Origin of the sequence: Rhodobium orientis (genome assembly GCF_003258835.1) — a bacterium.
Lineage (GTDB): Bacteria > Pseudomonadota > Alphaproteobacteria > Rhizobiales > Rhodobiaceae > Rhodobium > Rhodobium orientis.
Genome location: NZ_NPEV01000028.1, coordinates 1 through 55,299, shown reverse-complemented (window position 1 = coordinate 55,299; position 55,299 = coordinate 1). Strand labels below are relative to the sequence as shown.

At 65.5% G+C, this 55,299-nt stretch carries 58 protein-coding genes and 3 tRNA genes (1 of these 61 only partly in view); 39 read left to right on the top strand and 22 right to left on the bottom strand.

Features of this window, described 5'->3' with window-relative positions:
• From CH339_RS13590 to CH339_RS13545, 11 genes are all read left to right on the top strand, one after another.
• Positions 1-143, top strand: the final stretch of a protein-coding gene (locus CH339_RS13590; RefSeq protein ID WP_111434894.1) for a phage virion morphogenesis protein. Its footprint begins 349 nt before the window's first position; the window shows 143 of its 492 coding nt (coding positions 350-492); the start codon falls outside the window, past its left edge; it ends in the stop codon at positions 141-143.
• A complete protein-coding gene (locus CH339_RS13585; protein ID WP_111434893.1) occupies positions 140-670 on the top strand; it encodes a hypothetical protein in 531 nt (176 codons plus the stop codon). The genes CH339_RS13590 and CH339_RS13585 overlap by 4 nt, the downstream gene beginning before the upstream one ends.
• Positions 667-1,242: a hypothetical protein gene (locus CH339_RS13580; RefSeq protein WP_111434892.1), complete on the top strand. Its 576-nt coding sequence runs from the start codon at positions 667-669 to the stop codon at positions 1,240-1,242. Before CH339_RS13585 ends, CH339_RS13580 begins: the two co-directional genes overlap by 4 nt.
• The gene (locus tag CH339_RS13575) at positions 1,239-1,505 is read left to right on the top strand and encodes a hypothetical protein (protein ID WP_111434891.1); all 267 of its coding nucleotides are present in this window, start codon (positions 1,239-1,241) and stop codon (positions 1,503-1,505) included. The genes CH339_RS13580 and CH339_RS13575 overlap by 4 nt, the downstream gene beginning before the upstream one ends.
• A gap of 11 nt (positions 1,506-1,516) precedes the next feature.
• On the top strand, positions 1,517-1,930 hold the full coding sequence (locus CH339_RS13570) for a GPW/gp25 family protein (RefSeq protein ID WP_111434890.1): 414 nt from the start codon (positions 1,517-1,519) through the stop codon (positions 1,928-1,930).
• Positions 1,927-2,829, top strand: a complete 903-nt coding sequence (locus CH339_RS13565) for a baseplate J/gp47 family protein (protein WP_111434889.1) — start codon at positions 1,927-1,929, stop codon at positions 2,827-2,829. Before CH339_RS13570 ends, CH339_RS13565 begins: the two co-directional genes overlap by 4 nt.
• Positions 2,822-4,042: a phage tail protein I gene (locus CH339_RS13560; protein ID WP_111434888.1), complete on the top strand. Its 1,221-nt coding sequence runs from the start codon at positions 2,822-2,824 to the stop codon at positions 4,040-4,042. Before CH339_RS13565 ends, CH339_RS13560 begins: the two co-directional genes overlap by 8 nt.
• A gap of 3 nt (positions 4,043-4,045) precedes the next feature.
• The gene (locus CH339_RS13555) at positions 4,046-6,310 is read left to right on the top strand and encodes a hypothetical protein (RefSeq protein ID WP_111434887.1); all 2,265 of its coding nucleotides are present in this window, start codon (positions 4,046-4,048) and stop codon (positions 6,308-6,310) included.
• Positions 6,311-6,325: 15 nt separating this feature from the next.
• Positions 6,326-6,496 carry a hypothetical protein gene (locus CH339_RS24715; RefSeq protein ID WP_170138524.1) on the top strand — a complete coding sequence of 57 codons (171 nt, stop codon included), beginning with the start codon at positions 6,326-6,328 and terminating at the stop codon, positions 6,494-6,496.
• 71 nt (positions 6,497-6,567) lie between these two features.
• Positions 6,568-7,875, top strand: coding sequence for a hypothetical protein (locus CH339_RS13550; RefSeq protein ID WP_170138523.1), 1,308 nt, complete (start codon positions 6,568-6,570; stop codon positions 7,873-7,875).
• 3 nt (positions 7,876-7,878) lie between these two features.
• A complete protein-coding gene (locus CH339_RS13545) occupies positions 7,879-8,058 on the top strand; it encodes a hypothetical protein (RefSeq protein WP_111434885.1) in 180 nt (59 codons plus the stop codon).
• A gap of 29 nt (positions 8,059-8,087) precedes the next feature.
• On the opposite strand, the gene CH339_RS13540 is transcribed toward CH339_RS13545, so the two are convergent.
• On the bottom strand, positions 8,088-8,420 hold the full coding sequence (locus tag CH339_RS13540; RefSeq protein ID WP_111434884.1) for a GPW/gp25 family protein: 333 nt from the start codon (positions 8,418-8,420) through the stop codon (positions 8,088-8,090).
• Positions 8,421-8,546: 126 nt separating this feature from the next.
• Between CH339_RS13540 and CH339_RS13535 the strand changes: the two genes are divergently transcribed.
• From CH339_RS13535 to CH339_RS13505, 7 genes are all read left to right on the top strand, one after another.
• Positions 8,547-9,836: a phage tail sheath subtilisin-like domain-containing protein gene (locus tag CH339_RS13535; protein WP_111434883.1), complete on the top strand. Its 1,290-nt coding sequence runs from the start codon at positions 8,547-8,549 to the stop codon at positions 9,834-9,836.
• Positions 9,837-9,851: 15 nt separating this feature from the next.
• A complete protein-coding gene (locus tag CH339_RS13530) occupies positions 9,852-10,385 on the top strand; it encodes a phage major tail tube protein (protein WP_111434882.1) in 534 nt (177 codons plus the stop codon).
• The gene (locus tag CH339_RS24710) at positions 10,385-10,936 is read left to right on the top strand and encodes a hypothetical protein (RefSeq protein ID WP_170138522.1); all 552 of its coding nucleotides are present in this window, start codon (positions 10,385-10,387) and stop codon (positions 10,934-10,936) included. The genes CH339_RS13530 and CH339_RS24710 overlap by 1 nt, the downstream gene beginning before the upstream one ends.
• Before the next feature lie 105 nt (positions 10,937-11,041).
• Entirely contained in the window at positions 11,042-13,438 is a 2,397-nt protein-coding gene (locus tag CH339_RS13520; RefSeq protein WP_111434881.1) for a phage tail tape measure protein, read from the top strand.
• Entirely contained in the window at positions 13,438-13,860 is a 423-nt protein-coding gene (locus CH339_RS13515; RefSeq protein WP_245408149.1) for a phage tail protein, read from the top strand. Before CH339_RS13520 ends, CH339_RS13515 begins: the two co-directional genes overlap by 1 nt.
• On the top strand, positions 13,860-14,117 hold the full coding sequence (locus tag CH339_RS13510; protein ID WP_170138521.1) for a tail protein X: 258 nt from the start codon (positions 13,860-13,862) through the stop codon (positions 14,115-14,117). Before CH339_RS13515 ends, CH339_RS13510 begins: the two co-directional genes overlap by 1 nt.
• A gap of 2 nt (positions 14,118-14,119) precedes the next feature.
• Entirely contained in the window at positions 14,120-15,130 is a 1,011-nt protein-coding gene (locus tag CH339_RS13505) for a phage late control D family protein (protein ID WP_146610175.1), read from the top strand.
• A gap of 32 nt (positions 15,131-15,162) precedes the next feature.
• On the opposite strand, the gene CH339_RS24330 is transcribed toward CH339_RS13505, so the two are convergent.
• The gene (locus tag CH339_RS24330) at positions 15,163-15,834 is read right to left on the bottom strand and encodes a hypothetical protein (protein ID WP_146610174.1); all 672 of its coding nucleotides are present in this window, start codon (positions 15,832-15,834) and stop codon (positions 15,163-15,165) included.
• Positions 15,835-15,912: 78 nt separating this feature from the next.
• Here CH339_RS24330 and CH339_RS25415 point away from each other — a divergent pair, with 78 nt between their 5' ends.
• The 4 genes from CH339_RS25415 to CH339_RS13480 all read left to right on the top strand — a co-directional run bounded on the left by CH339_RS25415 (position 15,913) and on the right by CH339_RS13480 (position 18,288).
• Positions 15,913-16,344: a Com family DNA-binding transcriptional regulator gene (locus tag CH339_RS25415; protein ID WP_111434877.1), complete on the top strand. Its 432-nt coding sequence runs from the start codon at positions 15,913-15,915 to the stop codon at positions 16,342-16,344.
• Between the two features lie 80 nt (positions 16,345-16,424).
• Positions 16,425-16,616 carry a hypothetical protein gene (locus tag CH339_RS13490; RefSeq protein WP_111434876.1) on the top strand — a complete coding sequence of 64 codons (192 nt, stop codon included), beginning with the start codon at positions 16,425-16,427 and terminating at the stop codon, positions 16,614-16,616.
• Entirely contained in the window at positions 16,613-17,704 is a 1,092-nt protein-coding gene (locus CH339_RS13485) for an ABC transporter ATP-binding protein (protein WP_111434875.1), read from the top strand. Before CH339_RS13490 ends, CH339_RS13485 begins: the two co-directional genes overlap by 4 nt.
• The gene (locus tag CH339_RS13480) at positions 17,701-18,288 is read left to right on the top strand and encodes a formyltransferase family protein (RefSeq protein ID WP_244668960.1); all 588 of its coding nucleotides are present in this window, start codon (positions 17,701-17,703) and stop codon (positions 18,286-18,288) included. Before CH339_RS13485 ends, CH339_RS13480 begins: the two co-directional genes overlap by 4 nt.
• Before the next feature lie 93 nt (positions 18,289-18,381).
• Here CH339_RS13480 and CH339_RS13475 read toward each other — a convergent pair.
• The 6 genes from CH339_RS13475 to CH339_RS13450 form a co-directional block, all read right to left on the bottom strand.
• Positions 18,382-18,458: transfer RNA gene (locus tag CH339_RS13475), tRNA-Arg, on the bottom strand.
• Between the two features lie 121 nt (positions 18,459-18,579).
• The gene (locus CH339_RS13470) at positions 18,580-18,885 is read right to left on the bottom strand and encodes an ETC complex I subunit (protein WP_111434874.1); all 306 of its coding nucleotides are present in this window, start codon (positions 18,883-18,885) and stop codon (positions 18,580-18,582) included.
• Between the two features lie 47 nt (positions 18,886-18,932).
• A tRNA-Pro gene (locus tag CH339_RS13465) sits at positions 18,933-19,009 on the bottom strand.
• A gap of 84 nt (positions 19,010-19,093) precedes the next feature.
• The gene (locus CH339_RS13460) at positions 19,094-19,591 is read right to left on the bottom strand and encodes a DUF192 domain-containing protein (protein ID WP_111434873.1); all 498 of its coding nucleotides are present in this window, start codon (positions 19,589-19,591) and stop codon (positions 19,094-19,096) included.
• 8 nt (positions 19,592-19,599) lie between these two features.
• On the bottom strand, positions 19,600-20,184 hold the full coding sequence (locus tag CH339_RS13455) for a cold-shock protein (RefSeq protein ID WP_111434872.1): 585 nt from the start codon (positions 20,182-20,184) through the stop codon (positions 19,600-19,602).
• A 197-nt stretch (positions 20,185-20,381) separates the two neighbouring features.
• Positions 20,382-21,143, bottom strand: a complete 762-nt coding sequence (locus CH339_RS13450) for an SIR2 family NAD-dependent protein deacylase (RefSeq protein WP_111434871.1) — start codon at positions 21,141-21,143, stop codon at positions 20,382-20,384.
• 40 nt (positions 21,144-21,183) lie between these two features.
• Between CH339_RS13450 and CH339_RS13445 the strand changes: the two genes are divergently transcribed.
• The 3 genes from CH339_RS13445 to CH339_RS13435 all read left to right on the top strand — a co-directional run bounded on the left by CH339_RS13445 (position 21,184) and on the right by CH339_RS13435 (position 23,196).
• Entirely contained in the window at positions 21,184-21,624 is a 441-nt protein-coding gene (locus CH339_RS13445) for a VOC family protein (RefSeq protein ID WP_111434870.1), read from the top strand.
• Positions 21,625-21,776: 152 nt separating this feature from the next.
• Positions 21,777-21,851 (top strand) — tRNA-Glu (locus tag CH339_RS13440).
• Between the two features lie 409 nt (positions 21,852-22,260).
• The gene (locus CH339_RS13435) at positions 22,261-23,196 is read left to right on the top strand and encodes a restriction endonuclease (protein ID WP_111434869.1); all 936 of its coding nucleotides are present in this window, start codon (positions 22,261-22,263) and stop codon (positions 23,194-23,196) included.
• A 141-nt stretch (positions 23,197-23,337) separates the two neighbouring features.
• Here the strand turns inward: CH339_RS13435 and CH339_RS13430 are convergent, their stop codons facing one another.
• Entirely contained in the window at positions 23,338-24,063 is a 726-nt protein-coding gene (locus CH339_RS13430; RefSeq protein ID WP_111434868.1) for an SDR family oxidoreductase, read from the bottom strand.
• Positions 24,064-24,218: 155 nt separating this feature from the next.
• On the opposite strand from CH339_RS13430, the gene soxR reads away from it, so the two are divergent.
• Complete coding sequence (gene soxR / locus CH339_RS13425; RefSeq protein WP_111434909.1) at positions 24,219-24,671, top strand: redox-sensitive transcriptional activator SoxR; 453 nt, start codon at positions 24,219-24,221, stop codon at positions 24,669-24,671.
• A 333-nt stretch (positions 24,672-25,004) separates the two neighbouring features.
• Positions 25,005-26,336 (top strand): sodium-dependent transporter, encoded by a 1,332-nt coding sequence (locus CH339_RS13420; RefSeq protein ID WP_111434867.1) that lies wholly within the window; start codon positions 25,005-25,007, stop codon positions 26,334-26,336.
• A 129-nt stretch (positions 26,337-26,465) separates the two neighbouring features.
• On the opposite strand, the gene CH339_RS13415 is transcribed toward CH339_RS13420, so the two are convergent.
• The 4 genes from CH339_RS13415 to aptA form a co-directional block, all read right to left on the bottom strand.
• Entirely contained in the window at positions 26,466-27,326 is an 861-nt protein-coding gene (locus tag CH339_RS13415) for an ABC transporter permease subunit (RefSeq protein ID WP_201240882.1), read from the bottom strand.
• On the bottom strand, positions 27,319-28,158 hold the full coding sequence (locus CH339_RS13410) for a taurine ABC transporter ATP-binding protein (RefSeq protein WP_111434865.1): 840 nt from the start codon (positions 28,156-28,158) through the stop codon (positions 27,319-27,321). The genes CH339_RS13415 and CH339_RS13410 overlap by 8 nt, the downstream gene beginning before the upstream one ends.
• 324 nt (positions 28,159-28,482) lie before the next feature.
• On the bottom strand, positions 28,483-29,499 hold the full coding sequence (gene tauA / locus CH339_RS13405) for a taurine ABC transporter substrate-binding protein (RefSeq protein ID WP_111434908.1): 1,017 nt from the start codon (positions 29,497-29,499) through the stop codon (positions 28,483-28,485).
• 151 nt (positions 29,500-29,650) lie between these two features.
• Positions 29,651-30,967, bottom strand: a complete 1,317-nt coding sequence (aptA, locus tag CH339_RS13400) for an omega-aminotransferase AptA (protein ID WP_111434864.1) — start codon at positions 30,965-30,967, stop codon at positions 29,651-29,653.
• Between the two features lie 183 nt (positions 30,968-31,150).
• Here aptA and pdxR point away from each other — a divergent pair, with 183 nt between their 5' ends.
• Positions 31,151-32,683, top strand: a complete 1,533-nt coding sequence (gene pdxR, locus CH339_RS13395) for a MocR-like pyridoxine biosynthesis transcription factor PdxR (protein ID WP_111434907.1) — start codon at positions 31,151-31,153, stop codon at positions 32,681-32,683.
• A gap of 197 nt (positions 32,684-32,880) precedes the next feature.
• Positions 32,881-33,816: a bifunctional enoyl-CoA hydratase/phosphate acetyltransferase gene (locus CH339_RS13390; RefSeq protein ID WP_111434863.1), complete on the top strand. Its 936-nt coding sequence runs from the start codon at positions 32,881-32,883 to the stop codon at positions 33,814-33,816.
• Between the two features lie 3 nt (positions 33,817-33,819).
• Here CH339_RS13390 and CH339_RS13385 read toward each other — a convergent pair whose 3' ends face one another.
• Complete coding sequence (locus CH339_RS13385; RefSeq protein WP_111434862.1) at positions 33,820-34,551, bottom strand: sulfite exporter TauE/SafE family protein; 732 nt, start codon at positions 34,549-34,551, stop codon at positions 33,820-33,822.
• Between the two features lie 309 nt (positions 34,552-34,860).
• Here CH339_RS13385 and CH339_RS13380 point away from each other — a divergent pair, with 309 nt between their 5' ends.
• The 6 genes from CH339_RS13380 (at position 34,861) to CH339_RS13355 (ending at position 41,216) form a co-directional block, all read left to right on the top strand.
• Entirely contained in the window at positions 34,861-35,562 is a 702-nt protein-coding gene (locus CH339_RS13380) for a corrinoid protein (protein ID WP_111434861.1), read from the top strand.
• Between the two features lie 8 nt (positions 35,563-35,570).
• The gene (locus tag CH339_RS13375) at positions 35,571-36,197 is read left to right on the top strand and encodes a DUF1638 domain-containing protein (RefSeq protein WP_111434860.1); all 627 of its coding nucleotides are present in this window, start codon (positions 35,571-35,573) and stop codon (positions 36,195-36,197) included.
• A gap of 110 nt (positions 36,198-36,307) precedes the next feature.
• The gene (locus CH339_RS13370) at positions 36,308-36,613 is read left to right on the top strand and encodes a virulence factor (RefSeq protein ID WP_111434859.1); all 306 of its coding nucleotides are present in this window, start codon (positions 36,308-36,310) and stop codon (positions 36,611-36,613) included.
• Positions 36,614-36,646: 33 nt separating this feature from the next.
• Positions 36,647-37,564: a methyltetrahydrofolate cobalamin methyltransferase gene (locus CH339_RS13365; RefSeq protein ID WP_111434858.1), complete on the top strand. Its 918-nt coding sequence runs from the start codon at positions 36,647-36,649 to the stop codon at positions 37,562-37,564.
• 7 nt (positions 37,565-37,571) lie between these two features.
• Positions 37,572-39,650 carry an ASKHA domain-containing protein gene (locus CH339_RS13360; protein ID WP_111434857.1) on the top strand — a complete coding sequence of 693 codons (2,079 nt, stop codon included), beginning with the start codon at positions 37,572-37,574 and terminating at the stop codon, positions 39,648-39,650.
• A 15-nt stretch (positions 39,651-39,665) separates the two neighbouring features.
• Positions 39,666-41,216, top strand: coding sequence for a trimethylamine methyltransferase family protein (locus CH339_RS13355; RefSeq protein ID WP_111434856.1), 1,551 nt, complete (start codon positions 39,666-39,668; stop codon positions 41,214-41,216).
• A 59-nt stretch (positions 41,217-41,275) separates the two neighbouring features.
• Here CH339_RS13355 and recJ read toward each other — a convergent pair whose 3' ends face one another.
• From recJ to CH339_RS13330, 5 genes are all read right to left on the bottom strand, one after another.
• The gene (gene recJ / locus CH339_RS13350) at positions 41,276-43,099 is read right to left on the bottom strand and encodes a single-stranded-DNA-specific exonuclease RecJ (RefSeq protein WP_306461178.1); all 1,824 of its coding nucleotides are present in this window, start codon (positions 43,097-43,099) and stop codon (positions 41,276-41,278) included.
• An 81-nt stretch (positions 43,100-43,180) separates the two neighbouring features.
• Positions 43,181-44,173: a class II fructose-bisphosphatase gene (gene glpX, locus CH339_RS13345; protein ID WP_111434854.1), complete on the bottom strand. Its 993-nt coding sequence runs from the start codon at positions 44,171-44,173 to the stop codon at positions 43,181-43,183.
• Between the two features lie 53 nt (positions 44,174-44,226).
• Positions 44,227-45,534 (bottom strand): homoserine dehydrogenase, encoded by a 1,308-nt coding sequence (locus tag CH339_RS13340; RefSeq protein WP_111434853.1) that lies wholly within the window; start codon positions 45,532-45,534, stop codon positions 44,227-44,229.
• Between the two features lie 38 nt (positions 45,535-45,572).
• Positions 45,573-46,790 carry an LL-diaminopimelate aminotransferase gene (locus tag CH339_RS13335; RefSeq protein ID WP_111434852.1) on the bottom strand — a complete coding sequence of 406 codons (1,218 nt, stop codon included), beginning with the start codon at positions 46,788-46,790 and terminating at the stop codon, positions 45,573-45,575.
• A 236-nt stretch (positions 46,791-47,026) separates the two neighbouring features.
• Positions 47,027-47,461, bottom strand: coding sequence for a hypothetical protein (locus CH339_RS13330; protein ID WP_111434851.1), 435 nt, complete (start codon positions 47,459-47,461; stop codon positions 47,027-47,029).
• Between the two features lie 223 nt (positions 47,462-47,684).
• Between CH339_RS13330 and phaC the strand changes: the two genes are divergently transcribed.
• Together phaC and CH339_RS13320 are read left to right on the top strand one after the other, a co-directional pair.
• Positions 47,685-49,490, top strand: coding sequence for a class I poly(R)-hydroxyalkanoic acid synthase (phaC, locus tag CH339_RS13325; RefSeq protein ID WP_111434906.1), 1,806 nt, complete (start codon positions 47,685-47,687; stop codon positions 49,488-49,490).
• Between the two features lie 103 nt (positions 49,491-49,593).
• Positions 49,594-50,187, top strand: coding sequence for a DUF6653 family protein (locus CH339_RS13320; protein ID WP_201240883.1), 594 nt, complete (start codon positions 49,594-49,596; stop codon positions 50,185-50,187).
• Between the two features lie 79 nt (positions 50,188-50,266).
• Here the strand turns inward: CH339_RS13320 and argC are convergent, their stop codons facing one another.
• The 3 genes from argC to CH339_RS13305 all read right to left on the bottom strand — a co-directional run bounded on the left by argC (position 50,267) and on the right by CH339_RS13305 (position 53,090).
• A complete protein-coding gene (gene argC / locus CH339_RS13315; protein ID WP_111434850.1) occupies positions 50,267-51,319 on the bottom strand; it encodes an N-acetyl-gamma-glutamyl-phosphate reductase in 1,053 nt (350 codons plus the stop codon).
• 111 nt (positions 51,320-51,430) lie between these two features.
• A complete protein-coding gene (speB, locus tag CH339_RS13310) occupies positions 51,431-52,396 on the bottom strand; it encodes an agmatinase (protein ID WP_111434849.1) in 966 nt (321 codons plus the stop codon).
• A 106-nt stretch (positions 52,397-52,502) separates the two neighbouring features.
• Complete coding sequence (locus CH339_RS13305) at positions 52,503-53,090, bottom strand: 2'-5' RNA ligase family protein (protein ID WP_111434848.1); 588 nt, start codon at positions 53,088-53,090, stop codon at positions 52,503-52,505.
• Positions 53,091-53,396: 306 nt separating this feature from the next.
• Here CH339_RS13305 and CH339_RS13300 point away from each other — a divergent pair, with 306 nt between their 5' ends.
• Both CH339_RS13300 and CH339_RS13295 read left to right on the top strand, forming a co-directional pair.
• Positions 53,397-54,359 (top strand): ABC transporter substrate-binding protein, encoded by a 963-nt coding sequence (locus CH339_RS13300; protein WP_201240884.1) that lies wholly within the window; start codon positions 53,397-53,399, stop codon positions 54,357-54,359.
• On the top strand, positions 54,356-55,054 hold the full coding sequence (locus CH339_RS13295) for a L,D-transpeptidase (RefSeq protein WP_111434847.1): 699 nt from the start codon (positions 54,356-54,358) through the stop codon (positions 55,052-55,054). Before CH339_RS13300 ends, CH339_RS13295 begins: the two co-directional genes overlap by 4 nt.
• Positions 55,055-55,299: the final 245 nt, after the last annotated feature.

Sequence of the window (55,299 nt, the reverse complement as noted above, 5' to 3'; positions counted from 1 at the left end):
GGTTCCAGGTCGGCGCAAACGTGGACTTCGTCATTGCGAAGCAGGTGACGATGCCGGCGCGCCCCTATCTCGGCGTCTCGGAAGACAACAAGGCGGAAATCCTCGAAGCGGTCACCGACTGGATTGGGGGGCTCGTCCAATGACGGATCCGGAATCCCGCCTCGTTGCCTATCGCAAGGCCGTCACCGCCGGCATCAGGGCCGCGCTGCCGGAGTTGAAGACCTGCGACGGCATCGGTGGCCGATTCGACCTGGAAGAAATCGAAAGCCGGTCGATCACGTCGCCAGCGGTCCTGGTCGGCATCCTGGCCGCACCGCTGAAGTCCGAGGCGCAGGGGACCGGCCGGGCCACCCTCAAGGTTGCGGCCTTCGTCCTGACCGAGGGGCGCTCCCGTGACGACACGTCTTGGGCAATCGCGGAGGCGATCGGGGCGCTGGCCGTCTCAAAGAGCACGGCGCGCTGGGGCCTCGACCATCTCGCCCTGCCGAGCGAGGTCAGGATCGAGCCGGTGATATCGCGGCGCAAACGCGGGGTCGCCCTTGTCGTCGTGCAATGGTCGCAATCGCTGTCGGAGATCGGCGCCTCGGTGTTCGACGAAAAAGACGTTGCCTACACCGAACTCTACATCGACGGCGCGCTTGCCGTTGATCTGGCGGAGGACGCGACATGAGCTTCGAAGGCGCTTTCCGCGACATGTACAAGCGGTTTGAAGATCTCGACCGGCGCCTTGCCTCCGTCATCGTCAATGGCAGGGTCGCCGAGGTGCGCTGGCAGGGCGACCGCCAGGAAATCCGCATGGAGATCGCGCCGCTCGACCCGCGAACGGGCAAGAAGACGCTTTCGCCCTGGGTGCAGGTGCAGGATCTCGCCGGCGCCGGCGGCGGGGAGTTCTCCTCTTCGGTTCCGGTCGCCGTGAACGAGCCGATGCGGCTGCTTTCGCCCTCCGGTGAGGTCGGGCCCGGCTCGATCGCGATCCGCGACAGTCACGATGACGACAATCCCAACCCGGCAACGGATCACAGCGAGGCCGTCCTTCGCAAAGGCGACACGACCGTTGGCATCAAGGGCGACCGGCACCGCATCGAGACGCCGGCCCATCTCGTCAAATCGGACCGGGTCGACCTCGGCGACGAAGGCGGCCCAAAGGTCGCCCGCGTCGGCGACTTGGTCCACGTCCAGTCCGGCTCTTCGGCCGGCTACTGGCCGATTGTTTCAGGCTCGGAGAAAGTGAGGGCAACATGACGACCCGCGAAAAGAACGACTACCGCGTCACCAGGAAGGCCGGTCCTTTCGTTGCCGGCGTCCGCAATCCCGGAACCGGCAAGACGCTTCAACTCACCGAGGAAGGCGCACGCTACGGCGTGATCGCCGGCGAGCTGGTGCCGTCAGACAAGTGGGACGAAAAGCTGCACGGATCGGCCGAAGACACTGAGGGCGACGCGCCCGCTGCGGAATCCGGGACCGAGACGCCGAAGCCCGCCAAGGGCGGCCGCTCCAAGGGATAGGACCGACCACAATGGCGCGCACCGGGATCAACGCGGAGACGGGGAAGCTGCTGGTCGGCTGGCCGCATTGCGAGCAGTCGATCCGCAAGATCCTCAGCACCCGTTTCAACACGCGCACCCGGTACCGCCACCTTGGCAGCGACGTTCCCGACCTTCAGGACCAGAACGCCACCGACCACACCCTCCTGAAGCTCTACACCGCAGTTCATGCGGCCATCGACGACGAGACGGACGGCGAACCCGGCTTCGACCTGACCTCGATCGAGATGATCGAATATGGGCGGGCTGGCCGTTTTGCCTTCATGCTCGACGGCATCTACTACCCGAACGGCCATCTCGGTGATTTCAGCATCGCGGAGGACCGGCGCGCGGTCATTCCGGTCTCGACCACGGCCCGGCTCGACCTTGTCGAGGTGGGCTCATGACCGATTACATCGCCAACGATCTCGACCGCAGCCGGCTCTCGCTTCCGAAGCTGGTCGACGACGACTACGACACGATCGAGGCCGAACGCCTTGCCGCGCTGAAGGCCGGCTACGAGGCCCGCGGGCTCGGTTGGGACACCGGGCAGACCAAATGGGAACCGGGCGTCATCCTGGAGCAGCACGACGCCGACCGCGAACAGCGCGACCGGCGCAGCATCAACGACGCGGTCAAGGCGTGGTCGATTGACGATACCTGGGGCGAGTTCCTGGATGTCCTCGGCGCCGGCGTCTTCTGCATCCGGCGGGTGATCGGAACGGACGCCAACGGCAATCCGGTCATGGAGGAGGACGAGGAATACCGGCGCCGCATCAAGCTGGCGCCAGCGACCCTTTCTCAGGCCGCGCCGGGCAATTACGAGTACTTCGCCTCGAGCGTCCATCCGGAAATCAAACACGCCCGGATCGTCGGCATCGATGGGCCGCGGATCAATCTCGCCCTGCTCGGCCGCTACGGCGACGGCACGCCCTCGGCCGGGGCGGTCGCAGCCGTCCACAACTACGTCTACGACGCCGCCAACCATGCTAAGCTCGGCACCGACGTGCCGCAATTTACCGGCGCGGGGGTTCTCACCTATCAAATTGCTGTCCATCTCCTGCTGCCGCGGGGCCCGTCGAAGGCGGCGGCGATCGCCGAGGCAACGACACGCCTGCAGGCGATGGCCGATCGGCGCCACCTGCTCGGCGCATCGGTCGGCCGCGACCGCATCCAGGCAAATGCCCTCGTTGCCGGCGCCGAGGCCGCCGTGATCCTTTCGCCGGCCGCCGACATCAAGCCGACCCTCGGTGAAGTCGCCTATTGCACCGACATCGCCGTGACGGCGGAGGTGGTCGATGTCTGACGATCTCCACCGGACCGTCGTTCCATCCAACGCCGGCGCCTTCGAGCGTGCCGTTGAGGAAGTCAATGCCGCCCGCCGGCCGCTGCCGGCGACGATCCTGTGGGGCCTCGACGATCCCTATCGCTGCCCCGACGCGCTGCTGCCGTTCCTTGCCCGCAAGAAGGGCTGCCGGGTCTGGGATGACGACTGGACGCTCGACAAGCAGCGCCGGGTGATCGCGACCGAAGCCGCGCGCAAGCGCCTGGTCGGCCTGCCGGAGGCGATCCGCGCCTATGTGGAGCTTTACGATTGGGCGCGGGTCCATCGGATCGAGGACGCGCCCCAGGACTTCTTCCTGATCGACGAGGACGAGGATGCCAATCGCGCCTGGCTGGACGGCCTGCCGGAGCTGCGCATCTACCCCTTTTTCAAGCCGGGCGACGACGCCGGCCTTTTTCTCGATGCCGATTTTCTGGGGGGCGACTTCCTCGTCGACGACGGCGCGGAGTCCGGCTTCCGGGCCACCTTTTTCAAGGACGGCGCCGAGGCCGACATAGGCTTGCTCGACCGCACCGCGCCCGTCGATGTGGACGGCGGCGAGATCCGGCTCGCCCTGCCGGGCTTTGCCGATGTCGGCGAGATGTTCCTCGATGATGGCTTTTTCGGCATTGACTTCCTGGAGCCTGACCCGGCCGGCCGCACCGTCGTCATTTCACGCGGCACGATCGGGAGAAACGCCGTCGCGCCGGGGCTTCGGCCGGTGACGGCGACGCCGGAACTCGTTTCGAAACCCCGCGTCGACGCGGCAAACTTCTACCTGGACGTCGACACTCTCGACGACGGGTTCCTTGGCGCGGCCGGTGACGGCTCCGCCACCTATTGGCGCTATCGGCTGTACGATCCGGACGCCGGCGCGGTCCGGGTCGCCGCTGCGCCGGGCGGCTATCTCGACGCCGATCGACTTGGCCTGCCCGATTTTACTTTGATCGTCCACGTGGAGATCATCGGCGCCGCTGGCGTCGACGAGACATTTTGCGACGCCGATTTCCTCGACGACGGCTTTTTCACCCCGGACGGCCCGGACCGGCTCGACCGGCTCATCGAGGCTATCGATGCCGGCTCCGCCGCCCGTGACACCGTGCTCCTCAACACCAACGTCCACCGCCTCATAGCGCTCGGCGACGCCCCGCCGCTCGACGGCACCTATCGCCTCGGCCAATACATCAAGGACTAGATCATGGAACGCCAGGTCAACGTTGTTCAGAACCAGAAGCTCCCGAGTTCGGAACTTCTTCGGGTCCAGGATTTCGCCCGCGAGGCGGTCGATCATGTGGTGCGCGACGCCATCGTTTCCGGAAGGGCCTTTACCGGCATGGGTGTCAGCGAAGACGGGCCGACCGGGGTGACCGTCGATGCCGGCCGGCTGTGGCTCGGCGGGCCGGTCCACACCTATGCCGGCGACGCCCTCGACCTTTTCAGCCTGAAGGCCGCCCAGCACATGACCAAAGTGGCGATCGTCGCCTGGGGCGCGGATGTCAGCACGGACATCGCGACGCGGACGATCATGACGAACACCGAAACCCGGCAGACAACGGAGCAACAGGTCGCAACGACCAGGCTGCGCAACGTCTCGGTCCAGGCGCTCGGCGGCGCCGACGATCCCAACCCCCAACTGCCGGCGATCTCATCGAGCGTTCTCCTCATTGCCGTCGTCACCATGGACACGGCCGGGATCGTCTCGATTGAGATGCAGGAGCAGCATCGACTGCCCAACCTTGCCGACATCGAAAACCGCACCGAGGCGTTGGAGGCCTTCCGGAACGACTATGAGCCCATTATTTCCGGGATTGCCTCCGACGTCGCCTCCATTGCCGGTTCCGAGCCGGTTGTCTCCGCCGACCAGTTCTCTGGCGCGTTGCGCGAAATCGCCCGTCTGCGCGAGCAGGTCAACCTGCCGGACAGCTACACGGGCTCCGGATCGGACAGCTTCCTGACCGCTGACGAAAGCAACCTTTCGGATCTCGACTCCCTTGTCCGTGTTGAGGAAGGCGTGCGCTTCCCCTACGCCAACGACAGCGGCCACCTGCCGGTCGATCTTGCCAATGCGAACGATCCCAAGGCGACGATCGTCGGCAACATCCTGTTGCCGAAATGGAGCGGAGTCACCAGGCTGGCCGTCCCCGGCAAAGATGGCTCAGTCGCGGTTTCGGCCTATGAAACCCAGGAGACCACCTTCAAACGGAAGGTTATCTCGCGGACCGTGACCAGCCTCGGCGCGCCGCATCTGGCATGTACCAACAGCCGCGCATGGTGGTCCGACGTTACCTGGTACAATCAGACGACATTCGCCCGGCACGGCGAAGTGTTCGTGGTCCTGGGAGAAAACGTCCGGGCCGGAAAGCATAACCAGCCGAAGTTCACACGCTACGCCAAGCTCAAGAAGGACACCATCACAGACACCTATTGGTATCCGGTAGAAAACACGATCACCATCACCGGCACGATCACGGCGCAGGATTTCGTTGCGCCGGCAACTGGATGGTTGGTGGATATCCCGCTCTACTTCTCCAGCCTGGGGCGGATCGGACCGGTCAATGTCCTCCTCACCAAGACTCTCAGCAACGGCGATCCGGACGTCAACGCGGTGATCGGCGAGGCCGTCCTCGATGTGGAAGACCTGAAGCTTTATCCGCACAAGACCAGCGTGCCGATCACACCGGTGTTCACCGAGATCGGCGAACGCTACGCCATCGTCATCGTGACGACGGGAGATCACCGCCTGGTCACTGCCCCCGGCGCGAAGTACACCGCCGGTGCGCTTCGGCAAGGCGTTGCCGGCAGCTTCCTGCAAGGCGACCTGACCAAAGACCTGAAGTTCAATCTCGTTTATGCGCAGTTTGAGCGCGGCAACGTGGTCCTCAATCTCAAGGCCTGCAATCTCGACGGCGGTATCGGCGGCATCGAGATTATCGCCGGCCAGGTCGTCCCCGACGGAACCAGCCTCGTCTATGAGATCAATCCCGGCGACGGCTGGGTCTCGATCGACCAGGCTGCCGCCGATGCAGCCGTGTTCGCCAACCTTCCGGCGATTGTCGATGTGCGCGTCACCATGCTCGGTTCCACCGATCTCATGCCCGGCGTCAATCTGGACGATGCAACCATCCGGCTGATGCGCTCGGCCAACGTCTTCAAGCACTTTTCCACCGAACGCCTACTCGCAGCCCCGACATCCACGGTGGAGGTGCGGTGGCTGCTGGAAGGCTGGAACGAGGCCCGCCACACCTTCGATTGCGCGCTCCGGATCGGCGGCGCGATCGAGGCCTGGGACTCCATGGAGGAGATCACGCTGAAGGATGAGCCTGACATCGAGGGGCGCATCGAGCGCGTTTTCACCTTCAATCTGGACGCCCCCACCGACCGCTACGAGATCGTCGTCGACGGCACCACGACGACGCCGCTCGACCTGTTCCACGGCGCCCGCCGCGACGACGTGGCGCTTTAGAGAAAGGCCTGACACATGGGACTGCCGAAAACCATCGATCCGGATGCGCGCTACCGGATCACCCTTTCCGGTGTCGCCGAGCACGGCGGCAAGCGCTACTCGCCGGGACGCAAGAACATCGTCAGGGGCAAAATCCTTGAGGCAATCAAGGACAAGGTGACCACAGCGGCGATCGAGAAGGGCTGACGATGGTTGCCTACCGGCCCCCGCAACTCGGCGCCAACGACACCCTGTCGGCGGAGACGCTTGAGCATAAGTTGATCAAGCCGTTCCATGCGCGGCTGTCGCGCCTGGAAGACTCCCAGGCCGGCGCCGACGCTGCCGTCAAACGACTGACCGAGGACGGCCTCCGCCGGATCGACCAATTGATCCTGCCGACGCTGGCCAACGTCCAGGCGCTTGCCTCGAATATCGGTGCGATGCTGACAGCGCCGAGCCGGTCGGAGCTGACGGTCGGGATCGGCGCAAAAACCGTTATCGTCACCGAGCCGGAGCGCTACGCCTTCGCGCCGACCGGTTGGGTGGTGATCCGCGCAATTGCCGATCCGAGCGCGGTCATGGTCGCCTCGGTCGACCTCTATCTCCGCGACAGCGGCCAGATGCAGATCACGGCGGTTAGCGCCGCCGGCGCGGGCACGTTCGACGCCTGGACCATTTCCCCGTCGCCGCCGCCAATCCTCAACCACGAGGCCCGTGCCGACAATCCGCACCGGGTGACGGCGGATCAGGTCGGTGCCTATGCCAAGGCCGCCGTCGACGCGGCTTTGGAGGCCCGGCTCAATGTCGCGGCCGCAGATGCGCTTTATCCGCGCCTTGACGGCGTCAATGCCGGGCCGCTGAGCGGGTTCGCTAATCTGATCGTCAATGGCGGCTTCGGCATAAACCAGCGGGATTTTGCCGGTGGGATGCTGGCCGCAGGCGAATACGGCAACGACCGCTTTCGGGCCGGTGCCGACGGCGCCGAGTTTGACGTCGCCGACGGCATCGTGACGCTGGCGGGCGGCTCTCTGATCCAGACGATCGAGGATCCCGGTCTTGCCGGCAAGACCGTCACCGTAGACGTGGACGACCCCAGTGCCGACCTTGGCATCGACATCGGCGGCGCAACGGGTGTCATTGCCGCCGGCGCGGGCCGGCGCGGGGTGCAGATCGCCGTTCCATCTGGGCTGACCGACCTCGATGTCGAAATTGCCGGGACGGGCGCCTCTTTTTCTCGACTACAGCTTCGTGAGGGCGGCGCCATCACGGCCTTCGAGACGCGGCCGCCGGCCGTCGAGGAGATGCTTTGCCATCGCTATTTCGCTGCCGGCGTGTCCTTCTCCCATTCGGCAATGGCCGATGGCGCCGGCCAGACCGCACCATTTTACGCCATTCCGCGCGCTCCGGTCCCTATGCGTGTGAAGCCCGCCGTCGTTGCCCACAATGTTTACAACTCCTCGAACGTTTCTCCCGGCTCGTTCGTGGTGCTCGCCAGCTTCAGGGACGGCGCGATGATTACGGTGGCTTCATCCGGTGCCGGCCGAACCTTTTGGTTTGGCACCGTCGACTACGATGCGGAGTTCTGATCGATGCCAATCACGGTCGAATACGCCAATACGGCCAAGACAATGTTCCGCCTCGTGATCGGGGAAAGGGAGATATTCGTCCCCGATGACATGCGCAATCGCCACCGCCAGCTCATCGCCACGCTCGAGCCCGACGGCGACGACTTTCCGGTCTGGGATATGGCCACGACAACGGGGCCGTGAGGCCGGCTGCAGCGGGCAGAACCGTTACGTCAGTAAAGGACGTCAACCGCGGCTCGTTCTCCGCTGTCTTTGTCGGAATACCGGACCTTCAAAACTAGTGAACCGTCAATGGATTGGTCGACCGACACGTCGACATCCTCAATTCGGGGCTCATATTCCGCGAGCGCGTGAAGCGCCTGTTGCCGTATCTGATCAACATTGAAAGGTGGCTTGGGAGCGCCGGAATCGGCAAGAAAACCAACACCAAATTCGCGGCGCATTAGCCTTGATCCTTTGGCGGTCGTCAAAACAGTCTTGATGCCTTGCTTGATGCTATCGGCTCGTCCAATGACTTTACCGGTATTGCGATCAATCCCGACCATGGCTTTCCCCGCGGAATACAGTTAAGTGTCGATCTTCGGCTAACCGGCAACTCCTGACACCTGTCAGGCGTGAGGCTTTTAGCCCGCGCCTCCACAGTCGCGCTTGACGTTCATGAGGTCAAGCGCATGCCGACAAGCGATTTCAACCATGGCACCCGCGTCCTGCGGCTCGGCGACGACGCCCGGCCGATCGAGGTTGCCGACCAGTCAAATATCGGGGCCGTCGTCACAGCACCGGATGCCGATCTGAGCATCCCGCGCGACGAGCCGTTCCATTTTTTCACCCACGATACCGAGACCGTCGCCAAGCTCGGCGCCACCGGCACCGTCCGTGACGTGATCAACCTGGTGAAGGCCCAGGGCATTGAGGCGTCGATCGTTCTTTCGGTCGTAGAGGAAGGGGCCGACATCGACGCCACCCGGACAAAGCTGATGGGCTCGGCCGCCTCGATGACCGGCGTTCACGCGCTCTCCTATGCGCTCGGCCATGTCGGCAAGGAGCCGGACATCCTGATCTGCCCCGGCTTTGTGGCCGGCCGGGTCGACAACGCCAAGAACCCGGTGGCCGATGCGCTCGAGCAGGTCGGCGACAAGTTGATGGCGATTTCCGTCTTCGACACCGGCGGCCCAACCAAGGAGGACTCCCTGGAATACCGGGCCGACTTCGCCTCCCGCTTCACCTATCTGGTCGATCCCTACGTCCGCGTCCTTCCCGAAGGTGGCACGGAGATTGTCGCCAAGCCGGCCTCGCCGGTGGTTGCCGGCCTGATGGTGAAGAAGGACAAGGAAAAGGGCGGCGTCTACTGGTCGCCCTCCAACCAGGAGGCGCACGGCGTCCTCGGCATCGCCCGACCGGTCTCTTTCTTCGACGGAGAGATCGACCACGAGGCGAACTATCTCAACGAGAACGGCATCGCCACCTTCATCCCGGCAAAGGTCGTGCAGCAGGCCGGCGGCGCCTATTCAGCCAACGGCCGCATCCTGTGGGGCAACCGCACTGCGTCCCTCGATCCGCTCTGGGTGTTCATCAACGTGGTGCGCACCCGCGCCTCGATCGAGAAGTCGATGGTGCGGTCGTTCCGTCCTTGGGCCAACGACCAGAACATCTCGCCCCAGCACGTCATTTCGGTGATGCGCTCCACCCAAAATTTCCTGGACGAGCTGAAGGCGCCTTCGGTCGGCGCCATCCTCGGCGGCGAAGTGTTCTGGGACCGCGAGGTCAACACCAATTCCTCGCTGCGCCTCGGCAAGTTGCGCGTCGACTTCGACGCCGAGGAGGCGCCGCCGCTTGAGGACCTGATCTTCGGGTCGCGCCGCAACGAGGCCTATTTCAACGATCTCGCCACCGCGATCAACGAGCGGATCGCCGTGAGCTTCGAGCGCACGGTCGACGACTACCTCAGCCTTGCGGCCTAACGCCAGGAGATCACCATGTCGCTCAGACTGCTTCGCGGCTTCACCCTCATCATCAACGACAATATCAACCTCGCCATCGATATCGAGGAATTGCGGCTCGCCGGACTGGGGGAAAAGACCAAGACCTTTCAGCCGGGTGGCGGCGACCTTGAGATCGACATCACCGGCCTCGGCATCAAGGCGCTGTCGACGCCGTTCAAGGTCATCTCCCACACCCCGGCGGTGATGGGAATGGTCGGCGGCCCGCCTGGCGTCCGTCACGATTTTTCCGGCATCAAGCACGTCGTCGACGAGGACGGCGGCGCCGAACACGAGCACGCCGTCGACATGAAGGGCCGGCTCATCAAGATGGAGCCGGAGAACATGAAATCCGACAATGCCGCCGGCTACGACTACACGATCGGCTCGATCTGGAACTACACCGAGATGTGGGACGGCCGAGTCATGCACCGCTTCAACTTCAAGCTCGGCGGCTGGCAGATCTGGAACTTCCAGCAGATCAACAAGGGCCGCTCCCGGCGCCTGTTTGCCCGTGTGGGAGGCGCGTGATGGCCGGTCCCGAGACGAGAGCCTTCGCGCCGGCCGACGCCGCCGCGCCGGAACGCCCGGCCGCGCCCGCCGCCGCGAAGCCGGCCGAGGCCCAGGCGGCCCCGCAAAAGGCCGAGGCCGGATCTGCCGCCCGGCCGCAGCGGGCAACGCACACGACCATCCCGCTGTCGGTTCCTGCCGACAAGGTCATCGACGGCGGCAAGGTCGAGCAGGTCGGCCAGCTCGTCATGCGCCGGCCGCGGGTGCGCCACGTCAAGCAGCTGATTGCGCTCCTCGGTCCGGAGATCATCAAGACGCTGGCCGGCGAGGATCGGGCGGAAAACCTCACCAAGGAGGGCCGTCTGGAAGAGATCGGCGGCGAAGTCATTGCCCTCCTGTTGTCGCCGGATCGGCTCGACGGGCTTTCGGCGCTCCTCGGCGATCTCTGTTCGCAGCCGGCCGCGGTCATCGACGATCTCGATCCGCTCGACCTTTGGGAGGTCGCCAAGGCACTCGTCGGTTTTTTTATCGACAGCCCGTCGCAGCTGTCTTCGATCTTGAAGCGCGACTGAGCCTTGCCTACCGGCAGCGTCCGGGCGCCTTCGACGATCAGCCGTGGTGGGAGTTCCTTCAGGCCGCCGCGGCCCTCGATCGCCTGGTGACGACGGAGACGGCTGATGGGTGACATGCGCGTCGGCGTCCTCGTCGACTTTCTGACCCGCGGCGTCGACAAGGTCGAGCACGGAAAGAAGGCCCTTGCCGGCATCGCCGGCGTTGTCGGTCAGGCGAAACGCGGCTTTGCCGACGGTCTTCGCTCAACGCTTTCCGCCAACAACATCGACGAGGCGATCCGCACCCACGAGCAGCGCCTCAATCGGGCACGCGGCAAGCTCCTCGATGCGGCTGCCATGGCGATGACCATCTTCACGCCTGTGAAGATGTCCGCTCAGTTTGAGGACGCCTTTGCGGAGGTCGACAAGGTCTTCCAAGGGTCGCGCGAGCGGCTTGCCGACTTCAAGAAATTCCTGCTGACGACCACGTCGGAGATCCCTGTCTCGGCAAAGGGCATGGCGGAGATCCTCGCCGAGGCACTGCAGGCGGGTATCCCCCAGGAGACTGCCGAGGCTTTCACCAAATTCACGGCCAAGGCGAGCGTCGCCTTCGACATGCTCGCCCGCGACACCGGCGAGAACTTCGCCAAGATCAGGAACGTCTACCAACTCACCCAGGAGGGTATCGAGCGCACCGGCGACGCTGCCAACCATCTCTCCAACAACATGGCGGCAAAGGCACCGGAGATCATCAATTTCCTGCGCCGGGCGGCCGGCGCCGCGCCCGGGCTTGGCCACACCGCGACGGAGATGGCCGGACTTGGCACCGCCTTCATTGCTGCCGGCACCCAGGCCGAAGTCGCCTCACGTGCCGTCAATGCCCTTTCAAACCGCATTCATGCCGGCACCGGCAAGAATCTCCTCGCCGCCTTCGAGATGATCGGCCTCAATCGCAAGGAGTTTTCCAGGCGTCTGAAGACCGAAGGCGTCCCGGCGTTGCTCGACCTCCTGGAGCGGGTTTCGAAGCACGAAGAACGCGACTTCATCATGAAGGAACTCGCCGGCCAGGACTTCACCGACGATTTCAACAAGCTCCTCAACAACCTCGGCCTTCTCCGCCAAGCCTACGGCCTGGTCGCGAAGGAGGCCGACTATGCGGGATCGGTCGAGGACGAATTCGCCAAGCGGCTGAAGACCCGCCTGCAGCAATGGCAACTGGCCAAGAACCGGGCCGCCGAGCTTGCCATCACCCTCGGCGACATCATGCTGCCAACCGTCCAGGACGGGCTGGAACTTTTCGGCGAGATGACGGCGGGTGTCCTGGCCTTTTCCGAGGTCCATCCGGAGCTGACCGAGAACGTCGTAAACCTGACTGCCGGGTTGCTCGCCTTCGGCGTTGCATCTCGCGTGCTGCGCTACGGCATGGAGCTGGTGAGCGGGCCTCTGATCCGGCTCATCTCTCTATTTGCCAAGTTCGACAACGGAATAAATGTCGCTCCTTTGTCCAAGCTCGTTGGCTACTTGGGCGGGCTCGGCCGGGCGGCCCGCCTTGTGGCGGGCGCCGGCGCCGTCGCTGCGATTTTTGAGCTGATCCGCGAGCTTTCCGCGCTTCCAGACGCCCACGGCCGCGCCATGGAAGCCGCCGAAAAGCACGGTCTGACGTTGAAGGGGTTTGCCGACATCGCCGGGCAAGCCGCCGATAAGATCAACGAACTGACGAAATCGGAGAAGGCACGAGCGCTTTCCCAGGCCAAGGACAAGCTCGCCGAGTTGGAGGCCGACCGAAAGGAGGTCGCGGATCTCACGGACGAAAGGGCAAAGCTCGCGCTGCGATCGGCCGAGCAGGAGCTGGAACGGGCGGAGCGCATCCGCAAGGCATCGGGCCGAGAGCCGGTCGGATCATCCGGACCCTTCACGGGCCTATCCACCGACCAGATTCGCCAGGTCCGAGACCTTGTCCGCTCGTTCTCCGAAGGCGATATCTCCGCCGAAGACATCACGGCGCGGCTTTACCAACTCGGCGAAACGCTCCGCGGCAAGAACGCCGAGGCTCGGTCGGAACTTGAGCGCATGGCGGATCAGTTCTCGGCTATGGACCAGTTGACCGCCAAGATCCGGGAAATCAACGACACGATCCGTGAGTTGAAAAAGCGCGACGCCGCCGGATCGGTGGACGCGGTGCATGAGCGGTTGCCGGAACCCAAGCCGGAACTTCCAGCCGCGTCGCGCGGCCCGGTGCCCCGGCCGAAGCCGGCGCGAGGCACAAAGACGCAAGACCTCCCGCCAACCGTGGAGGACTACAGCAAGCTCTTCCAGGGCAGCGACAACAAGGCGATCCAGAAGCTGGAAACCCACATCAAGGCGCAGCTGATCGACAAACGGCCGCCCTACGTCACCGTCAATGCGCCAATCAGCATTTCCGGGGTCACCGATCCCAAGGCCGTCGCCGGCGAGGTCCGCCGGCAGCTCGGCGCAGCCGTCTCCAAGGCGCGCACCGGCGCCCTGCACGGGGGGACGGAATAGTGCCGCTCCTTGCGCTGGGTCCCCACATCTTCGACATCATGCCGCTCAACTACCAGCGGCTTGAGGCCGAGGTCTCCGCCAACTGGCCGGCGATCCCCCATTTTGGCAGCCGGCCGGGCGCGCAGTTGACCGGCTTCGGCGAGAACCCGATCACCATATCCGGCCTCTTGTTTCCCCAGGAGTTCGGCGGGCGCACGGAGTTGGAAGCCGTAAAGACCACGCTGAGCGCCGGAAAGCCGGTGAGCCTTATCGGCTGGGCCGGCTTCACGGGAACGGCGGCCAGCGTTTTCGGCATGGTCGTGCTGCTTAGAATCTCCACCAGCGACGAGGAGATCGGCCAGGACGGCCTCGGCCGCGAGGTCTCCTACGAGATCGAGGTCAAGCCGAAACCGGGCCTCAGCGGACGATGGGGGCTTTTCTGATGGCTCTCGTGCTGCCGCGCCAACCGGTCCGCGTCACCGTCGAGGACGCCACTGTCGACCAGATCTGCTTCGAGTTCGCCTGGATCGTCCTCGGCGACCGGGTCAAGGCCGGCCGGCTGCGGAAATATGTCGATGCCACCTTTGATGCCAATCCCGGCCTCGCCGCGATCGGCGAAGTCCTTCCGCTCGGCAAGACCTTCGTCCTGCCGGAATTCACCGTCGAGGCGGACGCCGAAACTGTCCGGCTGTGGGACTGACCATGATCGGATTGAAGCCTGTCATAGAGGTGGCGATCGACGGCAAACCGGTGTCGTCGGTTTTCTATAACCTCCTGGTGTCGGCCACCATCACCGACGTGTTCGGCAACCCGGAGGCCGACAGCTTCGAGGCGCGTTTCGACGATGAGGGAAACCGCATCGAGGAGCCGCGGATCGGCGCGGTGGTCTCCGTCCGGATGGGTTATGCCGACCTGCAGCTCTATAAGTCCGGCACCTTCATCGTCGACAAGCCGCCGCAGATCGAGGGCGGCGACGGCGGCGAGTTCCTGACCGTCACCGCCCGCGGCGCCGACATGCGCGCCGACCTGAAGGAGCCGCTTTCCGAGCATTTCGACGATCCGACCGTGGACAAGGTGTTCGGCGAACTCGCGAAGCGCCACGGCCTCGGGCTCGAAATCAGCCCTTCGCTTAAGAGTCTGCCCCTCGGCGACGGCAAGTACCTGTTGCGCAACGGCCAGTCGGTGCACGATTTCTGCACCCGCATCGGCGACCGCATCGGCGCGGTCTACACCTACAAGGACAACAAGATGCTGCTCGTTGCGCGCGGCACCGGCTCGGTTTCCGGCAGCGCGCTGCCGGCGATCCGCAAGCACAAGTCCGAGTGCAGCAACTGGACCTTCACGCCGGATCCCCGGCCGCAATACGGCAAGGTCGGCACCCGCTGGTTCGACCGCAAGAAAGGCCTCTACGTGCCGGAGACGGCCGAAACCGGGCTGGAAGGGCCGGAATGGCGCCTGCGTCACCCCTACGCCTCGAAGGACGAAGCCGAACGGGCGGCAAAATCGGAGGGCGAGCGGCTATCGTCGGAGACCGCCGTCGGCTCTGTCACCTTCGATGGCGACCCGGAAGCCGCCGCCGGCGCCGACCTCATCCTATCAGGCTTCCGCGCATCGATGAGCAAGACCTGGCTCGCCAACGAGGTGCGCCACGAGTTCGCCGAGACCTATCTGAGCACGGTGGATTTCAAGGTGAAGAAGGGGGGTGGGACGTGAGCGTGCCGCTGTGGATTTTTCGTCAGCCCGCTTCAGGCTTCGAACAGGCCGTTGCTGACCTTTTCGATTTCTCGGCGGATTCCTTTCGCATTTTCTACTATGGCAGCAATATAATGATTGCAGGCCTCTCTTGCACTCTCGACGCGCTGTTTGAGGCCTTCTTCGATGGCGGCCGTTTCTTGCGGCGTCGGATGCTTGCCATTCAATTTGGGACCGACAAAAGCGGCCGCTACCAATTCGGCCCCGTCGGAGTCAACGAACTCACGCAGATCATTAAGAGCGTCCAAAAGCCCGTCACGGGCACCGAAAAGCTGGCCAATTTCTATTGTGTCATCGATTTGTCGCTCCGCGATCTCGTGGGATACAGCTTTTATCTCCTCCGTGGCTGTTCTCACCTGGTCAACCGTCATGGTCGGAGCGTAGTCGCCTATTTTCACTTTGATGAGGGCGTCCACCACGCGTCGGCGGGGGAAATCAAACCGTTCGACGACGGCAAGCGCTTGCTTGTATTTCTCGTGCTCTTTGTAGGTCAGTCGGAGTTCCTCAATGAGTTCCCGGCGCGTTTGAATTCGCAACTGCCGCCAAACCGGTCGGGCTGCCAGAGTGGCAGCAAGAACGGCCAACAAAGCACCGACGATCGGCCCCAAGGACATGATCCACTCGCGGGCGCATGCGCGGCCGTCTTCCAGTTTGCCATCCACCATCGGCAAAACGCTTTCTGGGCCGAACTGAGCACGGCCGACGAATCGAGCCCCATCACGTGACCGGCGACAATCAGTGTGATGCCGCCGACCAAAAACACGATGATTAACCGAAGGAGAACTGCGACGAAGCGCGGCTTCTTTCGGATCAAAGCCATTTTCGGGTCCAACCCATTTGCCGTTCGCCTGCTCAAAGGAGCGGGGAGCCCGGAGCGTTGCAGCGCTCCAAGCGCCGGGCCAAGCGCCAACTCAGTCCCGGCCGACGCCATGAAGCACAACGCCGTCCCCGCCGCTGCCGTCCACACACATGCACGGCGGGGGGATTCAACGACGAGTCCTCATATGGAGTCCATACGCTGTAGTGCCTGCGACGCGCTGCTCTTCAAGGCGGATTCAAATCGCCTTGGAAACGTGATAGAAATCAAGTGCCGCCGATGCGGCGACATCAATAGATTCGGACCTCCTGCTAGGCCCGAAAAGACCGGAGCCGCCCGGCGCGAAACCCGGCCCTGACCGGTCCCCCAAGAGGCCCCGAGCCCTCCCAGAAAAACCGAGCGAACGCCCGCGAGCGTCTTTGAAAAAGGAGGCCTCTTGTGGCTGAAGAAAAAGCCCGGTCCGGCGCGCTCCCTTGTTTGCCCGACGGCGCACCGGGAAAACCGCGCGGAACCCGATACAAGGAGCAATACGGCGTGATTGTCGTCTGCCCCGATGAGGAGGCACAGAAGGCGGTCTATGAAGGCCTGCGGGCCGTTTGTTCGTCCAAGCTCCGGGTGGTTGTGACATGAGGGTCGACATCCACCACTCCTGCAACACCTTCGAAAGCTACCGGGCGGCGCGCGTCAAATCCCTGTTCAATTGCGAGGATGGGCACCGTTTCGACCTTACGGTCGATCTGCCGATCGATGGCAACGATTGGGGGATTGGCCTCATTGTAGGCCCATCCGGGTCCGGGAAGACGTCGATCGGCAAACGGCTTTTTGGCAAGGCGGCCTTTTACCGCCCGGTGGGCTGGCCGGGCAAAGCACCAATCATCGACGCCATTCTGCCGGACGGCGCGTTTGACGACGTGACGGCCGCGCTTTCCGCCGTTGGCCTGGGGTCGGTTCCCGCTTGGGTACGCCCGTACGCCGTGTTGTCCAATGGCGAGCGGTTTCGCGCCGATCTCGCCCGCATTGTGGCTGAAAAGCCGGCCCGCGTTGTCGTCGACGAGTTCACGTCCGTCGTCGATCGGCAAATCGCCCGAATTGGCGCCTTTGCCTTCTCGAAGGCCTGGCGCCGGTCTGGCGGCCAAGCCGTGCTGTTGTCCTGCCATTACGACATCATCGAATGGCTTCAGCCGGATTGGATCCTCGATACGGCGACCGGCAAGTTTTCCGGGAGGTGCCTTCGACGCCGGCCTTCCATCGAAGTCGACGTTTTCGAGACCAACTGGCGATATTGGCCGCTTTTCGAGCCCCATCATTATCTGAAAGCTCCGAAGATGATCGCGGCATTTAACTATGTCGGTTTCGTCGGGGGCCAGCCGGTAGCGCATGTGGCGGTGTCTACCCGACCTGGGCTGGTAGAAGCGCGCGCGTGCCGCCTTGTCGTGATGCCCGAATGGCAGGGCGCCGGCGTCGGCATGCGGTTCTTAAACGCCGTTTGCGCGGCCTGGAGGCGCGGTCAGAATCGCTACGGCAAGCCGATGCTGACCCTTTTTCACACCTCGCACCCCGGATTGGCGGCGGCGTTGCGGCGCGACCCGAAATGGACGCAGATCAGCGCCATTCTTCATGGCGCAAACAAGGTCAAGAGCGCGCGATCATCGGGCAAAGCCGGCTACGGCGGGCACTTTCGGGCGGTCCAAGGCTTTCGTTACGTGGAGGGACTATGATGCAGATTGCGATAGTCGGTAGCCGGTGGTTCGGCGCTGAGGTCTACAGGAACCTGGCGGCGTTCGGCCGGGTTGCCGCGGTTGTGGCTCCTGCTTCGGAAGATCGTCTAGCACAGGCGGCCGCACGTGATGGCGTTCGCGTTGTTGCCCTGGGCGGTCGCCGGCGCGTTGAGGCCGCCGATATTTGCGGGCCGGTCGACCTCATCGTTGCCGCCCATGCCCATGCGTTTGTCGACACCGGCGCGCGCGGCCAAGCCCGCCTCGGGGCAATTGGGTATCACCCGTCGCTGTTGCCGCTGCACCGGGGCCGCGATTCCATAGAGCAGACGATCCGCGCCGGTGATCGCATCACCGGCGGGACGATCTATCACCTCACGGACGACACCGACGCCGGGCCGATTGTCTTCGCCGATTGGTGCTTTGTCTGGCCCGATGACGACGCTCGCTCCCTTTGGCGCAGGGCTTTGGCCCCGATGGGGATAGACCTCATCAACACCGCCGTTTCGCACGCCGCCCTTCATGGCTTCCTGCCGGCGGATGATCAGGACAGCCGCGTCTTAGCCGGGCGTCTCGCCGCCGCCTGAACTGTTGCCATCCGATCTTGCGCGCCGCGCCATTTGATTTTGCGCGCTACATAGGTGAACACCCCGTTCGCCGCATTTCTTTTCGATGAAAAATGGCGACCCCGGCAGGATTCGAACCTGCGACCTGCTGATTAGAAGTCAGCTGCTCTATCCGGCTGAGCTACGGGGTCGTTGATGCCTCGCGCGGTCGAACAGGAGCCCGGGGGCATATGCTCTCGGTCCGTCTCCCGGAGTTTTTTGTCCTTGAGTCCGGCGTCCCTTTCGGGGGCTCGTGCCGACGGGACAAAAAAGTCAGTGAGTCCAGGGCGCGGTGCGGTCGTAGCGGAAGTTGTCGGCGTAAAATTTGCGCTTCGGCTCGCGGGCTTTCGGCTCCAGGACGCGGAATCCCAGGCCGTTGCGCTCCGCATAGGCGATCGCCTCGTCCTTGGTGGCGAAGAACAGGCGCACCTGCTGGGTCATGTCGGTGGCCGAGGTCCAGCCCATCAGCGGATCCCTGTTGCGCGGCGCGGCAGGCTCGAAATCGAGCACCCAGCGCTTGGTCTTGCGGGTGCCGGACTGCATGGCCGTCTTTGTCGGTTTGTAGATGCGCGCGATCATTGCTGGCGGTCTCCCGAAATCCCGTTGCCTTCAAGCCCGGAGACGGCTGGTCGGGGCAGCAGGATTTGAACCTGCGACCTACTGCTCCCAAAGCAGTTGCGCTACCAGGCTGCGCTATGCCCCGCCGGTCCGGCGCCGAACCGACTATCCGATTACACGCTGACCGCCCCGCGGACAAGCGCTTTGCCCCTTGCCTTGCCCTTTGGCCTCACCCGTCTCCGCCGATCAGCGGATTGCGGGCGCGGTCGCCGACCTTCAGCCCGATGCGGTCCGCCGTGCCGCCCACCACCTCAAGCACGAAGCGCGCGCGGTCCGGCGGCGAGATCAGCTCCGTCGATTCCGGCGTGGTGTCGCGTGCGATGAAATTCACCCGGCCGTTCCCGGCAATGAAGATCATGTCGAGGGAGATATAGGTGTTCTTCATCCAGAAGGAGAGCAGTTCGGGCCGCTTGAAATCGAACAGCATGCCGTGGTCCGGCGCCATCTCGCGGCGGTACATCAGGCCGCGGGTGCGTTTCGCCATCGTATCGGCGATCTCGACAGTGAAGGAATGGGACCCGGTCGCCGTTTCCAGCACCACCGGCGCGGCGTCGGCCGCGCGTGGCTGACCGGCCGCGCCAAGCGCCAGCCCGGCGAAGACCAACAGAAAAAGAGCCTGGAAAAAACGGACCTGGGAAAGACCCGTCCGCGTGGCCGGACCCGACATTACCTGCCTCAATGGGAGGACGGGATGTGGCCGCCGTCTTCCGGCCGGATTTCGGCCACCATCAGCCCCTTGGGGCCGGCGCCGTAGCGGATGGTGACGAACTGGCCGGGACGCAGTTCGGCGATGCCGAAGCGGCGCAGGGTCTCCATGTGGATGAAGATGTCCGGGGTGCCCTCGCCGCGGGTCAGGAACCCGTAGCCGCGCAGCCGGTTGAACCACTTCACCTGGGCCCGCTCCGGCCCGAAGGTGGGCGTCACCTGGACATGGGTGCGCGAGGGCGGCATCTGCGAGGGATGCACGGCCGTCGCCTCGTCCATGGAAAGGATGCGCAAGGCCTGCAGGCCGCGCGGGCGCTCCAGCACCTCACAGACGACGCGGGCGCCCTCATAGGCGGTCTGGAAACCGTCGCGCCGGAGGCACGTGACGTGGAGCAGGATGTCGGCCATGCCGTCCCCGTCCGGGACGATGAAGCCGAACCCCTTGGCGACGTCGAACCACTTAATGGTGCCCGCCACCTCAACGACATCGACGGCAGCCTCGTCGGAGAGGTCGTCCAAGTCGTCGCGCGCATCTGGCGAATACTTCGCCACCATGACAATCGGCCTCTTTTTTACGCCTCACAGACGCACCGTCCCCAAGCAACGGCCGCCGGAAGTGATTCCCGGTAGAAGGATACCATCGGGTTGGGGGCCGGGCACAAGGGGTTTTCGTGGCGGCCACGAAATTATCCGCAAGGAAATCGGGCGTATTTTACCGGCTATTCCGCCGAGACAGTACGGTTAGCCAATTCTTACCCAAGAAAAGGCTTGAATACATCGCCTATCTGCATGCGCACGACATGGTCGGCGATGGCATCGAGGTCGGTCGGATCGCGGTTGATGATGACCAGCGTCGCCCCGGCCCGCTTGGCGATCACCGGCAGGGCGGCGGCGGGGTAGACGACCAGCGAGGAGCCGATGGCCAGGAACAGGTCGGCCGTGACGGCCGCCTCCTGGGCGCGCGCCATCTCCGCCTCCGGCATCATCTGGCCGAAGGAAATCACCGCGCCCTTGACGAGGCCGCCGCAGGAACGGCAGCGCGGGCTCTCCCCTGTCTCATCGATGTGCGCGCGCATTTCGGCGAGCTCGTGGCGCTCGCGGCAGTCGAGGCAATGGGCATAATTCCCGTTGCCGTGGATCTCGATGACGCTCTCTGCGGGCACGCCGGCCCGCTGGTGGAGCCCGTCGATGTTCTGGGTGATGACCGTTTCCACATGGCCGCGGCGCACTTCTTCCGCGATCGCCAGGTGGCCGGCATTGGGCTCGGCCGCGCCGAACTGGTCCATCATCACGAAGCGCCGGCGCCAGTCCTCCATGCGCGCGTCTTCGGAGGCGCAGAAGTCGTCGAACATGATCGGCTTGTAGTTGGACCAGATACCGCCCGGGCTGCGGAAATCGGGAATGCCGCTCTCGGTTGAGATGCCGGCGCCGGTGAAGACGACGCCACGGCGGGCGCCGGCCAGAAGCTCGGCGATTGTTTCGCATGCGGCGTTGAGTTCCGCGATCACCGTCATAAGTTATGCCTCAGATTCGAAAAAACGGGAGACGCAAAAAATGCGCTATCTGCACACCATGGTTCGCGTGAAGGACCTCGATGCCTCGCTCGATTTCTACTGCAACAAGCTCGGCCTGCAAGAGGTGCGCCGGACCGAGAGCGAAAAGGGCCGGTTCACGCTGATCTTCCTGGCCGCACCGGAGGACGGCGACCGGGCCAAGACCGACAAGGCCCCGCTCGTTGAGCTGACCTACAACTGGGACCCGGCAGACTATGGCGAGGGCCGCAATTTCGGCCATCTGGCGTTCGAGGTCGACGACATCTACGGCCTTTGCGACAAGCTGCAGAAATCCGGCGTCACCATCAACCGGCCGCCGCGCGACGGCCACATGGCGTTCGTGCGCTCGCCGGACAACATTTCCGTGGAGCTGCTGCAGAAGGGGGACTCCAAGGAGCCTGCGGAGCCCTGGGCATCCATGGGCAACACCGGCCACTGGTAGGGCCGATCCGGCGCGGTCGCCGGCCCGTGCGGCGGCCGCGGCGCAAGCCCTTGCGAGCGGCCGGCGGACGGCGAAAAATCGCGCCCGGCGGTCTTGTCGCCCGCAGCATTCCCCTCTATAAACCGGCCGTCGATTCCGATGATCGGCCAAGCGCTCCCTTCGTCTATCGGTTAGGACGCCAGATTTTCAATCTGGAAAGAGGGGTTCGACTCCCCTAGGGAGCGCCATTTCTTTTTCGCTCACGACAGTCTCGCTGCGCTCGACGCCTCCGCGGGGCGGCCTGACCGGCCGGCGCACGGTCGTGCTTGCGAACCTGACGGTTCGTTAGTTCGCTCACGACAGCCTCGCTGCGCTCGACATTTCCGGTGACTCCAAGTCGAGTGACACGCATCAATGTTCCATTCGCCGCGTAAGCCCCGTTTTTCCGGCGGCTCGACCTAATGCTTGCCTGGGACAGCAGCAAGCAAAGGTCTCACAATGGGTGGCTGCACGAGGACCGAAGCCGACCGATCTGACTCTTTGTGCGACCCAGCTCTCAATTGAAGAGTGAGACGCAGGCAACTACGCTCTCCCGATGACGGTCACGCCTCCTGGCGGTTCGACCGCGGCGGAACCCAGAGGCAAAGTTGGAGCGACATGGCGATCCCGGACTACCAGACCTTGATGCTTCCCGTGCTGCGCATTGCCGCTAAGGGCGAAACGCGGGTGCCGGAGGTCGCCGAAAAGATGGCCGACGAGTTGGGGCTCGCACCCGACGAGCGCGAGGAGATGTTGCCGAGCGGGCGCCAGCGGGTGCTGCACAACCGCATCCACTGGGCGAAATTCTACATGACCAAGGCCGGTCTGATCGACAGCCCGGCGCGCGGCCGCTTCGTCGCCTCCGAGGCCGGCCGGGAATTGCTTGCATCCAACCCCACCCGCCTCGACACCCGGATGCTGATGGATTATCCGGGGTTCCGGGAGTTTTACGAGAGCAGCCACAGCAAGGGCAGCAGCAACGACCGGGTCTCTGACCGCGAACCCGCCATCGTCGTGGACGAAACCGAGACACCAGAGGAGCAGATCGAGGCTGCCTACCGCTCGCTGAACGCCGCGCTGAGGGCCGACCTCCTCGACCGCATCCGGGAGAACTCACCGGCCTTCTTCGAAAAACTCATCGTCGACCTGCTGGTCGCCATGGGCTATGGCGGCTCGCACAAGAACGCGGCCGAGCAGTTGGGACGTTCCGGCGATGGCGGGGTGGACGGGGTCATCAACGAGGACCGGCTCGGCCTTGACCGCATCTACGTCCAGGCCAAGCGCTATGCGGAGGAGAACACCATCTGCCGGCCGGCCGTTCAGGGCTTCGTCGGCTCGCTGGTCGGCTTCGGCGCCACCAAGGGTGTCTTCGTCACCGCCTCCACTTTCTCCAGCGGCGCCGTCAGCTACGCCAAGAATCTGCCACAGCGGGTCATCCTGATCGACGGCAACCGGCTCGCCGATCTGATGATCGAACACGGCGTCGGAACCCGTCCCCACCGCACCATCCAGGTCCAGCGCCTCGACGAGGACTTCTTCTCCGAGGACGGCTGAGGCAATCGACCGGTTCCGGGACCGTCTGATTTGCAGCCGGTCAATCGCGGCAGGACCATCTGAAAACGGCGCGGAAGGCCCACTCCCGCGCCGCTAGTCGTTTTTGTGCGTGCACGAACGCTCAGGCGAGCCGTGCGTCCCCTACCAGGGCAACTCACAGACGTCGTTGTAGAAACTCGCGGTCGGGCCGTCATTGTCCAGAAGCGCCATGCGGACGACGATGACGGCGGCCTCGGCGGGGGTGCGGGAGGGGCCGAAATTGGTGGCGGCGGTTGCCGTGTAGCCGGGGCAGATGGCGTTGACCTTGATGCCCTTGTCCTGGAGCTGGTCGGCGTAGCTGAGGGTCAGGGAGTTGAGGGCCGCCTTGGAGGCCTTGTAGGTCGGCATCTTCTTGTCGGAGTGTTCCCAGTCCGGCGTGAAGTGCAGGCCGAAGGAGGCGAGCTCGGACGAGACGTTGACGATGCGCGGGGCCTTCGATGCCGACAGCATCGGGATCATCGCCTCGGTCACGCGCACCGTGCCGACGACGTTGACCTCAAGCGTGCGCTCCAGCTTCTCCAGCACCGTCAGGGTCGGGTCGTAGTCGAGGCCGACGCCGGCATTGTTGACGAGGATGTCGAGGTGGCCGAAATCGCGCTCGATGAGGGCGGCAAGGCCGGCGACGCTGGCGTCGTTCGTGGTGTCGAGCTGGACGGGCTGGACGGACAGCCCCTCGGCCCGCATCGGGGCCGCGGCGGCCTCGCCGAGGGCGACGTCGCGGCAGCCCATCAGCACATGCACGCCCTGGCGCGCCAGAGCGATCGTCACGGCCTCGCCGATGCCGCGATTGCCGCCGCTCACGAGCGCAATCAGTTTGCTGTTTTCCATGTCAACGTTTGCTCCAAATGGGCCGGAGGTGCACGTGCATCGACTCCGGCAAGTCACTTCGGCCGGGAGGAGAACCGAAGGGCTTGCGCCGGCAAACCATCTTTGCGTATAAAACCTCAAGCTTGGTTGAGGTCAAGAAAACAGCCCCGGACAAAATGGCACAGCCCGGATCATTACTTACGGTCGGCGAGGTTTCCGAGCGCAGTGGCGTCGCGGTCTCGGCCCTGCACTTCTACGAGGCCAAGGGGCTGATCTCGGCGGCCCGCACGCGCGGCAACCAGCGCCGCTACTCGCGCGACATCCTGCGCCGCATCGCCATCATCCGGGTGGCGCGGGACCTCGGCTTTTCCCTGGCGGAAATCACGCCGCTGCTGAAGCCGATCCCGGAGGGCCAGTCGCCGAGCGCGGCCGACGTCAAGGAGATGGTGGCCGACTGGCGCGAAGCGATCCAGAAGCGCATCGACGATCTTGCGGAGCTGCGTGACAAGCTCGACGGCTGCATCGGCTGCGGCTGCCTGTCGCTGACGGAATGCCCGCTCCGCAACCCGTCAGACGAGCTGGCGGCCGACGGCACGGGCGCTGTGCTGCTGCGTCAGGGAGAGGCGTGACGAAGCATAAGCCCGGGACGGACGATCCCCATGCTGAGCCGGTCCTTGCGGCATTGCGCCGTCGCCGCCCTTGCCTCGCCGGCAACGCCCGCCACTGGGTGCATAGAGCGCTCCGAAGTGTCTCTTAGTTGTGCAATTGCTTTAAATTTGGGCATAAAAGAACATTTTTTTGTCTTCGATCATCGACTTTCGGTGTCACACCGGGTTTTAAGGCTGCCAGCCTGAGCCGGTCGCCCGACGGTCCTTCCCCGCACCGGCATCCACCACACGACCGCATCCGTGCCGGCCGCTCGACGGCCCGTCGGCATGCGAAAAAACCGACAGGATCGATTCATGCGTGCTCCGCGAGAAAGGTGGCATTCCCGCATCGGCTTCATCGTTGCTGCCGCCGGCTCCGCCGTCGGCCTCGGCAACATCTGGAAGTTTCCCTACATCACCGGCGAGAACGGCGGTGCCGCCTTCCTTCTGCTCTACCTGGCCATCGTCTTCACCATCGGCCTGTCCGTCCTGCTTGCCGAGGTCGCCATCGGCCGGGCCGGTCAGACCGACGCCCTTTCGGCCTTCAAAGTGCTCGGCCACAAGGGCTGGACCGTGGTCGGCGCGATCGGCCTCACCGTCGCCTTTCTCATCCTGTCGTTCTATTCGGTCATTGCCGGCTGGACGATCGCCTATGTGATCAAGTCCGCGGACGGCGCCTTCAACGGCCTCGATATCGGCGCGATCGGCGACTCATTCGTCGGCTTCATCACCGACCCCTGGCAGCCCCTGATCTACCAGGCGATCTTCGTCGTGCTGACCGTCTTCGTCGTCCTGAAGGGCGTCGCCTCCGGCATCGAACGCATCAGCAAGATCCTGATGCCGATCCTGTTCTTCATCCTCATCGGCCTCGTCGCCCGCTCCCTGACCCTGCCGGGCGCCGAAGCCGGTCTTCGGTTCTTCCTGACGCCCGACTTCTCCAAGATCAATGGCGCCGTCTTCATGGCCGCGCTCGGCCAGGCCTTCTTTTCGCTGTCCATCGGCATGGCGGCGATGCTGACCTACGGCTCCTATCTCGACCGCGACACGCGCATCGGACGCTCGGCCTGGTACATCGTCTCCCTCGATACAATGGTGGCGATCCTCGCCGGCCTCGCCATCCTGCCGGCGGTCTTTGCCTTCGGCCTCGACCCGAAGGCCGGCCCGGCGCTGACCTTCATCACCCTGCCGACAGTGTTCCAGGCAATGCCCGGTGGCGCGATCTTCGGGCCCGCCTTCTTCGTGCTGCTGCTGATCGCCGCGCTGACCTCCTCGGTCTCGCTGCTGGAGCCGCTCGTTGCCCTGTTCCGGGACCGCGGCTTCGGCCGCGTGCCGACGACGATCGCCATCGGCTGCGTCACCTTCCTGCTCGGCGTGCCGTCCTCGCTGTCGCAAGGGATCTGGGCCGACTACAAGCTGTTCGGCATGGGGTTCCTCGACCTCCTGGACTTCCTGACCTCCAACATCATGCTGCCGGTCTCCGGCCTGATGCTGGCGATCTTCGTCGGCTGGGTGATGGGGCCGAGGGCCGCCGACGAGGTGACCATGGACGGCGAGCATCCAGGCGTCCTCTTGACCGTGTGGATATTCATCCTGCGCTTCGTCGCCCCGGTCGCCATCCTGGCGATCCTCGTCAACGGGCTGATGTAGCGCGGCGGGCGCGGTGTCGCTGCACCGGGCAGAGGCATGAAAAACCAAAAAGGCCCGGGACGGACAACCGCCATCCCGGGCCTTGTTCCTGCGGCGAGGCGCATCGGCCATGCCGGCTGTTGTCGCGGACTACCGCCCCTTCCAGGGCACCAGCTTCTTTTCGACCAGGCGCATCATCAGGTCGAAGATATAGGCGATGGCGCCGATGACGATGATGCCCATGAACACCACCTCGGTGACCAGGAACTCCGCCGCGTCGAGCACCATGTGGCCGAGGCCGACCTGGGCGGCGACCATTTCGGCCGCGACCAGCGTCGTCCAGCCGAAGCCGATGCCGATGCGCATGCCGGTCAGGATTTCCGGCAGCGCCGCCTTGAAGATGATGTGCCAGATCACCTGCATGCGCGAGGCGCCCATGGAATAGGCGGCGTGGATCTGCTCGATCTGCACGGAGCGCACGCCGGCCCTTGCGGCCAGCGCCATCGGCGCGAAGATGGCCAGGAAGATCAGCGAGATCTTCTGGCTCTCGTCGATGCCGAGCCAGATGATGGTGAGCGGCAGATAGGCCAGCGGCGGGATCGGCCGGTAGAACTCGATCGGCGGATCGAAGATGCCGCGGGCGATGCGGTTGATGCCCATGGCAAGGCCGACCGGGATCGCCGTGATGCAGGCCAGGAAAAAGGCGGAGAACACCCGCATCAGGCTCTGGGAGGTGTGGTCCCAAAGGGTGCCGCCGGAAAACGGCTCCTGGGAAATGGTGATGAACCGGTGGAACACCGATTGCGGGGTCGGCAGGAACAGCGGTTTCACCCACTCGTAGTTGGAGGCGACCCACCAAAGGCCGAGGATGAGGACCGCGGTGACGACTGAAATGCTGAGGCTGCGGCCGGAGCCGGGCGCGCCGTAGGACTCGCCAGGCTGGACGGGGCCGGCGCCGAAAATGTTGCCGAGCGAGCCGGCAAAACCGTTGGAGCGGGACTGGTCAGACATCGGCACCTCCTCCCATTTCGTCGCCATGGATGATCGACAGGATCTTTTCGCGCATGGCGATGAAATCCGGATCGGACTTCACGGCCCGGGCGTTGCGGGTCTCGAAAAAGCGGTGGCAGAAGTCGAGCTCGTATTCGTGGGTGATGCGGCCCGGACGCGGCGACATGACGATCAGCCGCGTCGCCATGAACAGGGCCTCTTCGACGCTGTGGGTGATGAAGAACACCATCTTGTGGGTCTCGCGCCAGACGTCGAGGATGAGTTCCTGCATGGATTCGCGGGTCAGCGCGTCGAGGGCGCCGAGCGGCTCGTCCATCAAGAGCGCATCCGGATCGGAGGTCAGCGCACGGGCAAGGCCGACGCGCTGCTGCATGCCGCCGGACAGCTCGTAGATGTTGCGGGTCTCGAAGTCCTCCAGGCCCACCAGCTTGAGGTATTTGCGGGCGATCTCGCGCCGCTCGGTCTGGCCGACGCCCTGCAGCTTGAGGCCGAAGGTGACGTTCTTCAGAACGTTCAGCCAGGGCATCAGCGCGTGTTTCTGGAACACCACGCCGCGGTCGGCTCCGGGGCCGTTGACCCGCTTGCCGCCGAGGGTGACGGTCCCGTAGGTCGGCTGGATGAAGCCCGCAAGCAGATTGAGGAAGGTCGTCTTGCCGCAGCCGGACGCGCCGAGAGCGACGACGAAATCACCGTCCTTGATGGTAAGGGAGACCTTTTCCAGGGCGTGAACGCCTTCGCCGGCACCCTTTGTCGGGTAGATGACCGTAACGTCGTCTGCCTTCAGCGTCTTGCTGGCAGCAGGTACGGGAGCGGCACCTAGTGTTTCTGCCATGATAGCCCCTTTCGCTGGCATGGAACGGGAGTCCGTTGAGTAGCACCGCATCGGCGCGGCCGCAGCGAAAATCGATAACACCGCTGGTCCGGAAAGGCGTCAGCGCCGGCCGGATACCGGAATGATCCGGCAGTCCCGGCTCCGGGAAACGCGGCGAGACCGGCCGTTGTCCGTGGGAAGGAACCCCGATCGGGCGGCGCCGCAAAGGGAGGGTTTGCGTACCGCCGGCCGGCGCGTCCCCAATGGCGCCGATGCCCGAAATGCCCCGGCGGACCGCAGCCGTTGCCGGCCGCGGCCCGCCAAGGGCGTGTCGTTCTGCCAGGATTATTGGCCGAGGGCGCCCTTGACGAACTCGTCGGTGACCACCGTGCCGTAGTCGTCGAGCATGTTGTCGATCTTCTTCTCGCCCTTCAGGAACTCGGAGGTGAAGTACAGCGCCTTGGCGGCACCGCCCTCCGCCCCGCCGCCGAGCCAGCGGCTGGAGGCCTGCTCCTCAAGCGTCGGGAAGCCGTAGAGGGCGAGCACGCCCGGAACGTCCGCAGCCTCGCCGCCGACCAGGCTGACGATCTTCTTGGCGTTCTCGGAATCGGCGCCGAAGGCTTCCGGGTCGCTGCGATAGGCCTCGTCGGCCTCGGCAATGGTCTTCACGAAGGAGACCATGAAGTCCTTGTTCTCGCCGGCCCAGGTCTTGTTGACGACCATGCCGTCGAAGGTGGCCTTGCCCCAGCTCGACAGGGTGCCGGAGGTGATCAGCACCTTGCCGCTCTGCTTGATGCGGCCGAGCGCCGGATCCCAGATGAAGGCGGCGTCGATATCACCGCGCTCCCAGGCGGCGGCGATGGAGTTCGGCTGCATGTTGAGGATCTTGACCTCGGAGGGGTCGATGCCGAACTGCTCGAGCGCAAAGAGCGTGTGGAAGTGGGTGGTGGAGACGAACGGCACGCCGAGCGTCTTTCCCTTCAGGTCCTGCGGCGCGGTAATGCCGGAGCCGTCGCGCACGACCAGAGCCTCGGCGGAAGCGATGTCCTCGGTGATCCAGAACAGCTCGATGTCGAGGCCGCGCGAGACGCCCGCGGCGATCGGGCTGGAGCCGGCAAGCGCGATCTGCACGTCGCCGGAGGCCATGGCGTTGATCACCTTGGCGCCGGACGAGAACTTGGCCCATTTGATCTTGTAGCCGGTGACTTCCTCGAACTTGCCGTCGGCGATGGCGACCTTCCACGGATTGTAGATGGTCTGGTAGCCGATGGTCACTTCCTTGTCGGCGGCCTGGGCGATGCCGGCCGACAGTACGGCGGCGGTCGCGGCCGCGGCGATGGAACCGATTACACGTTTCAACATGTTGTTCTCCTGATTTGCATGATGCCGCCCGTGATTCTCTGCCATCGGTGCGGCGTTCCTGTCATTGCGAACCGTCCATAACGCCGCCGAAACTACGGCAGCCGGACTGTCCGGACAATGCGCTGTTCCCCAAGCTAATGCGGGCCCTTACTCAGTGGCCGGTTTCCTCCAGTGTCTTTCTGATGATGGAACAAATCTCGTCGACATGCGAGCGCTCCGCGACAAGCGGCGGCGCGATGATCCCGCAATCGCCGGTGAACTTCACGTGCAGGCCGTTCCAGAACAGCCTGGTCTGCACTTCCGAACCGCGCAGGCCCGGGGCGGCGCCCGGCGCCAGATCGATGCCGGCCAACAGGCCGTAGCCGCGGATACCGGTGATCAGGTCGATATCCTGAAGCTCGAACATCTTGTCGAGGAAATAGTCCGAAAGCTCCGCGGCGCGCTCGAACAGCTTCTCGTTCTCGTAGATGTCGAGGGTGGCGATGCCAGCGGCGCAGGCGGCCGGATGGCCCGAATAGGTGTAGCCGTGGAAGAACTCGATGGCGTTGTCGGGAGCCGCATCGACGATGGTGTCGTAGACCTTGTCGCTGACGGCGACCGCGCCCATCGGCTGGGCGCCGTTGGTCAGCGCCTTGGCCATGGTCATGATGTCCGGCGTGACGCCGAAGGACTGGGAGGCAAACGCCTTGCCGGTGCGCCCGAAACCGCAGATGACCTCGTCGAAGATGAGCAGAATGCCGTATTTATCGCAGATCTCGCGCAGCCGCTCCAGGTAGCCCTTGGGCGGCACCAGAATGCCGGTGGAGCCGGCGATCGGTTCCACGATGCAGGCGCCGATGGTGCTGGCGCCATAGGCGTCGATCATGCGCTGCAGGTCGTCGGCAAGTTCCGCGCCGCCTTCCGGCTGGCCGCGCACGAAACGCTCGTTCGGCGACCAGGTATGGCGCATCAGGACGACGTTCGGCATCACCACCGGGAAGGTCTCGCGGTTCTTGACCATGCCGCTCAGCGACACGCCGCCGATATTGACGCCGTGATAGGCGCGCTCGCGGGAGACGAACCGGATGCGCTGGCCCTCGCCCCTGGCGCGGTTGTAGGCCATGGCGACCTTCAAGGCGGTGTCGACCGCTTCGGAGCCGGAGTTGACGAAGAAGACGTGATCGATGCCTTCCGGCAGGATCGCGGCGAGCTTGCGCGCCAGCTCGAACGAGCCCGGCGTGCCGGAGGCGAACGGCGACATGTAGTCGTTGGTCTGGAGCTGGGCGTGGACCGCGTCGGCGATCTCGCTGCGGCCATGGCCGGCAGCGACGCAGAACAGGCCGGACGAGCCGTCAATAAGCTGGCCGCCGCGGTGGTCCCAAAGATGGACCCCCTCGCTCTTGACGACGAGGCGCGGGTCGGACTTGAAAGCCCGGTTGGCGGTGAAGGGCATCCAGTGATGCTCGAGGGAGTTGGCCGCGATATTCATTAGTCGCATGTCCTCAATTGACGGGCCTGGCGACCCGAAAGGCGAACGGCCATGGCGCTGTCATGGCCGGTCACGATCGGTCCGGCTACCCGCGCGGTTCCTTGTTTTTGATTGGTCCGAACGGTACGCTGCCGCTGGTACCATATTATAGGACCAGATACGTGGTTTTGATGAGGCCAGTTGGTGTCGAACATCCTCTTCCAGCTTGACCGGTCCTCCTCCGTCGGCCTGCAATCGCAGATCCGCGAGACGCTGGTCACCGCCATTCTGGCCGGGCACCTCCTGGAAAACGAACGCCTGCCGTCGAGCCGTGAGCTGGCCCGCTCGCTCGGCGTCTCGCGCAACACGGTCATGCTCGCCTATCAGAGCCTGATCGACGACGAGTTCCTGATCGCCTCGGAACGCTCCGGCTATTTCGTCAACGGCAGGACGGCGGCCGGCTATGCGGCGAGCGACGGCGAGGCGGCGCCCGCGGCGGACGGCCGGGCGGGCTGGAAGGGCCCCCTCACCGTCCGCCCGGCCGCGATGCGCAACATCTCCAAGCCGGCCAACTGGCGGCAATACCCCTATCCCTTCATCTACGGCCAGATCGATCCTTCCCTGTTTCCGATTTCCGAATGGCGGGAATGCTCGCGCCAGGCGCTCGGCAAGCAATGGCTCGACGTGTGGGCCGACGACTTACGCGATCTCGACGACCCGATGCTGGTCGAGCAGATCCGCAAGCGCATCCTGCCGCGGCGCGGCATCCTCGCCGACGACACGGAGATCCTCGTCACGCTGGGCGCCCAGAACGCGCTGTTCCTGCTGGCAACGCTGCTGATGTCCCGCGACACGCCGGTCGGCATGGAAGAGCCGGGCTATCCCGATGCCCGCAACATCATCCGCATCCACTCGGACCGGATGGTGCCGATCCCCGTCGACAACGAAGGCATCCAGATCGGCCCGGAGGTGAAGGCCTGCGACGTCGTCTTCGTTACCCCCAGTCACCAGTTCCCGACGACGGCGACGCTGTCGCGGACGCGCCGCACGGCGCTTCTGGAAGCGGCAGAGACCCACGATTTCGTCATCATCGAGGACGACTACGAGTTCGAGACCAACTACGTCACCGAGCCGACGCCGGCGCTGAAATCGATCGATACGCGCGGCCGGGTGGTCTATGTGGGGAGCCTGTCCAAGACGCTGTTTCCGGGGCTCCGGCTCGGCTTCCTCGTCGGCTCCAAGGAACTGATCCGCGAGGCGCGGGCATTGCGCCGGCTGATGGTGCGCCATCCGCCGAGCAACAACCAGCGGACCGTCGCCCTCTTTCTCGCCCTCGGCCACCACGACGCGCTGATCCGCAAGCTGCACCGGGTCTACCGGCGGCGCTGGGAGGAGCTCGGCCGCGCCCTCGACAGGCACCTGCCCAATGCCGGCGCGGTGCCGAGCTTCGGCGGCACCAGCTACTGGGTCGCCGGCCCGGAAGAGCTGGACGCCGACCTGTTGCGCGAGGACGCGCTGTCGCACGGCATCGTGATCGAATCCGGCAGCGTCAACTTCGCCCGCCAGCCGGCGCCGAAAAACTGCTTCCGGCTCGGCTTTTCCTCCATCGCGCATGACCGGATCGAGCCGGGCATCGCGATCCTTGCGCGGCTGATCGAGGGGCAGCTCGGGACGAAGCCGTCCCAGAGAGGCAGTGCCGAGGCATTGCCACCCCAGGTCGCCGCAAGGCAGGTCTGAGCGGCAGCCCGGCGCCGGTCTGGCCCCATCGAATCCTGCGAATTGGACCTACTCGCATTTACGATCCCTTCCGATGACGGGTACTCTCCCCAAAGCCGGCGCGTCCGCGCCGGCTCCAGGCAGCGGATTCCCAAGACCACCGCCTGACCAAAACGAAAAAACGGGCCGCCTCGGACTAGACAACAAGGACTCCAGCCATGCTCAGCCGACAGGCCGTTACCTGCCCGCCCTCGCTCCTGGAACTCGCCGAACCGCTGCCGGCAACGCCGACGGCAATCGTCAATGCCGGCGCCCAGCTTGCGATGCTGAGCGCGCACGACGCCACCCGCCTCAACCTGATCGAGCCGGTGTTCTTCGGCGATCCGGAGGCCATCACCCACCATGCCCTGGAACTCAACTGGGACATTTCCGACTACCGCATCGTTGCGACGGAGAACGAGGCCGAAGCGGCCAAAGAGGCGGCGGCCTGGGGCGGGCGCGGCGATGTCGGCATGGTCATGAAGGGCCACATCCACACGGACGTCTTCATGCGGGCGATGGTCTCGCGCGCCTCCGGCATGCGCACCGGCGCCCGCTACACCCACGTCTTCCACATGACGGCGCCGGACCGGGACGGCTCGCTGCTGATCTCCGACGGCGCGGTCAACGTCCATCCCGACTTCGAGACCCGCAAGTCGATCCTGAAGAACGCCGTCCTGATGTCCCGCGCCCTCGGCAACAAGCGGCCGCATGTGGCGATCCTGTCGGCGACCGAGGAGGCGACGGAGACCATCCCCTCCTCCATGGAGGCGCAGAAACTTTCCGACTGGGCGAGCGACAATGTGAGCGATGCGGAAGTCTTCGGCCCGCTCGCCTTCGACCTCGCCGTCTCGCCCGATGCCGGACGCATCAAGGGCGTCGACCACCCTGTCGCCGGCAATGCCGACATCCTGATCGTGCCCGACATCGTCTCCGGCAATGCGCTCTTCAAGATGATGGTCTATTTCATGGGCGCCTGCGCTGCCGGCCTCGTTCTCGGCGCCAGGGTGCCGATCCTTTTGACCAGCCGCGCCGACCCGCCGGCGGCCCGGCTCGCCTCGGCGGCGCTCGGCGCCGTCGTCAACGACTACATGAAAAAGCAGAACGGCGCCTGAGGCCTACCAGAAGAATGCGTGAAACAGCAGGTTGATCGCGGCAACGGCAGAAAGCGCCAGAACCACCGGCCGGTAGCGGCGGGCAACGCTGGCGTTGAGCCTCGGCGCGAAGTAGCTCGCCACCAGCATCACCGGGGCGAGAACGGCAATCAGCACCGCATCGCTCCAGTGCGCCCGGCCGATGGCGATCAGGCCGACGAGGGAGACCGCCGCGCCGATGGCAAAGAACGCGTTCAGCGTCGCCCTTGCGTGGTCGGCCTTGACGTCCTGGTAGATCAGCGCCATCGGCGGCGCGCCGACCGCCGTAATGGTGCCCATGAGGCCGGAGACGAAGCCCATCGACACGAGCGTTCCCCGGGTCAGCGCCAGCCGGATCCCGGCAAGGCTGAGGGCGACGGCAAACAGGATGCCGGCGGAGAACAGCACCGCGAAACTGTCCTTGTCCGGCAGCACCAGGAGCACCGCGACCGCGCACAGCATGCCGGCGAGGCGGCCGGCGAGCGCGATGCCGATCTCGTCGAGGCGCACCTGGCGGCGTTCCTTGATGGCGGCAAGGCTCGCCGTGACGATGCCGAGCGTGATGATCGGGATCGGCACGAAATGGGTGTCGATCATGGCCAGAAGCGGTGCCGCGGTCAGCCCGAAGCCCATGCCCGTCGTCGTCTGCACGATGACGCCGAGAACGACAATCAGGGCGGCGAGCCCCAGCATCCAGAGCGGCAGGTCGGCGATCATGGGAGGACTCCGGGCCGCCGGCGCGTCCGCGCCGCGGCCTCGTCAAGGGGCTTGTTCTGTGAATGCGTCGGCGGATTGCCGCAGGTCGGCACACATTGCGCCGCGGTGCCCGCGCGATCAAGCCCGCCCGGTTCGCGGGTATCGCCTTGACGAAAATCCGGCGCTTCGGCTCCAGGGCCGGGCGCGGCTGCGCCAGGGTGTCGCATTCCAGCCGTCGCTTGTCGCTTCCTGTCGCATCGTCTCGCGGCCGTTGCGGCAACGTGGTTTTACCCGTGCCTCCCGCACCCTCGCCGACCAGGAAGATGTCCGATGAGCGACGAAGAAGAACTGGACCTCAACGAACTGAGCGATGAGGAACTCATCGAGCAGATGCACGACGACCTCTATGACGGTCTGAAGGACGAGATCCTCGACGCCGTCAACATCCTCCTGGAACGCGGCTGGGCGCCCTACAAGGTGCTGACCGAGGGCCTGGTGGAAGGCATGCGCATCGTCGGCGTCGACTTCCGCGACGGCATCCTGTTCGTGCCGGAGGTGCTGCTCGCGGCCAACGCCATGAAGGCGGGCATGGGGATCCTGAGGCCCCTTCTCGCCCAGACCGGCGCGCCGAAGGTCGGCAAGATGGTCATCGGCACGGTCAAGGGCGACATCCACGACATCGGCAAGAACCTCGTTTCCATGATGATGGAGGGCGCCGGCTTCGAGGTCGTCGACATCGGCATCAACAATCCGGTGGAGGACTATCTCGCCGCCATCGAGGAGCACCAGCCGGACATCCTCGGCATGTCGGCGCTTTTGACCACCACCATGCCCTACATGAAGGTCGTCATCGACACCCTCGTGGAGAAGGGCGTGCGCGACGACTACATCGTGCTGGTCGGCGGTGCGCCGCTCAACGAGGAATTCGGCAAGGCCGTCGGCGCCGATGCCTATTGCCGGGACGCGGCCGTGACGGTCGAGACTGCCAAGGAGCTGATGATGCGCAAGCACAACCAGCGCCAGATCGCCTGAGCGAGCCGATGGTCCCCGAGCCGCTCCTGATCATCGCCTGCGGGGCGCTCGCGCGCGAAATCCGCGCCGTCATCGCGCTCAACGGCTGGGAGCACGTCACGCTCACCTGCCTAAACGCCCAGCTCCACAACACGCCGGAGCGCATCCCGGCAGCCGTGCGCGAGGCGATCCGCGCGATGCGACCGGTCTATGGCCGCATCTTCGTTGCCTATGCCGATTGCGGCACCGGCGGCCGGCTGGATGCTGTCCTTGCCGAGGAAGGCGCGGAGCGGATCGACGGTCCGCACTGCTATTCCTTCTTTTCCGGCGTCGACGCCTTTGCCAGGACGGCCGAGGACGAGATCACGGCGTTCTACCTTACCGATTTCCTCGCCCGCCAGTTTGAGGCGATGGTCATCAAGCCGCTCGGCCTCGACCGGCATCCGGAACTCGCCGACATGTATTTCGGCAACTACGAAAAGCTCGTCTATCTGGCCCAGACCGAGGATCCGGCGCTGACCGAAAAGGCGCGCGCGGCCGCCGACCGACTGGGGCTCACCTTCGAACGCCGCCTCACCGGCTATGGCGACCTGGCTCCGGCGCTTTTCGATGCCGCCGCGCCGGCTCTGGAGCGGACACCCGAGCCCGTGTCGTAATCCGGAAACGCAACGTCGTTTCCATCGTCGCCGGCCCCGCGGGTCCTACGTAACACTACGTGGATCGCGGCATCGACCGCGGGTTTCCTGTTCTGGCGGAGAGCCGTTTGATGGCCAAGCTGCAGATCGTCTACTGGCGCGATATCCCGGCCCAGGTGATTGCCCGCGAGGGCCGCAAGACCGCCAAGCGCGTGCTCGCCGAGCGCTTCGAGAAGGCCATCGACCAGTGCGCCATGCGCTCCGGCGCCGTCGACACCGACGCCTATCTCGCCGACTGGCGGCGCGGCGAGGCGGAGGATGTCGCAGGTGATCTTGAAGCCGTCGCTGGCGAAGCCGCCGCCGCGATCGAGGCCGATTATGACATGGAACGGCTCAAAACATTGATCGCCGCCGGCGGGCGCGACAGCGCGCCCTGACCGGCCTTTTGCCGCTTTTTCCGGAGCATCGCCATGACCCGCACCATCGTCGCCTCCGCCACCAAGGAAGCCGTCATCGGCTTCGATGCCCCGTTCTGCGTCATCGGCGAACGCATCAACCCGACCGGCCGCAAGAAGCTGGCCGCGGAAATGCAGGACGGTGACTTCTCCACCGTGGAAGCCGACGCCCTCGCCCAGGTCGCGGCGGGCGCGACGATGCTCGACGTCAATGCGGGCGTCACATCGGTCAACCCCAATGAGACCGAGCCGCCGCTGCTGGCCAAGACCGTGGAACTGGTGCAGGGCCTCGTCGACGTGCCGCTGTCGCTCGACTCCTCCGTCTCCGCCGCGCTGGAAGCCGGTCTCCAGGTCTGCAAGGGCCGGCCGCTGATCAATTCCGTCACCGGCGAGGAGGAGAAGCTGGAGCTGATCCTGCCGCTGGTCAAAAAATACGACGTGCCGGTGGTGGCGATCTCCAACGACGAGAGCGGCATTTCCGAGGACCCGGACGTGCGCTTTGCGGTCGCCAAGAAGATCGTGGAGCGGGCGCAGGATTTCGGCATCAAGCCGGAAGACATCGTCGTCGATCCGCTGGTGATGCCGATCGGCGCCATGGCGACCGCCGGCCTGCAGGTGTTCTCGCTGGTGCGCCGGCTGCGTGAGGAGCTGAAGGTCAACACCACCTGCGGCGCCTCCAACGTCTCCTTCGGCCTGCCGCATCGGCACGGCATCAACGCCGCCTTCCTGCCGATGGCGATCGCGTCGGGCATGACGTCCGCAATCATGAACCCGCTGAGGCCCCAGGAGATGGAGGCCGTGCGCGCCGCCGACGTGCTGATGTCGACGGACAGGAACTGCGCCACCTGGATCCGCACTTATCGCGAGCCCGCTCCGGAGGGCGACGGCGCGGCGGGCGGTCGGCGCGAACGCCGCCGGCGCAGGGCCGGCTGAGCCCGGAATGGCAGACGAGCGTCCCCCCGAAAGCGAGACGGCCCGCGTCGTGTTCCTGCCGAGCGGTCGGCGGGGCACGTTCGCGCACGGCACGACGCTGCTCGATGCGGCGCGCTCGCTCGGGGTCTATCTGGAGTCTGCCTGCGGCGGGCGGGCGATCTGCGGACGCTGCCAGCTCATGCCCGTCTTCGGCTCCTTCGCCAAGCACAACATCGACAGCAAGCCGGACAACATCACGGCGTTTGGCGACGTCGAAGCCCGGTTCAAGACCGATTTCGGTCTCAAGGCGGACCGCCGGCTCGGCTGCCAGACGCGCATTCTCGGCGACATGGTGGTCGACGTGCCGCCGGATTCGGAAATGCACCGGCAGGTCGTGCGCAAGCGTGCGGAAGGCCGCAAGCTGCCGCTTAATCCGGCCACAAAGCTCTACACCGTCGCCGTCGACGAGCCGGACATGCACCATCCGAGCGGCGACCTGGAACGGCTGACTCGGGCTCTGGAACAGCGCTTTGAGGTCAAGGTCGAGCGCTGCGCTCCCGCCGTCCTGCGGGCCTTACAAAAGACCCTTCGGGCGGGCGAGTGGCGCATCACCGTCGCCGTCCGAGACGACGGCCGCATGCCGGCAATGATCGTCGCCGCCTGGCCCGGCAGCCACGACAAGCTCCTCGGCATCGCCGTCGACATCGGCTCGACGACCATCGCCTGCCACCTGATGAACCTCAACCGGGGTCGGACCCTCACCTCCTCCGGCATCATGAACCCGCAGATCCGCTTCGGCGAGGATCTGATGAGCCGGGTCTCCTACATCATGATGAACCCGGACAGCCTTCCCGACCTCGTCGGCGCGGTGCGCGAGGCGATCGACGCGCTGGTCGGCAAGGTCGTTGCGGATGTGGGCGCGGAACGTAGCGATGTCCTTGAGGCCGTCTTCGTCGGCAACCCGGTGATGCATCACCTGCTCCTCGGGATCGACCCGACGGAGCTTGGCGGGGCGCCCTTCGCGCTTGCCACCTCCGGCGCGCAGACGCTCGCCGCCAGCGACCTCGACCTGGAACTTGGCGAAGGCGCCAGCGTCTATACCCTTCCCTGCATCGCCGGCCATGTGGGCGCCGACGCCGCCGCCGTCATCCTCTCCGAAAAGCCCTACAAGGACGATCTCCTGACGCTGATCGTCGATGTCGGCACCAATGCGGAGATCGTGCTGGGCAATTCGGAGCGCGTGCTCGCCTGTTCCTCGCCGACCGGTCCGGCCTTCGAAGGCGCCGAACTGACCTCCGGCCAGCGGGCGGCGCCCGGCGCCATCGAGCGTGTGCGCATCGATGCGGCAACCCTTGAGCCGCGCTTCAAGGTCATCGGCTGCGATCTGTGGTCCAACGAGGACGGCTTTGAGGAGGCTGTCGCGGTCACCGGCGTCACCGGCATTTGCGGCTCCGGCATCATCGAGGCCATCGGCGAGATGTTCCTTGCCGGGCTCTTGACCACCGACGGCATCATCGACGGCGCCAAGGCCGCCATCTCGCCCCGCGTCGTCGGCGACGGGCGCACCTTTTCCTACGTCATGCGCGACGGCCCGCCGGCCCTGCGCATCACACAGAACGACATCCGCGCCATCCAGCTCGCCAAGGCAGCGCTGCGCGCCGGCATCCAGCTCCTGATGGACCGGCTCGGCGCCGCGTCCGTTGACCGGATCCGGCTCGCCGGCGCCTTCGGCAGCCATATCGACGTCAAATACGCCATGCTGCTCGGCATGATCCCCGACTGCGACCTCGACAAGGTCACTTCCATCGGCAATGCCGCCGGCACCGGCGCCCAGATGGCGCTGCTCGACACGCGCGCCCGGGCCGAGATCGAGGACGTCGTGACCCGGATCGAGAAGGTGGAAACCGCCGTCGAGCCCGCCTTCCAGGAGCATTTCGTCGCCGCCATGGCGATCCCCCACAAGACCGACCCTTATGCGCGGCTTGCCTCAAAAGTGCCGCTGCCGGAGCGCACCGTTTCGGCGGACACGGGCGGCGAGCGCAGACGGCGCCGGCGGCGCGGCAATCCACAAGAACAAACTGGCGAGACCCAGCCGGGCGACACCTGATCGGGAGAGAAGGCGATGGCATCAGAGACGGAAGGCGCCTCGCGGCGCGGACGGGGCGGGCGCACTGCAAAGCGGGCCCAGCGCGACGCGTCGCGCTCAGTGGCGCCGGCCTACCTCACCCGCAGGATCGGCTATGTCGACCTTTTGCGCGAGGAAGAGCTCGACAAGATCGTCCACCATTCCGACCGCATCCTTGCCGAAATCGGCATCGAATTCCGCGGCGATCCGGAAGCGCTCGCCATCTGGCAGGGAACGGCGGCGGAGATCGACGGCGAGCGGGTGCGGTTCCCGAAGGGCATGCTCGACGAGATCATCGCGAACAACGTCAAGCCGGTGTTCACCCAGCACGCCCGCAACCCGGCGCGCTCGGTCCAGATCGGCGGCGATCACACCGTCTTCGTGCCGGCCTACGGGCCGCCCTTCGTGCGCGACCTTGAGGGCGGGCGGCGCTACGCCTCGCTGAAGGATTTCGAGAACTTCGTCAAGCTCGCCTATATGTCGCCGCACCTGCACCATTCGGGCGGGACGATCTGCGAGCCGGTCGAGATCCCGGTGAACAAGCGCCATCTGGATATGGTCTATGCCCATATGCGCTGGTCGGACAAGCCGTTCATGGGCTCCGTCACGGCGCCGGAACGGGCGACCGACACCGTGGAGATGTGCAAGGTCCTGTTCGGTGCCGACTTCGTCGACCAGAACTGCGTCGTCAGCAACCTCATCAACATCAATTCGCCGCTCGTCTTCGACAACGTCATGTCGTCGGCGCTCCGGGTCTATGCGGCGGCAAACCAGTGCTGCATCGTCACGCCGTTCATCCTCGGCGGCGCCATGGGTCCGGTGACGATTGCCGCCGCCCTTGCCCAGGCCCATGCCGAAGCGCGGGTCGGCATCGCGCTGACCCAGCTCATCCGGCCGGGGGCGCCGGTGATCTACGGCAACTTCTTTTCCTCGCTGTCGCTGAAGACCGGCGCGCCGACCTTCGGCATGCCGGAGCCGGCGCTGTCCTATCTCGCCATCGGCCAGCTCGCCCGCCGCATCGGCGTTCCCTTGCGCTGCGGCGGCTCGCTGACGGCGTCCAAGATCGCCGACTTCCAGGCCGCCCAGGAAAGCGTCGACTCGCTGGTGCCGGCGGTGCAGTCGGGCGCCAACTTCATCCTCCACGCCGCCGGCTGGCTGGAGGGCGGGCTGGTCATGGGCTACGAGAAATTCGTGCTCGATGCCGACCGCCTCGGCATGATGGCGCGCTACCTCAAGGGCATCGATCTCGACGACAACGGCTTCGGCATGGACGCCTTCGCCGAGGTCGGACCGGGCAGCCACTTCCTCGGCTGCGCCCACACCATGGCCAATTTCGAGACCGCCTACATCAACCCGCCGCTGACGGATTCTGAATCCTTCGAGCAATGGCACGACGGCGGCGAGAAAGACGCCAACATGCGCGCGCATGAGCGCTGGAAGGCGATGCTTGAATCCTATGTGCCGCCGGAGATCGACCCCGACCGCGACGCCGCGCTGCAGGAGTTCATCTCAAAGCGCAAGGAATCGATGCCCGACGCCTGGCATTGATTTTTTTCGACGGGCGTCGAGGCCGAGGTGCCCCGGCAATCGCGACGGACATCGCCGCTCTAGCCCTTCAACGGATCCGCCGCATCGATGAGCCGAAGCTGGACCTTCTTCTGGCCGCGCCAGTGGTCGAGGCCGATGGAGCCGGCGAGGTGCAATGATCCGCCGCGGGCGCCGAGGAGCGCCTGGCCGAGGGGCTCTTCCGCCGCCCTAAACGCGATGCCCTTCAGCGACACGCCGCCGGAGCCGGCGATGGTGCAACGGACATGGCCGTTGCCGACGGGCTCGGCATAGGTCACACGGTGGGCGGGAAAGGCGAAGACCGGCTGCGGGTGACCGGCGCCGAAGGGGCCGGCTTTTTCCAGCATCTCGCAGAGTTCAGTCGTCGCGCCGCCAGCGGTCAGCGCGCCGTCGATGGAGAGCGCATCATTGGCACGGGCCGCCATCGCCGCCTCACCCAAGGCTTCCTCCAAAAAGGCCTCGAAATCTTCCAGCCGGTTTTTTGAAAGGGTCAGGCCGGCGGCCATGGCGTGGCCCCCGCCCTTGACGAGAATGCCCTCGGCGGCAGCCTTGCGGACCGCGGCGCCGAGGTCGACGCCGGAGACAGAGCGGCCGGAGCCGGTGCCGGTGTCGCCGGAAAAGGCGATGGCGAAGGCCGGGCGGCGATAGCGCTCCTTCAGGCGCGAGGCGACGAGGCCGACGACGCCGGCGTGCCAGCCCTCGCCATGGGCGACGATGACCTGGCGGTTGCCGCCGCTGGCTACGACCGCGACCTGGGCGTCGGCCGCCGTCAGCGTTTCGGCTTCAAGCGCCTGGCGTTCGGCGTTGAGCGTATCGAGTTGTCGGGCGATGTCGGCGGCTTCGGCGGCATCGTCGGAGGTGAGCAGTCGCATGCCCATCTCCGCATCGCCGATGCGCCCTCCTGCATTGATGCGCGGGCCGAGCAAGAAGCCGAGGTGATAGGGCGACGGCGGACCGGAGAGCCGGGCGATGTCGGCGAGCGCGGCGAGCCCCACATTGCCGCGCCGGCGCAGGATGTCGAGGCCCTGGACGACGAAGGCGCGGTTGAGGCCCTTCAGCGGCACGACGTCGGCGACGGTGCCCAGCGCGACGAGGTCGAGCCAGGAGATGAGGTCCGGCTCCGGCGTTCCTGTGCGGGCATAGAATCCGCGGCGGCGCAGTTCGCGGTTAATGGCAACGACCGCGAGGAAGGTGACGCCGACGGCGGCGAGGTGCCCCTCGCCGGAGAGGTCGTCCTGGCGGTTCGGATTGACGAGGGCGGCGACCTCCGGAAGGTCGAGGCCGGCCTGGTGGTGGTCGAGGACGACCACATCAAGCCCGCGCTTCGCCGCCTCCTCGAAGGCCGCACAGGGGCTGGTGCCGCAATCGACGGTGACGAGGAGTTTTGCCCCGGCATCGGCGAACTCGGAAACCGCCTCCGGGTTCGGGCCGTAGCCTTCGGCGATGCGGTCCGGAATGCGGATGAGAGGGTCGGTGCCGAGGGACCGGAGGAAGCGGGCAAGGAGCGCGGAGGAGGTGGCGCCGTCAACGTCGTAGTCGGCAAAGACCGCGATTCTCTCTCCCGCCATCACCGCATCGGCGATGCGGGCGGCGGCGGCGTCCATATCGGTGAGGACGGATGGGTCGCACATCAGGGTTTTGAGGCGGGGCTCCAGAAAACCCTCGGCGGCATCAGGTGTGACGCCGCGTCCGGCGATCACCCTGGCGATGATGTCGGGAAGCCCCTGGCGCTGGGCGATGGTCTCGGCCGCCAGGGCCGCGGGCGCATCGAGCCGCTCGCGCCAGACGCGCCCGCCGACGGAGCGCGTGACGCCGAGAACCGCACGGCTCTCGGGATCGTCGCTGAAGCCCATTGGCTGGAGCACCGCCGGTGTCCCTTCGATTGTCTCAAATGTCGGCCGGTGCGGGCCGCCCTCGCCTGTCCCCAGGCTCGCCGGTCCCCCGGCTCACCTGTCGAGGTGGAATTTTTCCAGCCGCTGGTGGCAGGCATCGACCCAGCGCACCGTGCCGGTGGAGGACCGCATCACGACGCTGTGGGTGCGGATCTCGTCGTCGCGGAAATGGACGCCCCGGACCAGATTGCCATCGGTGATGCCGGTCGCGGCGAAATAGACATCGTCGGGCACCATGTCCTCGATACCGTATTTGCGCTCCACGTCCTTGAGGCCGACGGCCTTGATCCTGTCGCGCTCTTCCTTGTTGCGCGGCACCAGGCGCCCTTGCATCTGGCCGCCGATGCAGCGCAGCGCCGCGGCGGCAAGCACGCCCTCCGAGGCGCCGCCGGTGCCCATATAGATGTCGACGCCGGACCGTTCGGGGTTCGTGGTGTGGAAGACGCCGGAGACGTCGCCGTCGCCGATGAGACGGATGGCGGCGCCCGCTTCGCGCACTTCCTCGATCAGGCGGGCGTGGCGCGGCCGGTCGAGAATGCACACGGAAAGCTCCTCGACCGAAACGCCCTTGGCGGCGGCCAGCGCCAGAAGGTTCTCGCCCGGGGTCGCATCGAGATCGATGAGGCCGTCCGGATAGCCGCGGCCGACGGCGATCTTTTCCATATAGACGTCGGGCACGTTGAGGAAGCTGCCGCCGGTCGCCATGGCAACGACCGTCAGCGCGTTCGGCAGGTTCTTGGCGCACAGCGTCGCGCCTTCCAGCGCCACGGCGGCGACGTCGACCTCGGGGCCGTTCAGAGTCCCGACCTTTTCGCCGAGATAGAGGTGGTCGACGGCGTCCTCGGTGCCCTCGCCGATGACGATGGTGCCATCGATCGGCAGGTGGTTGAGCTCGCGCTCCATGGCATCGATGGCGGCAAGATCGGCGGCGCGCTCGTCGCCGCGGCCGCGCATGCGGGCCGCTGCCACCGCCGCACGCTCGGTCACACGGACCAGCTCGATGGTCAGGATGCGGTCGATGGTGGCGCTGATCTTCGTCTTCGACATTCTCTCACCAAAAGGGTCAGAATGGAGTTCAATCAGCCCTTTGTACGAGCTAACTAAACCATTTTCTCAATACGGATGACCTGCGGCGCGGCCGCGATCACGTTCTCGTCCGCGATCTGCTCCATGGCCTCGCGAATCGCCGCCTCGGTGGTTTCGTAGGTTATCAGAATTACCGGCGTCGGCTTGCCCGCACCATTGGGGGCCTCGTCGCGGCGCTGGACGATGGACTCCAGCGAGATCTGCTTCTCCGCCATGCGAGTGGCGATCCTGGCGAAGGCGCCGGGCCGGTCGTAGACCTCCAGGCGGATGTAATAACCGCCCTCGTGCAGGCGCATGCGGGCGCGGCGATAGGGCTCCAGCTCGCCGGCCGGACGGCCGAGCACGGGCACCGATAGGCCGCGGCCGAGATCGGCCATGTCGCCGACCACCGAGGAGGCCGTCGCTTCGCCGCCGGCGCCAGGGCCGACGAGCACGATCTCGCCGACGAAATCGGCATCGACCGCGATCGCGTTGAGGACGCCGTCGATGCGGGCGATGGCCGAGGATTTCGGCACCATGGTCGGATGGACGCGCTGCTCGATGCCGGTCTCGGTGCGCTGGGCGACGCCGAGCAGCTTGATGCGATAGCCGAGTTCGTCGGCGGCCTCGATATCGGCCAGCGTGATGGAGCTGATGCCCTCGATATAGATCGAGCCGTCGTCGATCTCCGTGCCGAAGGCCAAGCTGGTCAGGATCGCCAGCTTGTGGGCGGTGTCGTTGCCCTCGATGTCGAAGGTCGGATCTGCCTCGGCATAGCCGAGCCGCTGGGCTTCCGCGAGGCATTCCGCAAAGGAGCGCTGCTCCTGCTCCATCTGGGTCAGGATGTAGTTGCAGGTGCCGTTGAGGATGCCGTAGACGCGGTTGATCGCGTTGCCGGCAAGCGACTCCCGCATCACCTTGACGATCGGAATGCCGCCGGCGACCGCTGCCTCGAAATTGAGGCTGGCGCCGTTCTCCTCGGCAAGGCGGGCAAGCTCAACGCCGTGTTTGGCGAGCAGTGCCTTGTTGGCGGTGACGACGTGTTTGCCGGCCTTCAGCGCGGCGCGCACCGCGTCTTCCGCCGGGCCGCTGTCGCCGCCGATCAGCTCCACGAAGACGTCGATGTCGTCGCTCGTCGCCAGCGCCACCGGATCGTCGAACCACGCCATCGACGAAATGTCGATGCCGCGATCCTTGTCGCGGCTGCGGGCGGAAACGGCCGCCACCCGCATCGGGCGGCCGCAGCGCACGGCGAGATCGTTTTCGTGGCGGGCGATCAGCCGAACGACCGAGGCACCGACCGTTCCAAGGCCTGCAAGGCCGGCTCTGAGCACATCCTGCATGGTGAAGGTGGTCCGCTAAAACTGGCGCGCGCCCGTGGCTAACCGCGGGCGCTGATCGGGACCACGTTGTGCAACGTTTCCCCCGCCGTTTCAAGGAACCGGCGCACATTGCGGGCGGCCTGGCGGATTCGCTGCTCGTTTTCCACCATGGCGATGCGGACATAGCCCTCGCCGTGCTCGCCGAAGCCGATTCCCGGCGCCACCGCCACGTCGGCCTTTTCGACCAGGAGCTTGGAGAATTCCAGCGAGCCGATCTCGCGGAAGCGTTCCGGCAGCGGTGCCCAGGCGAACATGGAGGCCTCAGGCGCCGGGATCTCCCAGCCGGCGCGGGCGAAGGCGTCGACCATGGCGTCGCGGCGCTTGCGATAGGTCTCGCGGAACTCCGCGACGCAGTCCTGCGGCCCGTTGAGGGCGGCGGCGGCGGCGACCTGGATCGGCGTGAAGGCGCCATAGTCGAGATAGGATTTCACCCGTGCGAGCGCGGAGATCAGCCGCTCGTTACCGACGGCAAAGCCCATGCGCCAGCCGGGCATGGAATAGGTCTTCGACATGGAGGTGAACTCCACGGCGATGTCCATGGCGCCCGGCACCTGCAACAGCGAGGGCGGCGGCGTGTCGGTGAAATAGATCTCCGAATAGGCGAGATCGGACAGGACGAAGATCTCGTGCTGGCGGGCGAAGGCGACGACGTCGCGATAAAACTCGATGTCGGCGACGCAGGCCGTCGGGTTCGACGGATAGCACAGGATCACGGCGATGGGCTTGGGCGTCGAATGGTGGATCGCCCGCTCCAGCGCGTGGAAGAAATCGGGGCCCGGCTCGCTCGGGATGGAGCGGATGACGCCGCCGGCCATCAGGAAGCCGAAGGCGTGGATCGGATAGCTCGGATTGGGGACCAGCACCACGTCGCCCGGCGCGGTGATCGCCTGGGCCATATTGGCGAAGCCTTCCTTGGAGCCGAGGGTGGCGACGACCTGGGTCTCCGGATCGAGCTTGACGCCGAAGCGGCGGTCGTAATAGGCGGCCTGGGCGCGGCGCAGACCCGGAATGCCCTTGGAGGCGGAATATCGGTTGGTGCGCGGCTTGCGCACGGTCTCCACCAGCTTCTCCACGATGTGCTCCGGCGTCGGCAGGTCGGGATTGCCCATGCCGAGGTCGATGATGTCGGCGCCGGCGGCCCGCGCGCTCGCCTTCAGGCGGTTGACGTGTTCGAAGACGTAAGGCGGCAGGCGGCGGATCTTGTGAAATTCGTCCATTTTATCGTCCGGAGGCTCCGTTGAACGTCGGCGCAGATGTCTTGGCAACGGTTGCGCGGCTCGAAACGGCCCTTGGTTTCAGAACAGTGTGGCGGGGCGGCCGTTGCGCGGGCCCTGCCGATTCGGCTGTTTTCCCTTGAATCCGAGCATGGTGCCGGAGCTGATGCCGCCTTTCAACGTGAAATGGCGGGGGTGGGCTCCATTTGTCGCGCCAGCCGCGCGCAGGGAAGACGGGGTCAGTTCTCCTCGATTTCGCTCAGCGCCTCCTTGCCGTGGCTCTCGCCGAGGCGCTTCAGCCGGTTGGCGAAGGCGGGTCCACGGGCGCCGGCGCGGGCGGCATTGCGGGCTGCCAGCGCGCGCAGATCGTCAATGGTGCGGTCCTTTTCGTCGTCCTTCAGGAGCGCCGGTCGGCCGGACGGATCGAAGACGGAGGCGCCCTCCGCCCTGTCGGTAGGAGCGGGCGGCCGGACCGTGGCCGGCGCCACCTCGCCTGGGGTCGGAGCGGGTGCGGTGTCGGACCCTACTGGCGCCCCGGAGAGGAAACCCTCCGGCAGGAGCTGCATCGGGCCGTCGTCGGCACGCACCGCACCGGCCGTCGCCGTGAGGGCGCCGAGGAACAGGAAAAGCGCGGCCAGGCCGCGTCGCGGCAGCGCAACACATTGGTCGGTCATACGTCTTGCGAATCTCTTGGAACCGGGTATTGCCGGTCCGCCGGTCCCACCGGCTGTCACAGTCATCTGCGATAACACTGCGCAACGTTCGTGGCAAAAACTCGACACGCCCTTGCATTGGGCGGTCCATCGCTGCCTATTATAGTCAAAACGGTTGCATCCAGCGGATTCATCTAGCGGAGTTCCCTGAAGCATGCGCCACGATACCGGGAAGGAAACGGGCATGGAGTCCGGCACCGACGAAACCAATCTGCCCTACCTCGTCAAGGATCCGGAAGTCTTTGCGCAGAATCTGGCCCGCGTCATCGAGGAGGCCGGTAAGGCGATGGCCGCCTATTCGGAGCCGCGGGAAAAGGGCGAGATCCAGTCCGATCTTGCCGACACCATCGCCGAGATCATCAAGACCCTGTCGCGGGTCGGCGAATACTGGCTGTCCGATCCCCAGCGCACCTTCGAGGCGCAGATGCGGCTGTGGAGCGGCTTCATGGAGCTGTGGGGCGCTTCCATGCGCCGCATGCTCGGCGAGACCTCCTCGCCGACGATCGAGCCGGATCCGCGCGACAAGCGCTTCCAGGACCCGGAGTGGCAGAAGAACCAGTTCTTCGACTTCCTGAAGCAGGCCTACCTGATCACCTCGCAATGGGCCGAGACGATGGTCGCCGACGCCGCCGACCTCGATGAGCACACGCGGCACAAGGCCGATTTCTACGTCAAGCAGATCGCCAACGCGCTGTCGCCGACCAACTTCATCCTGACCAATCCGGAGCTGCTGCGCGAGACGCTGGATTCCAACGGCGAGAACCTGGTGCGCGGCATGCACATGCTGGCCGAGGACATCAAGGCCGGCGGCGGCGACCTGCGCTTGCGCCAGTCCGACCCGACCAAGTTCAAGGTCGGGGAAAACCTGGCGACGACGCCCGGCAAGGTGATCTTCCAGAACGACATCTGCCAGGTGCTGCAATACACGCCGACCACCGACGAGGTGCTGAAGCGGCCACTCCTCATCGTGCCGCCCTGGATCAACAAGTTCTACATCCTCGACCTCAACGCGGACAAATCCTTCATCAGATGGGCCGTCGGCGAAGGCCACACCGTGTTCGTCATCTCCTGGGTCAATCCGGACCAGCGCCTCGCCCGCAAGAGCTTCGAGCACTACATGATGGAGGGCGTTCTGGAAGCCCTAAAGGTGGTGGAAAAGGCGACCGGCGAGAGCGAGGTCAACGCCGTCGGCTATTGCGTCGGCGGCACGCTGCTCGCCGTCACCCTTGCCTATCTGGCCGCCAAGAAGGACAAGCGGATCGCCAGCGCCACCTTCTTCACCACCCAGATCGACTTCACCCATGCCGGCGACCTGAAGGTCTTCGTCGACAAGGAGCAGATCGAGACGGTGGAGCGGCGGATGGCCGAGCGCGGCTATCTGGAAGGCCGGCGTATGGCCAACGCCTTCAACCTCCTGCGCTCCAACGACCTGATCTGGCCCTATGTGGTCAACAACTACCTGAAGGGACGCGAGCCGTTTCCCTTCGACCTTTTGTACTGGAACTCCGACGCGACGCGGATGCCGGCGGCGAACCACTCCTTCTACCTGCGCAACTGCTATCTGGAGAACAATCTCAGCCAGAAGCGGATGGTGGTCGGCGGCGTCACCCTCGACCTTTCCAAGTCGAAGGTGCCGATCTTCAACCTCGCCGCCCGCGAGGACCACATCGCGCCGGCGAAATCGGTGTTCCTCGGCTGCTCCTCGTTCGGCGGGCCTGTGGAATACGTCATGGCCGGGTCGGGCCATATCGCCGGCGTCGTCAACCCGCCGGCGCGCAACAAGTACCAGTACTGGACCGGCGGCAAGCCGAAAGGCAGCTTCGAGGCCTGGGTCTCCAAGGCCAAGGAGACGCCCGGCTCCTGGTGGCCGTACTGGCAGCAATGGGCCTCCGGCCTTGCCGAGGAAAAGGTCAAGGCGCGAAAACCGGGCGGCGGCAAGCTGAAGCCGATCGAGGACGCGCCCGGCAGCTACGTCAAGATTCGGGACTGAGAGCGGGCGCCGTCATCGCGATTGTTGACGATTGCGGCAAAACGCCGGAAAACCATGCAGGCGGGCGGACGGGCGACAAGGCTCTTTCAGGCAGATTTCGGCGATGAAGAAAGGCAACAAGGATCGATTGCGCTACGATGAGTGGCTGAGCCGGCTGTTCCGGATGGATGACGGCGTCTGGCGCCGGCACGCCAGCGGCTGGAGCGTGTGGACCCGGGCGGCGAGCCTGCCGCTCCTGGTGCTCGCCGTATGGAGCCATCGCTGGATCGGCATCGGCGGCGCGCTTTGCCTCGTCGGCCTCGTCGTCGTCTGGATCTATCTCAATCCGCGCATCTTCCCCGCGCCCAAGCGCACCGACACCTGGCACGCGCGGGCGACCTTCGGCGAGCGGGTCTGGCTCAACCGCCACCGCATCCCGATCCCGCGCCACCATGCCGTCGTCGCGCATCTGCTTGCCGGCATCGCCGCGACCGGCGCGGTGATCGCGCTCTGGGGCACGTTCCTTGCCGCCTTCTGGCCAACGCTCGTCGGCATCGTCATCGTGCTCTTCGGCAAATTCTGGTTCCTCGACCGCATGGTCTGGCTCTACCAGGACATGAAGGACATGGACCCGATCTACCGCTCCTGGGAACGCATCCCCGTCAACGACAACGAGGCCGCCCGCAAGTGGCCGCGGCGGAAGCGGCGGGAGGGGTAAACCCCGCCCTTCCCCGTGCCCCGCGCCCGCCAGTCTCCGCCATCGCCGCCAAGGGCTGACGGAACGGAGCCGGACGCGCCTACGGGAACAGAGCGAGCTGCATCAGGCCTTCGGTCTCTTCGATGCCGAAGGCAAGGTTCAGGTTCTGCAGCGCCTGGCCGGCGGAGCCCTTCACCAGATTGTCCAGCGCGCCGATGACGATGGCGCGACCCGGAATGCGGTCGGGAAAGACGCCGACCATGACGTGGTTGGAGCCGCGCACGGCCTGGGTCGCGGGGACGCCGCCCTCCGGCAGGACATGGACGAAGGGCTCTTCCGCATAGCGCCGCCGCAGTGCCTCGCGCACGTCGGCCGGCGACGCACCATTGGTCAGCTTCACGTAGCAGGTGACCAGTTCGCCGCGGCTCATCGGCACCAGATGCGGCGTGAAATTGACCGTCACCGCCTCGCCGGCCGCCCGCGTGATCTCCTGCTCGATCTCCGGCGCGTGCCGGTGGGTGCCGATGGAATAGGGCGACAGCCCCTCGCCCGCCTCACAGAAGAGCGTGTTCTGCTTCAGCCCGCGGCCGGCGCCGGAGACGCCGGACTTGGCATCGATGATGAGGTCCGTGGCATCGACGATGCCGGCGGCAACGATCGGCAGCAGCGCGGTCAACACGGCCGTCGGATAGCAGCCGGGACAAGCGACGAGCCGGGCGCCGGCGATCTCGGCGCGGTAGTGCTCCGAAAGGCCGTAGACGGCTTCGGGCTGGATCTCCGGGGCGCGGTGGTCCTGGCCGTAGGCCGAGGCGTAGACGGAGGTGTTGCGCAGCCGGAAATCGGCCGACATGTCGATGATGCGGGTGCGCGGATGGGCCGCCAGGATCTGCTTGGTGATGTCCTGGGTGGTGCCGTGCGGCAGGCCGCAGACGATGGCGTCGACCGTGCCCCAGTCGACCTCCTCCCAGTTCTGCAAGGTCGGCAGGTCGAGGACGCCAAGATGCGGGAACACCTCGGCCATCTGCTTGCCGGCATGGGTGTTGGCGGTCAGCGCGGCGATCTCGATCCGCGGATGGCGGGCGGCAAGGCGGACCATGTCGGCGCCCGTATAACCGGACGCGCCCAAAACGCCGATGCGGATACTCTCGCCCATTGCCGTCTCCATCTGACTGTCGGGAAATGTCTTTCTCGCGGCGCCTTTTACGCCAGCCGCGCCCATGCCGCCAGTGCCCCGACAGCAAAAATCCTCGGTGGGGAACCGGTATCAGCTTCCGTTGCGGCGTCGCTCGGCAAGGAGGCCGAGATAGGTCTGGGCGATGGAAGCGGCCGCAAGCGAGGTGACGTCGGCATGGTCGTAGGCGGGAGCGACCTCCACCACGTCGCCGCCGACGAACTCCACTGCGCCGAGGCCGCGCAGCACCGACAGCGCCTCGCGGCTCGACAGCCCGCCGGCGACGGGCGTGCCGGTTCCCGGCGCAAAGGCCGGATCGAGGCAGTCGATGTCGAAGGTCATATAGGCACGGCGATCGCCGACGCGGGTGACGATGGCGTCGATGATGCCCTTGACGCCGAGGGTCTCGATCTCGTCGCCATAGACGATCTCGATGCCGAAATCGTCCGGCGCGTGGCTGCGGATGCCGATCTGGATCGAGCCGGCCGGGTCGATGATCCCCTCCTTCACCGCCCGCGCGATCATGGTGCCGTGGTCGATGCGGTCGCCGTCGTCGTCCCAGGTGTCCTGGTGCGCGTCGAACTGGACGATGGCGAGCGGGCCATGGCGCTCGGCATGGGCCTGCAGCAGCGGCCAGGTGACGTAATGGTCGCCGCCCATCGAAAAGAGGTGGCAGCCGGCATCGAGGATGGTGCCGGCCTGGCGGCGGATATGGCCGGGGATTTCCTGGTGGCGGGCGTAGTCGAAGGCGCAGTCGCCATAGTCGACGACGGCGAGCGTCTCGAAGATGTCGAAGGCGAAGGGGTAGTTCGGATCGCCGCAGAAGGTGGCGGACGCCTTGCGGATGCCCTGCGGCCCGAAGCGGGCGCCCGGCCGGTCGGAGACGGCGGCATCGAACGGGATGCCCCAGACCGCCACGTCGACGCCATCGAGATGGCGGCTGTAGCGCCGGCGCATGAAGGAGAGCGCGCCGCAATAGGCCGGCTCATGGCTGCCGCCATAGAGCGTGGTGCCGTGGACGGCGTTGTCGGTTCTGGGCGGTCCGGATTTTGTGCTCAACGGTTCCAGGCTCACAATAATCGGTGTTGCGCGGCAAACGATCCTGACCTTGCAAATGCCGGCTGTAAAGCCGCCTGGCTGCGCGAACGATCGGACCGAGACGCCCTCACCCACCCGCCGCCTCGAGCGGCCACCGCCCGAGGTCGACGTGGCGACGTTGGCCCACCAGGCTTTTCACCAGCACGAAGCCGTCGCAGGTCCAGCCGATCGCCTCGTCGAGGCGGGTTTCCGGCACCGGCCGCCTGCCCCACAACAAGGTGGCGTGCGGCCGGAACCGCGCCGGACCCTGCCAGAGCCCAGCCTTCACGAGTTCGCCCCGTAGCGCCTGCCGCAGATCCTCCAGCGCCGCGATCCGGCCGCGGCTGCAGAGCACCACGGGACGCTTCTGCGCGCCACCGAAGGTGCACAGGCGATCGAAGACCACCGGAAATGGCGCCGCCCTGACGCCGGAGCCAGCGCGGAGCGCCGCCGCGGCATCGTCCCTGCGGACGCCATGCCGGGAGATCGCCGGCACGAGCGAAACATGCAGCCGGTCGGCGCCGAACGGGCGTTCCGAAAGGCCGTGGCGCTCCTTGCAACGCTGCGCGACGTCGAGCATTGCCGATGCGGCGCCGGCGTCCGGGCGCAGGGCGAAATAGAGGAGGTCTGGCCGCTCCTGCATGCCCAGATCGAGGGAAAGCTGACCGTTCGCCATTCTTGCCTGGCGCCTTTCTGATTGTTCCCTTTATGTTCTCATTTCGAGGCGTTGATGTCGACCGCTTTCCGCGACAATGCCGCCATGGCGCTGTCTGCTCGCACAGGCGCCACCGGCGGGCGCTCACGCGGAACCATTCCAAATGTCCAGGGAGCGATGTGCGCGCGGCAACAAGTCGAATCCGGCCCCGAAGTGAAAACTTGTAGAAACTCCGGACCACGCCCGGTAGTTTGTAGCGTGTGACCTTTGGCCCGGCGGTCGTTCGGGTCCGGTGCATTTCGGTTCTGGACGGAGTTGGCGGCTCTCATGGCAACGGCACGCGTTTTTCTTGCAGCACTTGCGGTGATGTTTGGCACACTGGCGACCCATGGTCCGGCCCGTGCCGCCGATATCGTCATCGGGGTGCCGAGCTGGTCCTCCGCCGAGGCGACCGCGCATGTCCTCGGCGAGATCATCCACCAGAAGTTCGGCGTCTCGGTCGCCTACAAGGCTGGCACCAACGAGGAGATTTTTGCCGGCATGGACAGCGGCTCGGTGCAGGTGCATCCGGAGGTCTGGCTGCCGAACCACCGCGACCTGGTGCTGGCCTACGTCAACGGCAAGAAGACGGTGGCGATGAACCCGCACGGCGTGCCGGCGACGCAAGGGATGTGCACGACGGCGGCGACTTCGGAGAAATACCATATCGCCTCGATCGCCGACCTTTCCGATCCGGAAAAGGTCAAGATCTTCGACACCGACAGTAACGGCAAGGGCGAGGTCTGGATCGGCGACAAGGACTGGGCCTCGACGCGCATCGAGAAGATCCGCGCCAAAAGCTACGGCTACGACACGACGATGACGCTGCTTGAGGGCGAGGAGACGGTGGCGATGGCGATGATCGACGTAGCGGTCGCGACCGGCAAGCCGCTGGTCTTTTACTGCTACGCCCCGCACCACCTGTTCCAGCTTCACGACGTTAAGCTTCTCGACGAGCCGGCGCACGACCCGACCAAGTGGATCGTGCATTCGCCCTCGGACGATCCGGACTGGCTGAAGAATTCGTCGGCCCCGGTCGCCTGGGACGTCTCGTTCCTGCACATCCACTACCAGAAGGCGCTGGAGGAGACCCATCCGGACATCGCCAAGCTGCTTTCCAATGTGGAACTCGACACCGACACGATTTCGGCGATGACCTACGCCCTCGTCGTGGAGCGCACGGATCCGGCGGAGTTCGCGGGCGAATGGGTCAGGGAAAACGCGGAGCGCATCGAGGGGTGGCTGCAATGACCGGGAAAACGCACATCACTCGCTTCGCCCTCCTCTCCCGGCTGAAGAGGGCCGCGTTCCTTGCGGTCGCGATCCTCGGCATTGCCGGCGTGTCGGCCGTGGCCGTTGCCGAGGCGTCGCGCTACTGGGATCCGGTGTCGAAGAAATGGATCGTCTACAATCCGAAGCGCGTCCAGGAGGCGGCGACGGCGCAGGGCGGCACGCCGAAGCGGTTCCGTCGCACGGTCGTCGACTTCGAGACGGCGGAGCGACCGGGCACGATCATCATCGATGCCGACCAGCATTTTCTCTATCTGGTCCAGCCGGGCTTCAAGGCGATCCGCTACGGCGTCGGCGTCGGCCGCGAGGGTTTTGGCTGGTCCGGCGTCGTCACCGTCGGTCGCAAGGCCGAATGGCCGACCTGGACGCCTCCGGCCGACATGATCGAGCGCGACCCGAAGCTGGTGAAATATGCCAGCGGCATGCCCGGCGGGTCCAAGAACCCACTCGGCGCGCGGGCGATGTACCTGCATTCCGGCGGCAAGGACACGCTCTACCGCATCCACGGCACCAACGAGCCCTGGTCGATCGGCCTCAACGTCTCGTCCGGCTGCATCCGCCTCAACAACGAGGACATCAAGCACCTTTACGACCGCGTCGACAGAGGCGCCAAGGTCATCGTGCTGATGTCGGGGGCGGCGTTGTACGACTCGTAGACGGCGTCGAGGCGGATCAACTGTCGCTCATTCGCTGCGGTCTCTTACCAACCGTGGCCTACATTACGAGAATCGCTCGCGCGCGATCGCATCTGGGAGGTGTCGTGCGCGTTAATCCTCGGAAATCATGCGCAAGAGAGGAAACCCCAGCGAACAGAATTTAAAGCACCTTGCGATTGATCTGAATCGATAGGGGATTCCCACCGGAGGTTTTGTCTGATTCACTTTCCTTGAGGAGGAGAGTG

Coding starts and splice junctions, on each gene's coding strand:
- aptA (WP_111434864.1), bottom strand. CDS start 30,967: ATGAATATCGCGGCCAACTCCCTCGAGCATCACTGGATGCCCTTCACC.
- CH339_RS13565 (WP_111434889.1), top strand. CDS start 1,927: ATGACCGATTACATCGCCAACGATCTCGACCGCAGCCGGCTCTCGCTT.
- CH339_RS13585 (WP_111434893.1), top strand. CDS start 140: ATGACGGATCCGGAATCCCGCCTCGTTGCCTATCGCAAGGCCGTCACC.
- CH339_RS13575 (WP_111434891.1), top strand. CDS start 1,239: ATGACGACCCGCGAAAAGAACGACTACCGCGTCACCAGGAAGGCCGGT.
- CH339_RS25415 (WP_111434877.1), top strand. CDS start 15,913: ATGCCGCCGACCAAAAACACGATGATTAACCGAAGGAGAACTGCGACG.
- CH339_RS13355 (WP_111434856.1), top strand. CDS start 39,666: ATGGCATCAGAGACGGAAGGCGCCTCGCGGCGCGGACGGGGCGGGCGC.
- CH339_RS13320 (WP_201240883.1), top strand. CDS start 49,594: ATGAAGAAAGGCAACAAGGATCGATTGCGCTACGATGAGTGGCTGAGC.
- CH339_RS13570 (WP_111434890.1), top strand. CDS start 1,517: ATGGCGCGCACCGGGATCAACGCGGAGACGGGGAAGCTGCTGGTCGGC.
- CH339_RS13560 (WP_111434888.1), top strand. CDS start 2,822: ATGTCTGACGATCTCCACCGGACCGTCGTTCCATCCAACGCCGGCGCC.
- CH339_RS24710 (WP_170138522.1), top strand. CDS start 10,385: ATGGCCGGTCCCGAGACGAGAGCCTTCGCGCCGGCCGACGCCGCCGCG.
- CH339_RS13530 (WP_111434882.1), top strand. CDS start 9,852: ATGTCGCTCAGACTGCTTCGCGGCTTCACCCTCATCATCAACGACAAT.
- CH339_RS13375 (WP_111434860.1), top strand. CDS start 35,571: ATGGTCCCCGAGCCGCTCCTGATCATCGCCTGCGGGGCGCTCGCGCGC.
- CH339_RS13415 (WP_201240882.1), bottom strand. CDS start 27,326: ATGTCTGACCAGTCCCGCTCCAACGGTTTTGCCGGCTCGCTCGGCAAC.
- CH339_RS24715 (WP_170138524.1), top strand. CDS start 6,326: ATGGGACTGCCGAAAACCATCGATCCGGATGCGCGCTACCGGATCACC.
- phaC (WP_111434906.1), top strand. CDS start 47,685: ATGGAGTCCGGCACCGACGAAACCAATCTGCCCTACCTCGTCAAGGAT.
- CH339_RS13335 (WP_111434852.1), bottom strand. CDS start 46,790: ATGGACGAATTTCACAAGATCCGCCGCCTGCCGCCTTACGTCTTCGAA.
- CH339_RS13365 (WP_111434858.1), top strand. CDS start 36,647: ATGACCCGCACCATCGTCGCCTCCGCCACCAAGGAAGCCGTCATCGGC.
- CH339_RS13460 (WP_111434873.1), bottom strand. CDS start 19,591: ATGTCGGGTCCGGCCACGCGGACGGGTCTTTCCCAGGTCCGTTTTTTC.
- CH339_RS13520 (WP_111434881.1), top strand. CDS start 11,042: ATGGGTGACATGCGCGTCGGCGTCCTCGTCGACTTTCTGACCCGCGGC.
- CH339_RS13455 (WP_111434872.1), bottom strand. CDS start 20,184: ATGGTGGCGAAGTATTCGCCAGATGCGCGCGACGACTTGGACGACCTC.
- CH339_RS13555 (WP_111434887.1), top strand. CDS start 4,046: ATGGAACGCCAGGTCAACGTTGTTCAGAACCAGAAGCTCCCGAGTTCG.
- CH339_RS13390 (WP_111434863.1), top strand. CDS start 32,881: ATGCTCAGCCGACAGGCCGTTACCTGCCCGCCCTCGCTCCTGGAACTC.
- CH339_RS13435 (WP_111434869.1), top strand. CDS start 22,261: ATGGCGATCCCGGACTACCAGACCTTGATGCTTCCCGTGCTGCGCATT.
- CH339_RS13480 (WP_244668960.1), top strand. CDS start 17,701: ATGATGCAGATTGCGATAGTCGGTAGCCGGTGGTTCGGCGCTGAGGTC.
- argC (WP_111434850.1), bottom strand. CDS start 51,319: ATGGGCGAGAGTATCCGCATCGGCGTTTTGGGCGCGTCCGGTTATACG.
- CH339_RS13485 (WP_111434875.1), top strand. CDS start 16,613: ATGAGGGTCGACATCCACCACTCCTGCAACACCTTCGAAAGCTACCGG.
- CH339_RS13380 (WP_111434861.1), top strand. CDS start 34,861: ATGAGCGACGAAGAAGAACTGGACCTCAACGAACTGAGCGATGAGGAA.
- CH339_RS13580 (WP_111434892.1), top strand. CDS start 667: ATGAGCTTCGAAGGCGCTTTCCGCGACATGTACAAGCGGTTTGAAGAT.
- CH339_RS13330 (WP_111434851.1), bottom strand. CDS start 47,461: ATGACCGACCAATGTGTTGCGCTGCCGCGACGCGGCCTGGCCGCGCTT.
- CH339_RS13420 (WP_111434867.1), top strand. CDS start 25,005: ATGCGTGCTCCGCGAGAAAGGTGGCATTCCCGCATCGGCTTCATCGTT.
- CH339_RS13450 (WP_111434871.1), bottom strand. CDS start 21,143: ATGACGGTGATCGCGGAACTCAACGCCGCATGCGAAACAATCGCCGAG.
- CH339_RS13360 (WP_111434857.1), top strand. CDS start 37,572: ATGGCAGACGAGCGTCCCCCCGAAAGCGAGACGGCCCGCGTCGTGTTC.
- CH339_RS24330 (WP_146610174.1), bottom strand. CDS start 15,834: ATGGTGGATGGCAAACTGGAAGACGGCCGCGCATGCGCCCGCGAGTGG.
- CH339_RS13505 (WP_146610175.1), top strand. CDS start 14,120: ATGATCGGATTGAAGCCTGTCATAGAGGTGGCGATCGACGGCAAACCG.
- CH339_RS13470 (WP_111434874.1), bottom strand. CDS start 18,885: ATGATCGCGCGCATCTACAAACCGACAAAGACGGCCATGCAGTCCGGC.
- soxR (WP_111434909.1), top strand. CDS start 24,219: ATGGCACAGCCCGGATCATTACTTACGGTCGGCGAGGTTTCCGAGCGC.
- CH339_RS13545 (WP_111434885.1), top strand. CDS start 7,879: ATGCCAATCACGGTCGAATACGCCAATACGGCCAAGACAATGTTCCGC.
- CH339_RS13305 (WP_111434848.1), bottom strand. CDS start 53,090: ATGGCGAACGGTCAGCTTTCCCTCGATCTGGGCATGCAGGAGCGGCCA.
- CH339_RS13535 (WP_111434883.1), top strand. CDS start 8,547: ATGCCGACAAGCGATTTCAACCATGGCACCCGCGTCCTGCGGCTCGGC.
- tauA (WP_111434908.1), bottom strand. CDS start 29,499: ATGTTGAAACGTGTAATCGGTTCCATCGCCGCGGCCGCGACCGCCGCC.
- CH339_RS13340 (WP_111434853.1), bottom strand. CDS start 45,534: ATGCAGGATGTGCTCAGAGCCGGCCTTGCAGGCCTTGGAACGGTCGGT.
- CH339_RS13445 (WP_111434870.1), top strand. CDS start 21,184: ATGCGCTATCTGCACACCATGGTTCGCGTGAAGGACCTCGATGCCTCG.
- CH339_RS13430 (WP_111434868.1), bottom strand. CDS start 24,063: ATGGAAAACAGCAAACTGATTGCGCTCGTGAGCGGCGGCAATCGCGGC.
- CH339_RS13370 (WP_111434859.1), top strand. CDS start 36,308: ATGGCCAAGCTGCAGATCGTCTACTGGCGCGATATCCCGGCCCAGGTG.
- CH339_RS13295 (WP_111434847.1), top strand. CDS start 54,356: ATGACCGGGAAAACGCACATCACTCGCTTCGCCCTCCTCTCCCGGCTG.
- CH339_RS13510 (WP_170138521.1), top strand. CDS start 13,860: ATGGCTCTCGTGCTGCCGCGCCAACCGGTCCGCGTCACCGTCGAGGAC.
- CH339_RS13300 (WP_201240884.1), top strand. CDS start 53,397: ATGGCAACGGCACGCGTTTTTCTTGCAGCACTTGCGGTGATGTTTGGC.
- CH339_RS13385 (WP_111434862.1), bottom strand. CDS start 34,551: ATGATCGCCGACCTGCCGCTCTGGATGCTGGGGCTCGCCGCCCTGATT.
- glpX (WP_111434854.1), bottom strand. CDS start 44,173: ATGTCGAAGACGAAGATCAGCGCCACCATCGACCGCATCCTGACCATC.
- CH339_RS13540 (WP_111434884.1), bottom strand. CDS start 8,420: ATGGTCGGGATTGATCGCAATACCGGTAAAGTCATTGGACGAGCCGAT.
- CH339_RS13410 (WP_111434865.1), bottom strand. CDS start 28,158: ATGGCAGAAACACTAGGTGCCGCTCCCGTACCTGCTGCCAGCAAGACG.